A 57,671-nucleotide genomic window follows, 5' to 3' on the forward strand; every position below is an offset into this window, starting at 1 on the left:
TGAGTTGTGAGTTGTGAGTTGTGAGTTGTGAGTTGTGAGTTGTGAGTTGTGAGTTGTGAGTTGTGAGTTGTGAGTTGTGAGTTGTGAGTTGTGAGAAATTGCCTGTCAATTTAGGAATTATAGTTTAAGGTTGCGAATTAGAGTTTAGGATTTAGAGTTTACGATTGGTTTTTTAGAGTTTAGAATTTAACTACACCGTTATGATAAAGAATTATTTACGCAGTGCTTTACGGAACATTACCAGGCACAAATTTATATCGTTCATCAATATATTTGGTTTAACCGTTGGGTTAAGCTGCTGTTTGCTGATTGTGGTTTACGTAATCAACGAGACGAGCTATGATAAGTTTAATGCCAATGCCGACGATATTTATCGTGTTACCCGCAGCTTTAATACGCCTGATGGGGTAGAAACGCTTCATTTAGGGGCGGTTGCACCGCCGTTTGGGCCCTTGCTCAAAAATGAGTTTTCGGATATCAAAAGATTCACCCGCATATACCCGGCAGGCGGCAGTTTAGTGATCAGGTATAAAGACAAATTGCTTACCGAGAATGAAGGCTACTTCGCTGATGAGAATTTGTTCGATTTTTTTAATATTAAAACAACCCAGGGAGATCCAAAGTCGGCATTGTCAGACCCGTTTACGATGATGATGACCGAAGAAATGGCGCATAAATATTTTGGCAACGACGACCCGATAAACAAGGTGGTACGGTTGGGCAACCAGTTTAATTTTAAGGTAACCGGAATTTTTGAACCGCTGCCGGCCAATTCGCAGTTTCATGCTAAAATGCTGCTCTCATTTAATACCCTGAACGACACAGCGGTTTATGGCCGAAAAAGTTTGCAAACCAACTGGGGCAATAATTCCTTTTTTACCTACCTGTTGTTCCCCAAAGGATATAACGTAGATAAAGTGGCTGCGCAGTTCCCTGCTTTTTTAGATAAGTACGTCGGTACACGCGAATCAAAGAACAGTAAACTGTCGTTTCAAAAATTCCTGAGTATCCACCTGCATTCTCATCTTGATGATGAACTTGACCAAAATGGCGATATCAAAAGGGTATGGATATTTTCGGCCATTGCGTTGTTTATCCTGCTTATTGCCTGCATCAATTACATGAATTTGTCAACCGCCCGTTCGGCCTTAAGGGCAAGGGAAATAGGTATCCGCAAGGTTATTGGCGCACAGCAAAAGGAAATCATTATCCAGTTTTTAAGCGAATCGGTATTGATAACCGCATTTTCGTTGATACTGGCGCTTGGCATTACCTACGCGGTAATCCCGCTGGTAAATACTTTTTCGGGATTGTCATTATCTTTTAACTTGTTGTTTCAACCTCAAATAGTTACAGCCGTTGTTGCAATGCCTTTTGTAATTGGTATTATCAGCGGCATTTATCCGGCTATTTTTATGTCGTCATTTAAACCCGTAAAAGTGTTAAAGGGCCTGGTTAAAGTAGGATCGGGCAGTATTTCGTTCAGGAAGGTATTGGTGGTTATTCAGTTCTCCATATCTATCATCTTAATTGTTGCCACTACTATTGTTTTTCAGCAATTGAGGTACATGCAGCAAAAGGCGCTGGGTTTTAATAAAGATCATATCCTAACCGCAGCCAATCCTTTTAACCCCGGTCAATTTGAGGTTTTTAAAAATGAGGTTACCAAAGAAGGTATTGTGAAAGATGTATCCCGTTCGTCGCGGATCCCATCGGGCAGATTATTGGACGACCAGGGGATTTCGGTGATGCAGAACGGATCGTCAAAAATGATAAACGCAGATGTAAAATACATCAATACCGATTACGGTTTTATACCAACGTACGGCATGAAAATGGCTGCAGGCCGTAATTTTTCGAAAGATTTTGGAACCGACACTAACAACTATGTAATCAATGTTTCGGCCGCAAAAGTGTTGGGCTGGCAAACCCCCGAGAGCGCCGTTGGTAAAGAAATTAGTTATGGTGGCGTAAAAGGGAAGATAATAGGTGTAGTTAATGATTTTCATTTTGAATCACTGCATCAAAATATCATTCCGTTACTGATGCGGATGCCGTCATTCGCCAACAACAGTTATCGCCGGTTATCTGTTAAAATTGATGGTGACCACGTTCAGGAGGCCATTAATACCCTGGAGCAGTCCTGGAAAAAATATCAGCCCGAGACCCCGTTTGAATATGTTTTCCTGGATGATAAATTTCAAAAGTTATACAACAGTGAGCAACAGCAAGGGAGCTTGTTTACTATATTCTCGTTCATTGCCATATTTATAGCTTGTTTGGGTTTGTTTGGTTTGTCGGCATTCACCATTACACAGCGGGTTAAAGAGATAGGCGTGCGCAAAGTTTTGGGCGCCAGCATCCCTCAAATAGTAACCGAACTATCTAAAGACTTTTTAAAACTGGTACTTATTGCATCGGTAATTGCATTACCCATAGCATGGTACTCCATGAGCAAGTGGCTGCTTGATTTTGCCTTCCGCATCAGCATCCAATGGTGGGTGTTTGTAATGGCAGGTGTAATAGCCGTTGTCATCGCTTTTTTAACTATCAGCTTTCAATCCATCAAAGCAGCATCGGCAAACCCGGTGAAAAGTCTTCGGAGTGAATAGTGAGTGGGCCGTTGTGAGTTTGCAGTAAGCAGCGAGGTGTTCGCTACAAAGTTATAAAGCGATAAGTACCAATGAACTAATGAACCGGTGAACTAATGAACAAAAAGAATGATTAAAAACTATTTTAAGATAGCCCTGCGCAACTTTTGGCGGCACAAGTTTTTTACGTTTATCAATGTAATCGGCTTGTCTATCGGGATCAGTTCGGCGCTGGTTATTTATTTGATAGTGCATTTTGATTTTACTTTTGATAAGTCGGTTCATGATAGCGACCGTGTATACAGGGTAGTTTCCAATTATACTTATGCCGGCGAACCGGCCTATAATCGTGGTGTTTGCGGCCCTTTGCCCGAGGCCGTGCGTACGCAGGTTAGCGGTGTTGAGGTGGCAGCCCCGTTCTTTGCATTGTATCAACCAAATGTATTTGTGCCGGGTAACTCCGGGGTGCCTGTTAAATTTAAACTGCAGGATCATGTGGTATTGGCCGATGAGCGCTATTTTGAGCTTTTTAACTATACCTGGCGTGCGGGCAAAGCTAAAACCGCTTTCAATGGCCCCAACCAGGTAGTGCTAACCACTGATCAGGCCGAAAAATATTTCCCAAAACTGTCATACAACCAAATGATGGGCAGGATTATTACCTATGATACCTTAAATACTGTCGTTACCGGTATCATAGAGCCGATAAAAGGCAATACTGATTTTAAATCGCAGGCTTTTATATCTTACTCAACAGCAACTAATAACAAAGCTTTACAAGACGAATTAAGGCCGAAACATTGGGGTGGTACAACACCAGCATCACAGCTTTTTATTAAATTATCTCCCCAGGCTACAGTTGCGCAAATAACCAGGCAGCTGAATGAAATCCTGAAAAAACATAACCCGCCAACGCCATCCAATAAAGGCAATACGCGCAGCTTTGCTTTACAACCACTAAGCGATGTTCATTTTAATGCGCTTTACGGTACTTTTTATGGCGGCCGCACAGCAAGCAAAACAACATTGTACGGCTTGCTTGCCATTGCCATGTTTTTATTATTGCTGGGCTGCATCAATTTTGTTAATTTAACAACAGCGCAGGCTGCCCAACGCGCCAAAGAAATTGGCATTCGCAAAACAATGGGCAGCAGCAGGCTTCAACTTATCATTCAGTTTTTGACCGAGACCTTTTTTATTACCCTGATCGCAGTCGTTATCTCGGTTTTGATTGCGCCGGTGATCCTCAACTTGTTTAAAGATTTTATTCCTCAAGGGATTACGTTAGATCTTTTAAGTGAGCCCAATCTTATTGTGTTTCTGGTGGCGCTTACATTCGTAGTGAGTTTGTTATCCGGTTTTTATCCCGCGGTTTTACTATCGGGCTATAAACCGGTTTTGGTACTTAAAAACCAGGCATCGTCAAACAGCAGTAAAACACGGAATGCCTGGTTGCGTAAATCGCTCACGGTAACGCAATTTGTAATAGCCCAATTTTTTATTATGGCTACCGTATTGGTTAGCAAGCAAATATATTACGCGCTGCATAAAGACCTGGGGTTGAAGAAGGATGCTATTTTGATTATCAATTCCCCATGGAAAAATCGCACAGAAAGCCGTAACCAGGTATTTTTAAATAAGATTATCGCCCTGCCACAGGTGCAATTGGTAAGCCTGGGCAAAGATGCGCCGTCGTCTGATAATGGTAACTCAACCGAGGCTACTTTCCGCGATGGCAAAAAGGAAATTAAAATGGAGCTGGCTGAAAAATTCGGCGACGAAAACTACATTAAAGTATACCACATTAAATTAATAGCCGGGCGCAATTTACTACCGGGTGATACCTCAAAAGCATTTTTAATAAATGAAACCTACGCCCACGCCATTGGCTTTAAAAACCCAGCCGATGCGGTTGGCAAATACATCGACAATTTTAACGGAGATGTAAAAATGCAGATCATCGGTGTAGTACATGATTTCCATGCCGAATCATTACATGCGCCAATTAGTCCGATATGTATTTTAACCGAGCTTAACCACTACAATAACGGCACCTTCCACATCGCACTAAAGCCACAATCGGCCGGCGGTGATGACTGGAAAAAAGCGATTGCCGCGATGGAAGTATCCTGGAAGGAAATTTATCCCGAAGATGATTTTGAATACCACTTTTTTGATGAAAATATTGCCAGGTTCTACGATGCCGAGCAGCATACATCAACTTTGTTAACATGGGCAACTGGGCTATCTATATTCATCAGCTGCCTGGGTTTATTAGGGCTGGCTATTTATAACACCAACCAGCGTACTAAAGAGATAGGGGTACGTAAAGTTCTTGGCGCCACAGTATCGCAGATAGTTGCGCTGCTATCAACCGAGTTAATATTAGTTATCCTGCTGGCATTTGCGCTGGTTACGCCATTAGCCTGGTACGCCATGAACAAATGGATGCAAAGCTTTGCCGACCGTACCAGCATCAGCTGGTGGATTTTTGTACTAAGCGGTGGCGGGATGCTGTTAACCGCCCTGATAATATCAAGCTTCCAGACCATAAAAGCCGCGATGGCTAACCCGACCAGGAGCCTTAGAAGTGAGTAGGCAGTTGGCAGTGGGCAGTTAGCAAGGCTGATGGATATACAAGCGGCACCAATGAACCAATGGACAAGTGAACTAATGAACCAATAAAATGATAAAAAATTACTTCAAGATTGCGTTCCGTAATTTCGGACGGCACAAGTTGTTTACAATGATAAACATTGTAGGGTTGTCTATCGGCATTAGTGCCGCTTTGGTAATTTACGTTATTGTAAATTATGATTTTACGTTTGATAAAAACCATAGGGACAGCGATAAGATTTACCGCGTGGTTACCGAGTATTCGTTTTCGGGCAATGTGGGGTATAACGGTGGCGTTACCGGCCCATTGGCGGGGGCTGTAAAAGCCGAAGTAACGGGCGTAAAAGACGTGGTGCCGTTTTTTACCAATGGCGGCATGAATGTATTTATTGCCAATAACACCAATGTACCCACAAGGTTTAAAGACCATGAAAATATTGTACTGGCCGATGGCAGATATTTTACACTATTTGATTATACCTGGCTTGCAGGATCGGCTAAAACGGCGCTGAACGAGCCTTACCAGGTGGTGCTAACGTCAGATCAGGCTAAGATATATTTCCCCAAGCTTTCTTACGGCCAGATGCTGGGCAAAACGGTAACTTATGATACCATTAAAACTACTGTTACCGGTATTATACAAACTCCTAAAGAAAACACCGACTTTAATTTTCATGATTTTATATCCTATAGTACTGGCCTTAACAATCCGGCCCTCAAAGATAATCTTCAGTTAACAGAATGGGGGAGTACCACATCTGCATCCGTATTGTTCCTTAAACTTGCAGATAATGCATCGGCAGCTAATGTTGAAAAGCAGCTGAATGTATTGCTAAAAAAGCATCATCCGCCTAAAAAGGAAGATGCCGGCAATACCCAGGTTTTTCATTTGCAGCCGTTAAGCGATCTGCACTTTAACAAAGATTACAATAATTTTGATGGTGGCCACACAGCAAGCAAGACAACCTTATATGGCTTACTGGTTATAGCTGCATTTTTGTTACTATTAGGTTGCATCAACTTTGTAAACCTTACAACAGCCCAGGCTTCGCAACGCGCCAAAGAAATAGGCATCCGTAAAACAATGGGAAGCACCCGCCGCCAACTGATAACCCAATTTTTGAGCGAAACCTTCCTGATAACCATTTTTGCAGTAATTATAGCATTACTGGCAGCGCCATCCATACTTAAGCTGTTTGCCGATTTTACCCCCAAAGGTATCACGGTTGATTACCTGCATCATGGCAATATCCTGCTGTTTATGCTTGCATTAGTTGTAGTGGTAAGTATATTATCCGGCTTTTACCCCGCGCTGGTGTTATCGGGCTATAAGCCGGTTGATGTGTTTAAAAACCAGGCGCACTCGGGCACAAGTAAAACACGTAACGCTTTTTTGCGTAAATCGTTAACTACAGTTCAGTTTATTATAGCGCAGTTTTTTATCATGGCTACGCTATTGGTGAGCAAACAAATTTATTACGCCCTACATAAGGATCTGGGTTTTAAAAAAGATGCTATTATCAATATAACCATCCCGTATAAAAATTCAAATGAAGGAACAAAGCAGGTTTTTAAAAACAGGGTTGCCGCCATCCCGCAAATTGAAATAATGGCTGTTGGTAGTAATCCGCCATCTTCGGGCAATACCAACAGCACCGAGGCCACTTACAAAGACGGTAAAAAGGAGGTTAAAACAGATGTTCAGCAAAAATTCGGGGATGAAAACTACCTGAAGGTTTATAATATTAAACTACTGGCCGGCCGCAATATCACGCAAGCCGATTCAACAAAGGCTTTGATAATTAACAATACTTATGCCCGGACGCTCGGTTTTAAAAAGCCATCAGATGCGATAGGTAAAATGCTTGATTATAACGATGATAAAAAAATGGAGATAGTAGGTGTGGTTGCCGATTTTTATCAAAAATCATTACATGATGCCATTAAGCCGCTTGCCATACTTATACCATACCGTAAATATCAAAACCGTACTTTCCATATCGCTTTAAAACCACAATCAGCCGGGGGCGACGATTGGAAGAAGGCCCTTGGCAGCATGGAAAAAACCTGGAAGGAACTATACCCCGATGATGACTTTGATTATAGTTTTTATGATAAAAACATCGAAAAATTTTACGAATCAGAGCAACATACGTCTACCTTGCTTACCTGGGCAACAGGCCTATCTATATTTATCAGTTGTTTAGGTTTGTTAGGCCTGGCTATGTACACCACCAATTTACGCACCAAAGAAATTGGCGTGCGTAAAGTACTTGGCGCATCGGTAGCACAGATTGTTACCCTGCTATCAACCGAATTGATATTACTTATTTTACTTGCATTCGTACTCGTTACACCATTGGCCTGGTACGCCATGAACAAGTGGATGGAAAGTTTTGCCGACCGTACCAGCATCAGCTGGTGGATATTTGTGGCAAGCGGCGCAGGCATGTTACTGGCTGCGCTGTTTACACTAAGCTTCCAAACGGTAAAGGCTGCGGTTGCTAACCCTGTGAATAGTTTGCGTAGCGAATAGCTTCGTTCATTGGTTCACTGGTTCATTAGTTCATTGGTCTTGTGTGGTTATACAGGTTGCAACTAATAGCGATTTATCTGCTATACCCGCGTTCCAATGAACTAATGAATCGAATCAGCAAAGCTAATGAACAATACAACCAATGAACTAATGAACCAGTGAACAAATGAACTGACATATGATAAAGAATTATATCAAGATAGCCTTCCGTAATTTGCAGCGCAACAGGGTTTATTCCCTGATAAATATAGCCGGGCTTACTATTGGTATGGCGGCATGCCTGCTGGTTGCTACGGTGGTGATAGATGACCTATCCTATGATAGGCAATGGAAAAACGCGGATAATATTTACCGGGTAATAACGGTAGATAACAGCGATAAAAACTTAGTGGACAGATCTCCCCGAAGCTTTACCGGATTGGGGCCAAGCCTGAAAGCCAATTTTCCGGAGGTAAAGGGTTATTGCAGAATGGTAAACGGCGAGGACCGGTATAAACTGGGCGATAACAGAGACGGGGTTAACATTGTTGCACTGACAGCCGAACCGGGTGTTTGGGATATGCTGGATTTTTCTGTAGTGCTTGGTAACCCTAAGAAGTTTGTTCCCGGGTATCCCAACCTTGTAATCACCGAAAAAATAAGGAAGCAGTATTTTGCTAACGTAAATCCTATAGGGAAAACGATAACGGATATTCCTGATTTTGGCAAAGGGAAAACATATATTATTACCGGTATTATAAAAGATATTCCTTCAAATACCCATTTACGTGCAGATATGCTGGTTTTAAAAGACCATGATGCCGACTATAACCAGCTTAATAAAGATGGTTCTGGTACATTTGCTTCGCAATACGTTATGCTAAAACAGGGTGCTTCGGTAAAAACGTTTAGTGCCAAGGTTAATAAATGGTACGCGCAATTTACAAAGGAAAACAGCAGGAATGTTAGCTATGAATTCCAACCGATAACAGATGTTTATTTAAAGTCTGATTTTGGGGGATATCAGCGTGTACAGGGTAAAATAAGCAATGTATACATCTTCAGCGGCATCACCGTGTTGTTATTGATTATTGCCTGCATCAACTTTATCAATTTAACCACCGCACGCGCGTTAAAACGGATAGCCGAAGTAGGGATCCGTAAAGTACTTGGCGCTGCCAGGTCCGATTTAATTGCCCAATTTTTGTTCGAGTCGATTTTGTTTTTTGTTATCTCTTTTGCCATAGGCATATTTGTTTACAGCATATTACTTAACCCGGTCGAAAACTATTTAGGATATAAGCTAACGTTGACACTATCCCGTAACATCGGCATGTTTTCGGCAATATGCGGGGTGGTTTTACTGGTGAGTTTATTAACCGGGTTATACCCGGCTTTACTTTTATCGGGGCGCTTACCGGCAACGGCTTTAAAGGGTAATACTGGCGTCCAACAGGGTAGCGGTGTATTGCGTAAAGCCTTGGTTGTCGTGCAATTCACTATATCTGTAGCAGTATTGATTTGTACCATTGTTGTTCAAAAACAACTTAAGTTTATCAATAATAAAGATTTAGGGTACGATAAAAATAACCTGCTGCGTATTAACGAAACAGATTTGGGTACAAGTGGCGATGCCTTTAAACAAGAGGTGTTAAAAATTGCCGGCGTCGAAAATGCCAGTATCAGTACTTGGTACCCATCCGGCGGCGGCGGCTTTATGACAACAATGGTTGATGATCCTAATCAAAAGGGCAATAAAATTCAGGCCACTTATATCAAAGCTGATGTGGATTTGGTCAGTACTTTAAAACTCCAATTGCAGAAGGGACGGTTGTTTAGCAATAAATTTGGAAATGATGCTTTAAACTCGGATTCATTAATGCAAAAAAGTATGGAGAAGTTTGAGGAAGCGCAAAAAACGCAACCTGTTTTAATTACAGCTTATACAGCGCAGGCGTTCAATATCAAAGAATTAAACAAGCCTATATTAAACATGCGCGGGATACCGGTGGGTATTATTAAAGATTTCAATAACGAATCGCTTAAAATTGCGATGTCGCCAACACTAATTGTAGCCGATAATAAAATTACCTATGGCAGTATGCTGATGAGAGTGCAGCCTGGTAGCCAGAAGCAGGTATTAACCAACGTTGATAAACTATGGAAGCAATTTTTCCCAGGTAAAATATTTGAATACCGATGGGTAAACGATTTGTTGCAGGAGCAATATAAGGCCGATAATAAATTGCAGCAGCTTTTTACATTATTCAGTTTCCTGATTGCATTTATGGCATGTATGGGGCTATTTGGCCTGGCAACGTTTACTGCCGAGCAGCGCATTAAAGAAATTGGCATTCGTAAGGTTTTGGGCGCCTCGGTAACATCAATCACCACTTTGCTATCAATTGATTTTGTGAAGCTTGTGCTGGTAGCAATTGTAATAGCCGCGCCGATAGCCTGGTTGAGCATTGGTAAATGGCTGCAGACTTATGCTTACCGAATAAAACCCGATATTGGCCTGGTATTTATCTCGGGAACAATTGCTATAGTTATGGCACTGATGGCGGTTGGTTATCACACCATAAAAGCTGCCACAGCCAACCCGGTTAAAAGTTTAAAGAGCGAATAGGTTGTTCATTGGTTCACTGGTTCATTGGTTTTGCCTGACTGGCGTTGATGTGTTAAGGACGATGCCAAAGCTAATGAACAATACCACTAATGAACCATTGAACTAATGAACTAATGAACTAAAGCGATGATTAAAAGCTACTTAAAAATAGCCTGGCGTAATTTGTGGAAGCACAAATTTTATACACTTATTAATGTAATCGGCTTATCCATGGGGATAGCGTGCAGCATTATTCTGTTCCAGTTTATAAGCTATCACCTAAGTTTCGATGCTTATCATCACAACAAAAAATCGTTATATAAAATAGTTGAACAGCTGCATCTTGAGGATGGCACTACACTATATGAAAAAGGCGCGCCAATGGTGTTGGCCCGCGCTGTTAAAACAGCATTGCCGCAGATAAAAGACGCGGCCGTTTTGGTTCAAAAGCGTTCTTTCACCATCTCGGTTCCGCAAGGCAACGGGGCGGAGAAGAAGCTGTTTTATGAAAAAGAGAATGTTGGCCTTGCCGATAAGCACTGGTTTAACATGCTTGACTATACGTGGCTCTCTGGCAGTGCCGAAACTGCATTTAATGACCCGGATAATGCGGTTATCACCCAAAAATTGGCGCTAAAATATTTTGGTACCGACGATGCTGTTGGCCGGGTTATCCGCCTGGATAGCAAGCACAATTTTAAGGTGACCGGGGTATTGGCCAATAATGTGGATAATACCGATTTTAAGTGCGATATGTTTTTATCGTTAACCGCCCTTAAAACTCTTTATCCTGATGTTCAAAAAGATTTCCAGGAAAGCTGGTATTGGGAAGACTCACGGAATGTTATATTTCTGCAATTACCGCCAAATTTGTCGCCCCAAAAGGTTGAGGCTACCATACCTAAACTGATGGATAAGGAAGCGGCAAAAACCTTCAAATACTTTTTGCAACCCATAAATGAGGTGCATTTTGATGGCCGGTATAGTGGCGTAATACAAAAATCGTTGTTAAGCACGCTGAGCATTGTTGGTTTATTGCTTATTGTGATAGCTTGTGTGAATTTTGTTAATATGGCAACCGCCCAAAGCTTTAAACGTGCCAAAGAAATAGGCACCCGTAAAGTTTTAGGCAGTACCCCGGTTGCCATATTCATCCAGTTTATTACAGAAACGGCATTAATAGTTTTGGCCGCCGGGCTGATAGCTGTCTTATCAGTTTGGATGTTTTTACCGGTTTTAAATTCCTGGCTGCAAACAACGCTTACATTTAATTTTACGCACGATAAAATCCTGTTTGTTTTTATTGCCCTATCCATGCTGATAATTACCATTGCTGCAGGGTTTTACCCAGCTTTGGTATTGAGCAGGTTTAAACCTGTAAATGCGTTGAAAAACCAGGTTGGCGGGTATTCAAAGGCTGCCGGGTTTAGCCGCAAAAGCCTTATCGTTATTCAAAATGTAATTGCGCAGGTGCTTATTATCGGTACCATTATTATCACCATGCAGGTGCGCTACCTAAAGACCGCCGACCTTGGTTTTAATAAAACGGGTGTAGTAATGCTTCCGTTGCCCGATTTTGACAAGAGTAAGACTGATTTTTTCCGTAACCAGCTACTGGCCAACCCCACTATTAGCGCTGTTTCTTTTTGTTACCGGGCACCGTCCTCAACAGCCGATAAAGGCGGATCGATAAAGTACGAGGGGAGGGATTGGGAAAAGTTTGTAGGCCGTACATTGATGGGCGATGCAGGCTATGCCAAAACATTCGGCTTGCAGATTATAGCGGGCAGAAATATTGCCGAGGCAGATTCGGCCAAAGAGTACCTGGTGAACGAGCAACTGGTTAAACAATTAGGTATCAAAGATCCCCAGAAGATAATTGGCCACGAATTTACCGCCGGAGACCTGACTGATAAACCCGGTACCATTGTTGGGGTTGTGAAAGATTTTCACGCCAAATCGCTTTACAAAGTAATAGAACCGTCGTATATCAGTACTTTCCGCACCCAGTATCAGTACGCAGGTGTAAGGATCGGTCTGAAAAACCGTTCTGTTGCATTATCACAAATCCAAAAAGTATTTCAATCGGTATTCCCAGAAAATGTATTTGAATACCGTTTCCTGGATGAACAGATCAATGATTTTTATCAAAAAGAAGACTTGCTGAACAAACTTATTACCTCCAGTGCCGTTATCGCCATTTTTATCAGCTGTTTGGGCCTTTTAGGGCTAATATCGCTGCTCACTATGCAGCGCACCAAAGAAATAGGCATCCGTAAAGTGCTTGGTGCATCGGTAACCAATATCACCGCATTACTCTCTGCCGATTTTATTAAACTGGTTGCTATTGCCGTTGTAGTAGCATCGCCCATAGCCTGGCTAACCATGAGTAAATACCTGCAGGATTTTGCTTACCGGATAGCTATTCAATGGTGGGTATTTGCATTGGCTGCTGCCTTATCTGTGCTGATAGCATTTGCAACAGTATGTTATCAATCGCTTAAAGCGGCAATGGCCAACCCGGTTGAAAGTTTGCGAAACGAATAGTGTTGAGGTTGAAAGGCCAAAGGTGAAAGGTTGTTTAAGGTTAATGTGGCCTTTTACTTTTTACCTTTCGCCTTTTACCTTTCACACTGTATCATTACCGTACACCCACTGTTACACTTACGAACATGTTCGTAAATTTCACCGAATATAACTTATTTATTATCAGGTATTTAATGTTTTGGTATGTGTTTTAAACCATGTGTACAAATCTGCATATCACATGTTCAAAAATTACATCAAAATAGCGTGGCGTAATATAGTTAGGCACAAGGCCTATTCAAGTATAAATATAGCCGGGCTTACGGTTGGTATAGCCGCTTGTTTGCTCATTTTTGTTATCATTAATTTTGAGCTGAGCTTTGATAAATTTCAGCCCAACTACAAAAACATATACCACGTTGTAACCCAGGAAAAACACGAATCGGACCTTACTTATAATCCGGGTATTGCAGTGCCTGCTACTGAGGCCCTTCGGTTAGATTTTCCGCAGGCAAAGGTAGCAGCCTTAAACAGCAGCTACGGCAGCCAGATAACCGTTCCCGAAGTTGCAGGCACAGGTTCAGGCGATAAAAAATTTACCGAAAACCTGGGCGTTTTATTCATTGAACCTCAATTCTTTGACATTTTTAGTTCAAAATGGTTGGCCGGCACCGCCTCGGTTTTAAAAGATCCGGATATGGCAGTGATTGACAAAAGCATGGCCAATAAATACTTTGGCGACTGGAAAAATGCAGTTGGCAAAACCCTTAAAATGGACAACGTTATAACGCTTAAAGTTGCCGGGGTTATTGAAGACGCGCCTGTTAATACCGACTTTCCGTTTAAAATAATGGTATCGTTTGTGAGTTGGAAAGCGCACGGCAAAGATTACAACTACAGCGGCGAATGGGGATCGACAAGTAGCAATCACCAGGTGTTTATGCTAATGCCCCCCAATATTACCGCCGATAATGTTGGTAAGCAGCTGGAAGCTTTTTCGCGCAAGCACTTTAAAAAAGGAATTTCTGAAACCCACATCCTGGCCCAACCATTATCACTGTTTCATTTTGACACCCGTTTTGGTAACCCGCTGGCAGACCATACCATGAGTTACGCCACTTTGCGTACCATATCGCTCATCGCATTACTGATTATCGTAATGGCCTCCATCAATTTTATAAACCTATCTACAGCGCAATCCGTTGGCCGCTCAAAAGAAGTGGGTATCCGCAAAGTGTTAGGAAGCACACGTAAGCAATTGATAGCCCAGGTTATTGGCGAAACTACGCTGGTGGTTTTCTTTTCCGTAGTGCTGGCTTTAGGTATAGCAAAGTTGGCTATGCCACAACTTAAAAGCATTGCCAATGTACCCGAAAGCATTGGTTTATTTACTGCCGAAAACCTGCTGTTTTTACTTGTTGTAATGATAGTTGTCATTGTGTTGTCGGGCATTTACCCGGCTATGGTCGTATCAGGTTTCAAACCGGTTTTAGCTTTGAAAAATAAGATCACCGCTGCTTCAATTGGCGGCATTCCGTTACGCAGGGCGCTGGTTATTACTCAGTTTGCGATATCTCAATTGTTAATGATTGGCACTATAGTGGCCATGAACCAAATGGATTTTGTAAACAAGGCCGATCTTGGCTTTAATAAAGAAGCGGTACTCGTTATTCCCGGCTACACCGATAGCATCAGTCTGGGTAAAATGGTAGCCTATCGTCAACAGCTTATGCAAAATTCTGCTGTAAAATCGGTTAGTTTTAGCTCGGATGCACCTTCGTCAGAAAACAACTGGGGCACCAATTTTAATTTTAATAACAACACCAAAGATCCAGGCTTTAATACCTATTTAAAATTTGGCGATGCCGACTATTTTAAAACCTTCGGGCTCCAATTTACCGCCGGCAGAGGATATGATGTAAGCGACACTGCCAGGCAGGTGGTGGTCAACGAAACATTTATCCATAAGTTGGGAATCCAAAATGCCGAAAGCGCAATTGGTAAAACCGTACGAATGGGTGGCAATGGAAGGTGGATGCCTATAACCGGTGTAGTGAAGGATTTTAAAACCAACTCGCTGCGCGAAACTGTAAAGCCAATTGTTATCAGCCCTGCAAAAAAATTTGAAGGCAATGTTGCCATTAAAATCCAGACCAAAAACTTAAGTAAAACCGTTGCCGAATTACAAAAAATGTGGGAGAACACTTACCCCGAATATGCTTACAACGGCTATTTTCTGGATGATAATATTGCTAAATTTTACCAGGCAGAAAACCAGATGGCCATGGTTTACAAAATATTTGCCGGCATAGCTATTTTTATTTCGTGCCTTGGTTTATACGGCCTGGTATCGTTTATGGCGGTGCAACGCACGAAAGAGGTTGGTATCCGCAAAGTATTAGGCGCATCGGTAAGCAGTATTGTTTACCTGTTTTCTAAAGAATTTGTGGTGCTTATCGTTATCTCATTTGTAATTGCCATGCCATTGGCCTGGTACGTGATGACCGGCTGGCTACAAAACTTTGCCTATCGCATATCGTTAAGCGCCTGGATATTCCTGTTGGCCATGGCTTCATCAGTGGTCATTGCCTGGGTAACGGTAGGGTACAAGGCCGTGCGTGCGGCGTTGGCCAACCCGGTGAAAAGCTTGCGTAGCGAGTAGTGGTGAGTGGTGAGTGGTGAGTGGTGAGTGGTGAGTGGTGAGTAGAATTGGGCAAGCAAGTTAGAATTTAGGATTTGTGTAGGACTGGTAATTTTTAGGGTTTGGGATTTAGAATTTAATTATCATGATAATGAACTTCCTGAAAACAACATTTCGTAGCTTGTTAAAAAACAAGGCTTACAGTTTTTTGAATATCGCGGGGCTTGCAATAGGCATTTCCTGTGCATCTATTATATTTCTGTGGGTTCAGGACGAGCTTACTTTTAACCATAACTTTCAAAAAAGGGATAACATTTATGTTATCTATGAAAATCAAACCTATGAAGGTAAGGTTTCTACTTTTCACGCTACGCCAGGCCCTATGGCCAAATCATTAGTCGCGGATATCCCAGGTATAAAAACAGCTGCCCGATCGGGCGGTACCGGTGATGTTTTGTTTTCTCTTGGAGATAAAGCAATTAACGAACAAGGAGATTATGCTGATGCCGGGATATTTTCGATCCTGAAACTACCTTTTGTTTATGGCGATGCCAATAATGCTTTCCGTGATGTGCATTCGGTGGTGATTAATACAACCATGGCCAAAAAGTTTTTTGGCGATGCCAACCCGGTAGGCAAAACGCTTAAGATGAATAATGAGCAGGATTTTACTGTTACCGGTGTAATAAATGATCTGCCTAAAAATTCGACAATGCAGTTTCATTGGCTGGCGCCATTAAACGATATTGACCCTAAAAAGCCCTGGATGAAAGATTGGGGTGCTAACTGGGCGCATACTTACTTGGAGTTGGAGCCCAACGCCGATGTTAATGCAATTAATAAAAAACTGGCTAACTACATCGGAACCAAAAAAACGGGCAACAATACGCAATCATTTCTTTTTGCTATGAACGACTGGAATTTGCACAATAATTTCACCGATGGTAAAATGGATGGCGGTCGCATTGTGTATGTTCGTTTGTTTGCCATTATTGGTTTCATCATATTATTCATAGCCTGTATCAATTTCATGAACCTGGCAACAGCGCGGTCAGAAAGGCGGGCCAAAGAAGTTGGAGTGCGTAAGGTGATGGGGGCTGGTAAAGGTAAACTCATCAGTCAGTTTATTGGCGAAGCATTGATTATGTCATTTATAGCAGTCGCCGTGGCTGTATTATTGGTTGCTTTAACACTGCCGGCTTTTAATAACCTGGTTCAAAAAGAGCTGGCCCTTAACCTGTTTGCTGCCGGTCATGTTATTTACTTGATAGCGATAGGTACAATTACAGGCTTACTTGCAGGTAGCTATCCGGCTTTTTACTTGTCATCTTTTAACCCTATAACGGTGTTAAAAAGTATCAAAATAAAGTCAAGTACAAGCTCGGGCCTTATCAGGCAAAGCCTGGTGGTTATTCAATTTTCAATTTCGATTATTTTGATTATCGGTACTGTGGTAATCTATCAACAGATACAGCACGTAAAAAACCGCAAACTGGGATTTAATAAAAATGACCTGATTAGCATCGGCACGCAAGGTAAACTGGTTGACCACTTCCTTGCAGTTTACAACGAATTAAAAGAAACAGGTTTAGTTGAGGACGCTGCGTTGAGTGACTATCCCGCTTTAGAGATTTGGAGCAATACCGATAATTACTCGTGGGAAGGCAAGGATGCATCAAAAAATCCATTGATAAGCCTGGAGAATGTTAACGACCATTTTTTATCAACCATGGGTATGAAGCTGGCTTCCGGCAGGAATTTCCATTCAAATGAAACTACTGATAATAATAACGTGATCATCAACGAAGCCTTTGCCAAACAAATGGGTAAACAAGGACATGTTGGAGCTATTATAACAGAAGGTGGCTCAAAACGATTAACTGTAACCGGCATAGTTAAAAATTTCCTCTACAATGATATGTACGCCGCCAGTGCCCCCATGTTATTATATAATCATACCGACGGAGCCCGCTTTTTAACCATAAGGTTTAAACACGGAGCAAATTTGCCGGATGTGTTGAGCAAAGTTGGCAGTATAATTAAATCAAATAATCCCGGCTATCCCTTCGATTATAAATTTATTGACGACGAATTTGACCTGATATTTAAAACCGAAACACTTACCGGAACACTGGCAGGCGTTTTTGCGTCGCTGGCTATATTTATATCCTGCCTGGGCTTATTTGGCCTGGCCGCGTACACTGCCGAGCGGAGGATAAAGGAAATAGGCATCCGCAAAGTTTTGGGTGCCAGCGTTGCCGGTTTAACCGGCTTATTATCAAAAGATTTTTTACAATTGGTAGGTATTTCATGCCTCATAGCATTCCCGGTAGCCTGGTGGGCCACCACCAACTGGCTGCAAAATTATCAATACCGGGTAAGCATTCATTGGTGGGTATTTGCTGCCGCGGGTATTACAACCGCGCTTATTGCCCTGGCAACTGTAAGTTTCCAGGCGATAAAAGCTGCGTTAAGTAACCCGGTTAAAAGTTTGAGAAATGAGTGATTTAAGTCATGAGGTCATTAGCCCAACGTCGTCAGTTCATTGAACGCAGCGGCAAATAATTTAACGAGTATACGATATAAATCATCAATAACAGTAAAGTGAAATAACTAATTGACTAAACGAAATGATAAAAAACTATATTAAAATTGCCTGGCGGAATTTAAAACGCAACAAGGCTTATGCCACTATAAGTGTTATTGGCTTGGCGTTGGGTATTGCCTGTGGTATCCTGATATTTACACTGGTTACCTATCACCTAAGCTTCGATACTTTTCATAAAGATTCGGACAGGATATACCGTTTGTATACCGAATGGCATGACGATGGCATTGGAAAATCAAACGGCGTGCCGCAACCATTAGGAAAAACCTTCAGGAATGACTTTACTATCGGCGAAAAAACCGCGAGGGTAATTAACTTCACAGGTACCCTTATCACCATAACAAACGGCACGGAGGTTAAAAAATTCCAGGAAGATGACGGCGTGGCTTTTACCGAGCCGGAATATTTTGATATTTTAAACTTCCCCTTAATTAAAGGCGATAAAAAGAAAATGCTGGTTGCGCCGGGTGAGGCGTTGGTTACACAAAAAATAGCACAAAAATATTTTGGCAACGATAACGCCATTGGCAAAGTGTTTCGCCTGGATAATAAGGTGAATTTTACGATCACCGGTATCTTGAAGGATTTACCCAATAATACAGATCGCCGGCAACAGATTTATGTATCGTACGGTAACATGGACGAGTACACCGGCAATAAGCGGCGCGAAGAGAATTGGGGTGGTGTATATAGCGGGAGCGAGGTATTCACCAAATTAAAAAAAGGGGTAACCCAGGCACAGGTAGATGCAACCACCGCACAAATTGTTAAAAAGCATTACACAGGCCGCGATTTAAAAGTTTGGTTTTTTAAGCTGCAACCCCTTAACGATATGCACTTTAACCCCGAACTGAATGGCTATGCCGATAAAAAGTACCTTTGGGCACTATTCTTTATTGGCCTGTTCCTGATTATTACCGCAAGTGTAAATTTTGTTAACCTGGCAACAGCGCAGGCACTTAACCGGGCAAAAGAGGTTGGCGTACGAAAAGTTTTGGGCAGTATGCCCGGCCAGTTGTTTTGGCAATTTATAGCCGAAACAGCTTTAATAACGATATTTGCGATACTGGTTGCTATAGGCTTATCGTATATCGCTTTACCTGCTATCAATCACCTGTTTCAGTCAGAAATGGAATTCAATAAAAGCGAATTAGCTGTTTTTATTGTATTAATTGGCGTTGCGGTAGTGTTTTTATCGGGGTCATACCCGGGTTTGGTATTGGCCAGGTTTCAGCCTATTCAGGCGCTTAAAAGTAAACTTTCGCAAAAGGATATCGGTGGATTTTCATTGCGCAGGGTGTTGGTGGTTACCCAATTTACCATTTCGCAGGTGCTGATTATCGGCACTATCATTATAGTGTCGCAGCTGCATTATTCGCAAACTGCCGATTTGGGCTTTAACAAGGATGCTATTGTATTATTACCCATCCCCAAAAACGACAATAAGGCCATTTTAAGCACCATGAAAAATCAGTTAAACCAAATTCAAGGTGTCGAAAAGGTGACTTATTGCTATAGGCCTCCCGCGTCGCAATCCAATAACAGTACAGGCGTTAATTTTGACCATCGGGCCGAAGAGGAGCATTGGAGTATCAACGTTAAATCGGCAGATGAAAACTATCTTTCAACCTTTGGGTTGAAACTGGTTGCCGGCCGCAATTTCTTTCCTTCAGATACCACACGCGAGTTTGTAGTGAATGAGATGGTAGCCAAAAAACTAAACATGAAGCCGCAGGATTTGATAGGTAAAATGTTATCGATTAATGGTAAAGGTACAACTGCACCCATAGTTGGTGTGGTGAAGGATTTTTACAACTATTCGTTCCACAGTGAAATTTCGCCTGTGTGCATTATGCCAAATTATAAAGGTTATTCTACCATTGCCATCAAAATGAATATGCGTAATGCCAAGGCATCGTTAGCATCCTTTGAAAAGGTATGGAATCAGGGCTTTCCCGAAGAGTTTTATTCGTATCAGTTTCTGGACGATAGTATCAGGAAATTTTATGAATTGGATAATATCCTGCTAACACTCATAGAAGCTTTCGCGGGCATCGCTATAGCGATAGGCTGTCTTGGCTTGTATGGCTTAGTTTCATTTATGGCTGTACGTAAAACAAAAGAAATTGGCGTACGCAAAGTTTTAGGTGCAAGCATTTCATCTGTGCTATGGGTTTTTGGCAAAGAGTTTTCGATCTTATTGGTGATTGCATTTGTTATTGCCTCGCCGTTGGCGTATTGGGCCATGCATAATTATTTAAAAGATTTCCAATACAGGATATCCATCGGGCCCGAAATTTTCGTCGAATCCATATTGTTCACGTTTGTGATAGCGGCAATAACGGTAAGCTACCGATCGGTGCTGGCCGCGCTGGCTAACCCGGTGAAAAGTTTAAGAAGCGAATGATAATTTGGTCATTGATGCTTATCTGGTGGTAAATAAGTCAACTTAAAAGACTAATGACAGCGCAGTGAAATGGCAAATGACCAATCGCCAATGACAGCATAGCGAAATGACCAATGACCAATGACTAATGACAGTGCAGCGAAATGACTAATGACTAAATAACATGATAAAAAACTATTTCAAAATAGCTTTGCGCAACCTGTGGAAGCATAAAGCATTTTCTATTATCAATATAACAGGCTTATCCATAGGGATAACAGCCTGCTTTTTTATATTTATGTATGTAGGCTTTGAGCTGAGCTACGATAAAATGCATACAAAGGCCGATAGGATCTATCGCCTGGTTACAGATATTAAAACACCTACCGAAACCATCAATACGGGCGTTACGGCATGGCCATTTGCTCCAAACATTAAAGCCGATTTTCCGGAAGTGGAATCGTTTGTACGGATAAGCGGCGGAAGCTTCCTCGTAAAAAAGGGTAATATTAAGTTCCAGGAAGAGCACTCCATATTTGCCGACTCCGCATTTTTTAAGGTTTTTGATTTTAAACTGCTGAAAGGTGATCCCAAAACAGCATTGTCGGAAGTAGCCACAATCGTATTTTCCGAATCGGCAGCAAAAAAATACTTTGGAAATACCGACCCGGTAGGGCAAACGGTGTTGGTTACCGGCGATAATATACCGGCCAAAGTTACCGGGGTTATGAAGGATATCCCCGAAAATTCGCAGATTAAAGCAGATATGCTGATATCTATGGTTTCGCTTACCCAGAAGTTTAACAAGGGGCTGGATAACCAATGGAGCAATTTTGGAGCATCAAGCTATTTGCTGTTAAAACCCGGCACAAATTTTAAAAACCTTGAAGCTAAGCTGCCCGCTTTTTTAGAACGTCGCAACGGCGAAGAGGAAAAGAAACAACACATGTTTTTTAAACTGTTTTTAGAGCCTTTAAAAACGGTTTACCTGTACTCCAAACGCGGTGGACAGGAATCAGGAAGTATAAACAATGTTTACATATTTACTGTTGTAGCCATATTTATATTATTGATAGCCTGTATCAACTTCGTGAATTTAACCACCGCACGGTCTGTTGAACGGGCCAAAGAGGTTGGCATCCGCAAAGTGGTTGGCGCCGAAAAAGGACAATTGGCCAGCCAGTTTATCGGCGAATCGGTAGTACTTTGCCTTATTGCATTTGTACTTACCATCATACTTTCGGTTTTAGTCTTACCGTTATTTAATCAGCTTGCCGGTAAAACAATTAGCGCGGGTATATTTTCTAACTGGTATTATGTGGCCATCTTGCTGGGCACATCTGTGGCTATAGGGCTTATCGCCGGTATTTACCCGGCGTTGGTTTTATCGTCGTTTATGCCGGTATTGGTGTTAAAAGGCAGATTTTCGAGCAGTAAAAAGGGAAATGTGTTACGTAAAACATTGGTAATAGCCCAATTCACTATTTCGATATTCCTTATTATAGGTACTATCATAGTTTACACCCAGATGGACTTTATGCAAAACCGGGATCTTGGTTTTAGTAAAGATCAGATGCTCGTTTTGGATACCAACGATGATCCCGCCGGCAAGGCACTTAAAGAAGCGCTTACATCAATTCCTGGTGTAAAATCAGCAGCGATGTCATCAAGCGTTCCGGGCGGCGGCAATCCCGGTGCCTATTCCGAGATTGAGAATAAAAAGGGCGATTTGCAGATAGCTAATCTCGATCTGTATTTTGTCGACTGGGATTATGTAAACCAATTTAAGATTAAGATGGTAGCAGGCAGGTCATTTTCCCGTGAGTTTGGCACAGATACCGCCCAGGCCATGTTATTGAACGAGGCTGCAGTTAAATTATTTGGCTATAGCTCACCACAACAGGCCATTGGCAAACGCTTTAAACAATGGGGCCGCGAGGGCAAAATAGTTGGGGTGATGAAGGATTTCCATTTCCGGTCATTACAGGAAGTTATTAAACCGTTAAGCATGCGCATTGAAATGAAGAACATCTCTTTAATTTCGGTAAAAATGTCAACCCAAAATACCGTGGCAACGCTGGCCGCCATTGAAAATAAATGGAAGATGTTAATTCCGAACAGGCCGTTCAGCTATTACTTTTTAGATGAATTTTTTGACCGGCAGTACCGGGCTGAACAGCGCTTTGGCAAGCTGTTCCTCAACTTTGCTGTGCTGGCCATATTTATATCATGCCTTGGTTTATTGGGCCTGGCATCGTACAGCACACTGCAGCGCACCCGCGAAATTGGCATCCGCAAGGTATTGGGCGCCACAGTACCCGGCATTGTAAATATGTTATCCAGGGATTTTATCATATTGGTCATCATATCTTTCTTTATCGCATCGCCTCTGGCGTACTGGTTTATGCATAGCTGGCTCAATGATTTTGCCTACCGTATTGATATCAGCTGGTGGATCTTCGCCACCGCCGGCATCCTAGCTTCCGTTATCGCCCTGGGCACCATCAGTTTCCAGGCCATCCGCGCAGCGTTAAGCAACCCGGTTAAAAGTTTAAGAAGCGAATAGGCGAGAAGTAAGAATAAAGAGTAAATTGTCAATCAGGTTGCATATTGCACCTGATTTTTTTTTTGGCTATTCTTTATATTGATCTTAAAATCAATTTTATGTGTGTTAATTCTGCTATGGGGCGTTTTGACCCTTCTAGTTCACTTAGCACTAAATAAACCTGTATAGCTATTCAAAATGGATCATTCATCTGTTCGCCAGTGCACGGCTACCGTCCGCTTTCGTACGGTTTATAATTTTTTTATTTTTATAAATAATTGATAATTAATTAATTATGTAATTGGTACGGGTTTTAGTATTTAAATAGTACACACGCCAAACAATTGGACTTATGTTGGAAAATTATATAAAAATAGCCTGGCGAAACCTGCTCAAGCATAAGGTTTTCTCCATCATCAACGTAAGCGGTTTGGCCATTGGTGTGGCTGCCTTCTGGCTTATCAGTTTATACGTAGCTGATGAATGGAGCTATGACCGTTATCATGCAAAGGCAGATCGTGTTTTTAGGGTTGCGCAGCATGGCGAGTGGAATGGCGGTAAATTTAACCTGGCCGTTACATCGCCGCCTTATGGCCCTACTTTAAAAAATGACTATCCCGAAGTTGAGGATTTTGTCCGTATAGACGCAGAAGGCGGTGGCAAAGTAGTTTACGGCGATAAGCAGGTAAATGAAGGCGGCATCCTTTTTACCGATAATGGCTTTTTTAATATATTCAGCCACCACTTTTTATCAGGCGGTGCAGGTTCGGCCTTGTCAAAGCCGCAAACTGTGGTTTTAACCAAAACGCTGGCTGTTAAACTTTTTGGCGATGCAGATAATGCGCTTAATAAAACAATCACCATTAATGATCAGCCAAACGCGGTTACAGGGGTGATTGAGGATGTACCTGCAAACTCGCATTTTTCATTTGCGGCTTTGCGCTCATTTCCATCGGGTTATACCGATAGGTGGGGCAACTCGGGCATATATACTTACCTGCTACTAAAAAATCATGACGATTTTAAAAAGATAGAGGCCGGTTCGGTTGCGTTTCACAAAAAGTATCTTACCGCCGACCTTGGCCCTATGAAGTACCGGCTGGAGCTTCAGCCGCTTACGGATATCCATTTAAAATCAAACCTTGGTTACGAGATTGGCAACAACGGTAACATTACCTACGTGTACGTGTTTGGCGTTGTGGCTTTGCTAATATTGGTAATCGCGGTTATCAATTATGTAAACTTGGCAACAGCCCGTTCATCGGTGAGGATGAAAGAGATAGGCGTGCGCAAGGTTATTGGTTCCAGTAAAAAGCAATTGATGCTGATGTTTTTTGCCGAATCTGTTTTGTTAACGGTTATTGCTACAGTTGTTGCTGTGGTACTAATTGAAGTAGCGCTGCCTTATTTTAACCGGTTATCGGGCAAAACATTAATACTAACCCAATTCGGACAGGCCGAAACTATTGCAGCTTTAGCCATATTCTCGTTTTTTACCGGCATGTTTAGCGGTTTATATCCGGCGTTGTTCCTGTCGGGTTTCGGCACTATATCTGCTATCAAAGGACAGGTGGGCAGTCAATCGGCTACCATATTATTCCGCAAATCGCTGGTAATATTTCAGTTTATTGTTACCATCGTAATGATAGCCGGATCATGTATAATTTATCAACAGCTAAATTTTGTAATGAACAAGGATTTGGGTTTTAACAAGGCCCAGGTGCTCACCTTTCACATCGGCGATAAATCGGCACGTACAAAAATAGCTGCCCTTAAAAGTCAATTGCTGCAAAACCCGGCTATAGAAAGCGTTGGCATAGCCGGTAACCCAATTGGTAATAACAACATTGGCGGTGGCGATTTTAACCTTGGCCCCGATGGTAAAATAAACCCCGAATCGAAAATTGTAGAAAACCTGGTTGTTGACCAGGATTTTATCCCTACACTGCAAATAAAAATGGCAAAAGGGCGCAATTTTTCGCCATCGATGGCTACTGATCAAAAAGAAGCCATCATAGTAAACCAAACCCTGGTAAATGAAATGGGCTGGAAGGATGCTGTAGGCAAAAGGGTGCGTACGGGTGTTGATGAGAAGGGTAATGTAATATCGCAAACCATTATTGGCGTGGTAAAGGATTTTAACACCTACTCGTTACAGCATAAAGTAGAGCCTATGGTACTGCAGATGCCGGCCAAAGCAAACGACGAGGATAATTTATACGTGCGGATAGCCAAAACTAATATCCCGGCAACGCTTGATTATATCCGCAAAGTATACGGTCGTTTTGATATCGAGAGCAAAGCAGAATTCAACTTTCTTGATCAGAACTTTGCCAAACAATACCAGTCGGAACAAAAACAAGGCAACATCCTGTTCATATTTACCATATTGGCCATCAGCATAGCCTGCCTTGGCCTGTTTGGCCTTGTAACGTTTACTGCCGAGCAAAGGATAAAAGAAATAGGTATCCGCAAGGTGTTGGGGGCAAGTGTAACCTCTATCGTTGGGCTGTTGTCAAAAGATTTAATCAAGCTGGTTTTAATATCAACTATAGTAGCATGGCCATTGGCCTGGTACGGCATGGGCCAATGGCTGCAAAGCTTTGCCTATCGTATTAACATCCATTGGTGGGTATTTGCCATAGCAGGCACAGTAGCTATCGCGATAGCCCTTGTTACAGTAAGCATACAATCAATAAAAGCCGCGACGGCTAACCCGGCGAAGAGCCTTAAAAGTGAATGATTTGGTCATTAGTCATTGGTGCTTATCTCGCGGCAAGTAAATCAACTTAAAGTATCAATAACAGCGAAATGACCAATGACCAATGACAGCGTAGCGAAATGACTAATGACTAAACAAAATGATAAAAAATTATTTTAAAACAGCCTGGCGTAACATTGTAAACAATAAGTTTTACGCGGCCATTAATGTGGCGGGGTTAACCTTTGGGTTAGTGATTGGCCTGTTTATGCTGCTTTGGGTGCAGGATGAGTTGAGTTTTGATACGTTCAACAAAAAAGGGCCCGGGATATATCGCGTTGGCATTGTGGGCGGTACTGATGAAAGCAAACAGATATTTACCTCGATTATTGCCCCGCTTGCTACTTACGCCAAAGCCGAGATGCCGGAGGTTACCGATGCCGTGCGGATCAGGAATATTGGCGTAGCGCCGTTTAAATACAAGGAAAAGAATTTCAGGGAAGATAATTTTGCTTTTACCGATCCTTCATACTTTTCTGTATTTGATTTTAAGCTGGTTGCAGGCGATAAGAAAAAACCATTCCCGGATAATAATTCGGTAGTGATAACACAGGCTATAGCCAAAAAATACTTTGGCAACGAAGACCCTATAGGCAAGGTGGTTGTTTTAGGCTTAAACGAAAACCTGAAAGTAACCGGGGTAGTTGCCGATTATCCTGCAAACTCCACCCTAAAATATAACATCCTGCTGCCCATGAGCCGGTTTAACAAGCTGGCCTACATGGATAGGAAATTAAGCTACGACAATAAAACGTTCATCTCTTCGATGGATGGCGACTGGGCCAATTTTGCATTTGATACTTACCTGTTGCTTAAGCCCAATACCGATATTAACCAGGTTACCAAAAAGCTTCGTGCAATACATGAACGCGAACACCCGGTAGATGCGCCCGTGCCTTACCTTGCGCAGCCACTGTTCCAGATGCATTTGTACAAAGCCGATGGCAGTAACGGAGGTATTGAAACAGTACGCACATTTGCCATTGTGGCCATCTTGATACTGGTAATAGCCTGCATCAACTACGTAAACCTTTCGACAGCACGATCGATGTTAAGGGCCAAGGAAGTAAGCATGCGCAAAATAATAGGCGCCGGTAAACTGCAGCTATTTATGCAGTTTATGATTGAAACTACTTTACTGTTTGCCATATCAACCCTGTTTGCCCTTATTTTAATGTATGTGCTGATGCCTATGTACAATAACTTCTCGGGCAAGCAATTGCAACTATCTGTAACCAACTACCAGGTTTGGATGTATGTGGTAATTACACTGATAGGCACCTTAGCAGCATCAAGCATTTACCCGGCTTTGTTGCTTTCATCTTTTGAGCCATTAAAAGCGCTTAAGGGTAAAGTAACTACGGGTATAGGAAATACCGTTTTCCGGAAGGTACTGGTTGTGGTTCAGTTCAGCGTTTCTATCGTGCTGATCATCGGCACCCTGGTAATTGGCAGGCAGCTCAATTTTATCCAGAAAAAGGATCTTGGCTATGATAAAGAAAACGTGTTTGTGTTTAATATGCGCGATATGAAAACGCATTACGATGCCATTAAACAGGAGTTGCTGAAGCAGCCCGGTATTATATCGGTAACCCGGTCTGGCAATGATATTATTGAAAACGATAACTGGACAGGCGATAACGACTGGGACGGTAAACCAGCCAAAGCCAACCTGTTTTTTCATCCGATTGCTGCCGACAAGGATTTTATATCTTTCTTTAAAATAAAAATGAAGGAGGGGGCAGCCTTTACCGGGGCTATTGCTGATACTACCCGTTTTGTACTAAACGAGGCCGCGGTATCTGCTATGGGCCTTAAGGATCCGATAGGTAAAAATATCCGCATCCAAAAAATGAAGGGTACCATTAGCGGGGTAGTAAAGGATTTTCACTTCGCATCTATGCGTAAAAAAATTGAGCCGGCGGTATTGTACTACCGTGCCGACGACTGCTACAAAATATACATTAAAACCACTGGTGCCAATGCACAAAAAGCCATTGCAGCCGCGCTTACTTCCTGGAAACAATACAATAACGATTCGCCGTTTTCCTATACTTTTTTAGATGACTCGTTTAACCAGCTATACAAAACAGAGCAACGTACAGGCTCGCTATTTAACGTGTTTTCGGCCATTGCTATTTTTATATCATGCCTTGGTCTTTTTGGCCTGGCAACCTATTCGGCACAGGTAAAGACCAGGGAGATCGGCATCCGCAAGGTATTGGGGTCAAGCGTTGCAGGCATTATCAGGTTGCTGACTACCGAGTTTATTGTACTTATTGCGATCTCTATTTTAATAGCGGTGCCTGTGGCCTATTACGCCATGGACAAATGGCTGCAGGATTATGCTTACCGGATTACCATAACCGCCTGGATTTTCCTGATGGCCGGCTTTGGTGCAACGGCAATAGCCCTGCTAACCATCAGCATACAATCGGTAAAAGCCGCTTTGGCCAACCCGGTTAAGAGCCTTCGTAGTGAGTAGTGAGTGGGCAGTTGTGAGTTTGCAGTAAGCAGCGGGGAGTTCACTACAAAGTTATGAAGCGATAAGTACCAATGAACTAATGAACCAATAGGATGATAAAAAACTACATTAAAACGGCGTTTCGTACGCTCAAGAAAAACCTGGGTTTTACGGCTATTAATGTTTTGGGGCTGGCCCTTGGGCTGGCTACTTGTTTGCTGATTGTTTTTTATGTGGTAGATGAGCTGAGTTACGACAGGTTTAATACAAAGACCGACAGGATATATCGAATCAATAACGATATCAAGTTTGGTGGCAACGATCAGTCGTACGCCAGTTCGCCCGCGCCGTTAGCGGCAGCTTTAGTGGCCGATTTGCCCGAAGTAGAGAAATCCGTGCGGCTAATAAACAGGGGAGGCTACAACGTAAAGAAAGGCAACCAAAATATTAAGGAAAACCAGATGCTGTTTGCCGACGCTACACTTTTTGACGTGTTTACATTCCCGATGATAGCCGGCGACCCGCATAAGGCTTTGGTCGACCCGCATACCGTGGTAATTAATGAAACCGTTGCCAGGCGTTATTTTAATGATCCGTTACTGGCAGTTGGCAAAACGCTTACATTTAATGATAGCATACTTTATAAAGTAACCGGGGTTATAAAAGATATCCCGAAGCAGTCGCACTTTAATTTCGGTTTCTTTTTATCAATGAGCACCCTTGCCGAAAGTAAGGATGACGCCTGGTTCAGCAACAATTTTAATACTTATGTTTTATTGCGTGAAGGGGCCGATCCGCAGAAATTTAAAGCCAAATTACCATTGCTAATGCGTAAGTATGCCGGCCCGCAGCTGCAAAGTATACTTCACATCACTTTCGATCAGTTTGAAAAAGCAGGTAATAAGTACCAGCTTAATTTAATTGCGTTAAAAGACATTCATCTAAAATCAAACGCTGTATCAGAACTTGCGCCCAATGGCAATATTCAGTACGTATACATTTTTACAGCGGTGGCTATTTTTATATTGCTTATAGCCTGTGTAAACTTCATGAACCTATCTACCGCCCGGTCATCAAACCGGGCGCGCGAGGTTGGGGTACGTAAAGTGTTGGGCTCGCCACGTAAATACCTTATTTTTCAGTTTTTGGCCGAGTCGGTGATGGTTACGTTTATAGCGGCGGTGCTGGCTATAATTACGGCTTATTTATTTATGCCCGTGTTTAACAACATGGCCGATAAATCATTTAGTTTCAATATCGGCGCATTAAGCTGGCTGTTGCCGGGCATGTTGGCGGCAGTATTAATTATTGGCTGTTTGGCCGGTTTTTATCCGGCTTTCTTCCTTTCGGCATTTCAGCCTATCGAGGTGTTAAAAGGTAAGCTGGCCAATGGTTTTAAAGGTAGTTGGTTAAGAAGTTTCCTGGTAGTGTTCCAGTTTTCGATATCTATTTTCCTGATTATTGGTACCCTGGTTATTTATAACCAGTTAAAATATATCCAAAGTAAAGATCTGGGCTATAGCCGTAACCAGGTAATGATTATACATGGTATTTATGAAATGGGCGCACAGGCCGCCACATTTAAAAACGAAGTAAAGCAGTTGCCGGGCGTAATTAACGCCACCATGACAGGTTTTTTGCCAACTATGGACTACCGTAACAGCAGCAGCGTTTTCCCCGATCGTAACCTTGACCAAAAGAAGGCAGTGCTGGCGCAAACCTGGATGGTTGACGAAGATTACATAGGCACTCTTGGTTTGAAACTGGTAAAGGGGCGCAATTTTAATAAACAAATGGGCACAGATACCGCGTCGATGATCATTAATGAAACAGCGGCAAAACTGATGGATGTGGCCGATCCGGTTAACAAAATGCTGTACGTTCCGCAGGATAATATGGCCAAGGTTTGGAAGGGATACCGGATAGTTGGGGAGATAAAAGATTTTAATTTCAATTCATTAAAAACCAACATCAGCCCGGTAGTATTGATGTACGGCGAAGACAGAGGGGCCTTAAGCCTGAAAGTAAAGACGGCCAACATTACAACACTGATGGGCCTTGTCAAAAGCAAATGGAAATCTGTTGCGCCCAACCGCGAGTTTAACTACTCGTTTATGGACGATGATTTTGATGCCACCTATCGCGCCGAGCAGCGCATGGGCACCATAGCCATTGTATTTACCACCCTGGCCATTATTATTGCCTGCCTTGGCCTGTTTGGCCTTGCCGCTTACGCTGCCGAGCAGCGCAGCAAAGAAATAGGCATCCGCAAAGTATTGGGTGCCGAAGTAAGTACCATTGTAGCTATGCTGAGCAAAGATTTTATTAAACTGGTACTGATAGCCATTTTGGTGGCAACGCCCCTGGCCTGGCTGGCTATGCACCAATGGCTGCAAAGCTTTGCCTACCGCCAAAACATTCAATGGTGGGTAATTGCAGTATCGGCTTTCCTGGCTGTTTTTATAGCTTTCGCCACTATCAGTTTTCAATCCATCAAAGCGGCGTTGAGTAACCCGGTGAAGAGCCTTCGTAGTGAGTAGTGAGTGGGCAGTTGTGAGTTTGCAGTAAGCAGCGGGGAGCTCACTACAAAGTTATGAAGCGATAAGTACCAATGAACTAATGAACAAATAAAATGATACGTAATTATTTAAAAATAGCCTGGCGAAACCTTTATAAGCAAAAGGTTTTTTCGCTGATCCATATCCTGGGGTTAACCATGGGCATTACGGTGTGCCTCATGATTTTCCTGTATATTATGAATGAGTTTAGTGTAGATAAATTTCATAAGCAGGGCAAAAATATTTACCGGGTAATGCGGGGCTTCGATCCGGCGAAACCGAGGGTCCCATACCTGTCGGGCCCGTATGCGCCGGCATTGCTGAACGATTATCCGCAGGATATTAAGATGGCAGTGCGGGTATCGCCGCAAAATAACCTGGTATCTTTTGGTGAAAAAGCCTTTAATGAAAAGAAGGTGTATGCCGTAGACGCCGGCTTTTTTAAGCTGTTTACTTTCCCGCTTCTTAAGGGTGATGCCGCCACAGCGCTTGATAATCCTAATAGTGTGGTGCTTACCGAAACTACCGCAAAAAAATACTTCGGCTCGGCCGATAATGCCATGGGTAAGGTGGTGCAGTTTGATAAGCAGCTGAACCTGAAAGTTACGGGCGTTGCCAAAGACGTGCCGTCAAACTCGCACCTCGATTTTGATTTGGTGATGCCGATAGCCAACTATACCAAAAATCCGGGCTTTGATGTATGGATAAACAATGGCTTGTTTGTATATGTGCTTTTAAATGAGCACAGCAGCCCAACTGCGCTCGAACGTCGTTTTACCCAGTTTATGGATAAGTACATGGGCAAGGATATGCAAAAATTCGGCGCTAAGTTTGATTTATCGCTTACCCCGCTTAACGACATTTATTTTGAGCAATATTCGGCTTTTGATAATGTAAAGCATGGCGATAAAACGGTAGTATTCATATTTATCTCGATAGCGGCGCTTATCATGCTCATCGCCTGTATCAACTTCATGAACCTGGCTACCATCAGGGCGGTTGAGCGGTCAAAAGAGGTAGGGATGCGCAAGGTAATGGGCGCGTTACGCAATCATTTAATATGGCAGTTTATTGGCGAGTCGTTGATGCTGGCCCTCATTTCGCGTGCATTATCAATTGGTCTGCTCCTGGTATTGATGCCATCCTATAGCCAATTACTGGGTTATGATTTAACTGTATCCTGGAATAGCCTGCCTATCTGGTTATTTCTTTTCGGGGTTATTTTGGTGGTCGGCTTTTTGGCGGGAAGCTACCCGGCTATATTTATGTCGGCGTTTTCGCCTATACAGGCTTTAAAGGGTAAATTGAAGCTGGGCAAAGGCGGCAGTATTTTCAGGCAGGGATTGGTGGTGCTGCAATTCAGTATTTCGGTGATGCTTATCATCGGTACTATTGTGATTGTAAACCAGATGCGTTATATCAAAAGCAAATCATTAGGGTATGATAAGGAACAAACACTGGTGATAAAAATTGATAACAACGATATTTATGATCACCGTAAAACTTTTAAAGACGAATTACAAAACTCCGGGGCAGTTTCATCGGTGTCGCTGATGTCTGGCGAGCCCGGTGGTTTTTACGATGTGCATGGTTTTGATGCCGAAGGACAGCAAGCCAATTTTATGTCGCGAACAGAGTTTGCCGATTTTGAATACGTAAAAACCTTAGGGTTGAAAATAATTGCCGGCCGCGATTTTTCGCCCGCTTTTGCCACCGATACTGCCAACTCAGTACTTATCAACCGTACGGCAGCTAAAGACTTAGGTTTCTTACCGCAGCAGGCTATCGGCAAATGGATAAAAAACAAAGTGCGTGATGATAAACGGCGAACTATTATTGGTGTAGTAGAGGATTTTAACTTCCTTTCCCTTAAGGAAAATATGGACGCCCTGGTGATCTCTCCAAGCGACGACCGTAGGGTGATCGTTATCAAATTAAAGGCAGGCAATATCCCTGCATCGGTGGCAGCGGTTAAAGATATATATACCAAAGTAGCGCCGGTTTACCCATTTGAGTATACGTTTTTAGACCAGAAGTTTGACACTACCTATAAAACAGATATCAGGCAGCAAACCATGCTCACTATTTTCTCGGGCCTGGCTATTTTCATCGCCTGCCTGGGTTTATTTGGCCTGGCATCGTTTACAGCAGTCAAGCGCACTAAAGAAATTGGTGTGCGTAAAGTATTAGGCTCATCGGTACAAAGCATTTTGATATTGATCTCGAAAGATCTGCTTAAACCGGTATTCCTGGCAACAGTTATAGCAATGCCTATTGGTTACTATTGCATGAATAAATGGCTGCAAACCTTTGCTTATAAAACGCCTTTGCATTGGTGGATATTTGTATTAGCCGCGTTTATCACGTTTATCATCGCCGTATTAACCATTAGCTTCCAGTCGCTTAAAGCAGCAATGATGAACCCGGTAAGGAGTTTGAGGAGCGAGTAAGTTTTTAGTATCAAGTAGTAAGTATCAAGACAAATACGGTTTCGATTTTGGGATTTGGAACTTTAAAGTTTAAGGTTTTGTAATTAGAGTTTAGGATTTAGAAATTATCATTTAAAAAATATGAATACCAAATTAGCGTGGCGTAATTTAAAAAAGAACAAGCTTTATGCGTTTGTAAATATCCTGGGTTTAACGGTTGGTATTGCCAGCTGCCTGCTTATAGGCATCTACGTAAAGCACGAAACAAGTTACGATAAGTTTCACGTTAACGCCGATAGGATAGTGCGGGCAACTATGGAATATAACACGGCTGATGGACCACAAAGCATAGCCGTTAGCGGTACTAAAGCTGGCCCGGAATTTAAGCGGGTGTTGCCCAGGGTGAAGGATTATGTACGAACGTTTAAATCAAACAGGGTAATTGGTTATAATAACCAGGTATTCGACGAAAAAGGCATTTTATATGCCGATGCTAATTTCTTCAAAGTATTTTCATTTAATTTAGCTAAAGGCGATATCTCATCGGCTTTAAGTGCTCCGGATAAAATTGTGATCACTCAAAAATCGGCTGCGAAATATTTTGGCAACCAGGATGCATTGGGCAAAGTATTGAAAGTTGGCTCAAAAAACTTCACTGTATCGGCAATAGCTGAAAATGTGCCCAGTAATTCGCAAATACAGTTTGATTTTGTACTGCCATTTAGTCTTTATATGGATATGAACGGGCCGGAGCAATGGTGGACAGCCAATAACATGACTTATTTGCTGCTTAACGATAAAGCTTCACCTGCTGAATTGCAAAAACAGGTATCGGCTTACATGGTGAATACGGTAAGCAAAAAAGAACTAAAAATGGATGGCAACCATTATCTTACTTACAATTTGCAGCCTTTAACAGATATACATTTAAAATCAAACCTGGCTGATGAATTTGAGCCGGTTGGCAGCATAACATACATCTACGTTCTTTTAATTGTAGCCTTATTAATATTGATAATAGGTTGTGTAAATTATGTTAATCTTGCTATCGCCCAATCCGCAGGCCGGGGTGCCGAAATTGGTGTACGCAAAGTTATGGGTGCCGGCAATGGCGAATTATTTTGGCAATTCATTGTTGAATCCGTATTTACAGCGGTTATAGCTGCACTATTGGCCATTGCGCTGGCGGCGTTGGTTTTGCCTTTGTTCAACCAAATATCGGGCAAACAACTTGAAGCTGCCACCTTAGTCAACCCCCTCATACTTTTGGGCCTTGTGGCATTAAGTTTATTGGTAGGTTTTGCAGCGGGGGCTTATCCTGCATTGTTATTATCAAATGCTAAGCTGGTAAAAATATTAAAATCGGGGTTCTCATTTACATCCGGTCAAAATGTACGTAAATCGTTAATAGTTTTCCAGTTTGCGATCTCGGTATTTTTGATCATATCTACCATCGTGATACTGCAGCAATTATCATACATCCGCAATAAGGATATTGGTTACAGCAAAAGCAACATGGTAGTACTGCCTATAGATGCGAAGATGTTACCGCAGTTGGATGCAATAAAAAAAGCAATGAGCGGTATTCCCGGTGTGCAATCAGTAGCGGCTGCTAATGACGAACCTATAAATGTTGGCTGGGGCGATGGTATAAACACCAATGATGGTAAAAATATTTCTGTAAATGCTATCCCTGTTGACGAGGATTTTATAAAAACAATGCGGCTCAAACTAATTTCGGGAAGTGATTATACCCATGCGGATTTGCTATTGCTGGATACTACAAATCAACGTAAAAATTATCATTACACCTTTATGCTGAATGAGTCGGCGGTAAAAGCATTAGGCTGGACTCCAGAGCAGGCTATTGGCAAAACTATATCAAAGGGGGTAACCGGAACAATAAAAGGCGTGATAAAAGACTTTAATTTTAAATCATTCCATGACCAGATCACGCCCCTGATCTTATTCCTGGACAACGAACAGCTACACCGGATGTTTGTGAAGATAGATGGGAATAGCACAGCCGCAACGTTGGCACAAATTGGTAAGGTATGGAAAGATAGGGTTAGCCACCGTCCGTTTGATTATCGCTTTTTGGATGATGATTATGATGCGTTATACCGTACCGAACAGCGTACGGCAGGTGTATTCACTACCTTTTCTGCATTGGCTATAATGTTGGCCTGCTTAGGTTTGTTTGCCATTACAGCCTTTGCCGTTGTACAACGCACCAAAGAGATAGGCATCCGCAAAGTGTTGGGTGCGAGCATTGCCAATATTATTTTGCTGATAGCCAAAGATTTTTTAGCGCTGGTGATTATTGCCACGGTTATTGCATCACCCATTGCCTGGTACATATCCGGCAAATGGCTGCAGAATTTTGCCTATCGTATTGATATACAATGGTGGGTGTTTATAGTAACAGGTGTTGCAGCCTTATTGGTAGCCGCTGTTACGGTAAGCATACAATCAACCAAAGCCGCGTTGGCCAACCCGGTAAAAAGCCTGAAGAGTGAGTAGGCAGTTAGCAGTTTTCAGTTGGCTGTTAACAGTATTAGCAAGCTGCTGGATGTTGCAGCTAAAATTGAAGGGATAAGTACCAATGAACTAATGAACCAGTGAACCAATGAACAATATCAAAATTGCATTCAGGAGTTTGAGCAGGAATAAGGGTTTTACCTTTATCAACATTACGGGTTTGGCCGTGGGGCTTGCGGTTTGTATCATGATCATGTTGTATGTAACGCATGAAATGAGTTACGATAGTTTCCACAAAAACGGGAAGCGGATTTATAACCTCCGGGCATCTATAAAGATGGGGGGAAATGTTATGAATATGGCCTACATGAGTTACGCTGCCGGGCCTATCGTAAAGCAAAACAATCCTGTAGTGGAGGATTACATGCGAACAATGGTTTATTTCAGGCCAATGGTGGTGAGCAATCCTGCATCACCCGAAAATAAGTTCGCAGAAAATAAACTGATCTTCGCGGATGCGGGTTTCTTTAATTTTTATTCTTTTAAGTTGTTGTCAGGAGAAGCATCGGAAGCACTTAAAGCGCCATTCTCTGTTGTAATTTCAAAGGATATCGCAAAAAAATACTTCGGTAACACGAATCCTGTGGGCGAAACACTTATTATAAAAACAGATAGTGCCTATACTTACCACATTACCGGGGTAGCCGAAAATGCCCCGTCAAATTCATCTATCGACTTCAACTTTGTAGCGTCTAACACAAGTTTGCTTTCAATGAAAGAAGCATCAATGTATACAGGTTCGCAAGAGATAAGTTTTGGCTCATTTGGGTTGAATTTGCTTTTAAAACATGCTTCGGACACTGCCGCGTTGAGGCGTAACCTGCAGGCAATGGCCAAAAAAGACAAAAGCCTGGGCGAGATGATTTATACTTTATCGCCAATAACTGATACCCACCTGCACATGAACTTTGGCGATTCATCTAACACCAGGTATTTAAAGATTTTTCCGTTGGTGGCTGTGTTGATATTACTGCTGGCATTGGTTAATTACATGAGCCTTTCTACTGCGAGGGCTACTTTAAGGGCCAAGGAAGTGGGGGTGCGCAAGGTGTCTGGGGCAAGCCGTATTAGTATAGCTATGCAGTTTTATGTAGAGTCTGCCTTGTTTGCGGGCATTTCATTCGTGCTGGGTTATTGCCTCTGTTACCTTTGCAAGCCCTGGTTTTTAAATGTGTTGCAGTTAAAGATCGATAACTCGTTTTTATATAGCCCGGTAGTTTTGGGGCTGTTGTTTGCTCTGCTGGTATTAACTGTGTTAATAGCTGGTAGTTATCCATCGCTGGTTTTGTCGGCATTCAAGCCGGTGGTTACACTCAAAGGCAAAATGAGCAGGCAGGCCGGCGGTACCGCGGTACGCAAAGTATTTACCACTTTGCAATTTGCTATATCGGTAGGGCTGATTATTTGTGGTATTATTATCGACCGGCAACTTTACTATTTCAGGCATGCTGATACTGGTATCAACCGGGATAATATTGTAATGTTGCCCGTAGGTACCAACCTGGTGAAAAATTACCAGGCTTTTAAAAAAGACATTGGTGATTTGGCAGGTGTCGGTGAGGTAGCTACATCACATTATGCCATGTACAAAGGTTACGATATGTTTTTTGCTGCCGGCAAAACCAAAGAAGAGAAAAGTATACCTATAGCCAATTTAGTTGCCGATAATAACTTTATCCCTGTTCTTGGCTTAAAATGGAAATATCAGCCTGCGCCAAATACCGAAATTACCGGCCGCAATAAAGTGGTTATTAACGAACTGGCTATAGGGAAGCTGCATTTACCCGCAAACCCGGTAGGCAGTTTCATTAGTGATGGCAATAACAATCTCCAGGTTATGGGTGTACTTAAAAATTTCAACTTTAGCTCAATGGCAGATGAGTTAAGGCCCTTTGCTTTAATTACACTTCCCGATACCTCATCCTTTTGGAAAAAGACCGGATGCAGCCTTTTCGTCAAAATAAATCCCCATACCAATTTGCCAACCCTGTTAGCCAAAATGCAGGGTATCTATAAAAAATACGACCGGGATACACCTTTTGATTACACTTTTATGGACGATGCTTTTAACCAGCAATACAAGGCCGAAGACAGATTGGCCGCCATCTTTAGCTTATTCACTTACATCACGGTGATATTGGCTACGATGGGCTTGTTTGGGCTTGCGGCGTTCACTATCGAGCAGCGCACCAAAGAGATTGGCATCCGTAAAATATTAGGTGCCAGCTTGTCAAAAATAAGTACACTGCTTTCTTTGGATTTTTTAAAACTGGTGCTTTTGTCTGTTATTATAGCTTCGCCGGTAGCCTGGTGGGCAATGCACAACTGGCTGCAGAATTTTGCTAACCGTATCACTATACCCTGGTGGGTATTTACCGCCGCGGGCGGCATTGCTGTATTAGCGGCCATTATTACTGTCAGCTACCATGCAATTAAGGCTGCGCTGGCAAATCCGGTGGATAGTTTGAGATCAGAGTAGGAGCCTCACCCTGAGAATTCTTGATTTGCATGCGGGAAATGTTAAATGTAGTTTTTAAGTCCTCTCCTTTGGAGAGGATTTAGGTGAGGCTTTTATTTTCTTTTGCGTGCAACGTATTTCTTCAAGATGTTGTCTTATAGATAAACCAAACTAAAACATTATGAAAAAGCACTTACTGCTATTTTTTGTTGCCTGCCAAAGCTGTGTTGTTTTTGCGCAAGACTCCAAAATCCCATACATGACCAAACCAATTTCCGGAGCTGTTAAAGATGTTTTTGTAAACACATCGGGCGGAAGTATTACCGTAAGCGGTGCCGCCGGCGAATCGCCACGCGTTGAGGTTTATATCCAGGGAAATAACGGAATCGGCAATATATCAAAAGAAGAAATTCAAAAGCGTCTGGAAAACTACGATCTAAGCGTTACCGTTAGTGGTGGCGAGGTTCATGCTACTGCCAAAAACAAACATAATTTTTCTAACTGGCGCAATTCGTTAAGCATCGGCTTTAAAGTATTTGTACCTAAAAATGTTAACACCAGCCTGAATACCAGCGGTGGCAGCATACACCTGGATAATTTGGATGGTACCGAAAAATTTGAAACAAGCGGCGGCAGTTTGCATGTTGATAAATTAACAGGGATGATTAAAGGCCAAACATCAGGCGGCAGCATTCATGTAAGCAATTCGGGATCAAGCATTGATTTGGAAACAAGCGGCGGTAGTATTGAGGCAAGTAACTGCAATGGAAAAATTCACCTCGAAACCTCGGGTGGCTCATTACATCTTACCGATTTAAAGGGAACTATTGATGCCAACACCAGCGGTGGCAGCATCAGCGCCAACAATATCGCAGGCGAGTTAAAAACAGGTACATCAGGTGGCAGCATCAACCTTAACGGCCTTGCTTGCGCGTTGGATGCCTCAACCAGTGGTGGCAGCTTTCATGCGCAATTTAGCAGTGTGGGCAAATACGTTAAAATCGATGTAAGTTCGGGTCACATTGATATTTCGGTGCCATCCAAGTCGGCCCTTGACCTTGATATGCGTGCTGATAAGGTAGAAGCCAACTTTACATCAAACTTTAGCGGTACTAAAGAAAAAGAAAGAATAGAAGGCAAATTGAATGGCGGCGGTTCATCGTTTGAGGTAAGGGGCAACAGCCGTATCAATCTTAATCTTAACTAAGATCTATATAAAGTAAACAAGTACGCATGGGGGCCTGTTGTTTAACGCGACAGGCTCTTCGTGTTTTAAGTCCTAAGTCCGGAGCCTTAAGTTCTAAGTCAAAAAAGGCAATTCAAACTTTAGATTGATGGTTTAACTTCCGACTTAAGACTCATATCTCTTTCTAAGTAACTGCATCATTCCAACATTGATGTCCCATTGGTTTGATACCGGCATTTTTGTATAAGGCAGTACAGGCATGTAAGGGGAAGGGCCAAACTCGGGTGTAATGGTTAATAACCCGGCGCCGTTTTGCAGGCGCGATTTTACTATGGCATCCCACCACTGCAAATGTGCATCCAGCTCTGGTTGCCATTCGGGGGCATTTGGATCAGAAACCTGTGCAGATTGGGCATGGCCAACGCGCGCGTGAATATGAACAGTCCGGCTGACAGCTATTTTAACCGCTTCTGGTTGTTGTTCCAGCAGGCTTTCAGATACATTACACCAGTGCGAAAAATCTGCGGTTATTAAAACATCGGGGTTATCTGTAAGCAATTGCTTAGCAATATGAGCGGCGAATAGCGCTTTATTCCGGTGTGTTTCATGGGCAATGGTAATGCCGCTTGCAACGGCAATCTCGTTGGCTATGGCAAAAAGCGCTTTGTTTTGCTCGCTTGTGAAATAATCCTTTCCGGTTTGCGAATCAATTAAAACCGGCCGTGCTTTTATTGTGTTTTCCAGGTGCTTGCGGAAACTGGTTTTATGCACCTCAAAATCTTCTTCAAACGACTGGTAATATTGGCCAATCAATAACAGGTTATGCTTTTTAAGCGCATTTAAAATGATGTCTTTTTCCTGTTCATCAAAAGGTACAGATGCTTCAACGCCCTGGTAACCGGCTTCTTTTACTTTAAAACAAAATTCGTCCCAGGGCAATTGTTCAGAACCCCAGCGCGGGCAAAAAAACTTTATTTTCATTATAACATTTATAAGAACGGTGAAAAGATAATCTGTATGGCTAATTTTTATTGTGCGATAAATATATGATTATTTGCCCCACAATATCTTATAACACCAGATCGCTTTCTTTTAAAATTAAATCGAACTTCCTCAATCGGTTTTCGCTTCGATTGTATTTTGGTCGACCCCCAAATTTAAGCTATAGAAACGCACGCGTACTGTAACGTTTCCGCAGGGCTAAAATAACTGCATGTTTTGCAAATTTCTGAATATCAAAATATTATATATTTGGCGCGTGTTTTTAAAGAATAGCAGGGAGGCACCCCAGCAGTACAGTAATCTTATTTTAGGTTTGACTACAGCAATGCCGATAAAAAACTTCCAAACTTGAGAAATTTGGATTTAGTTGATTAGTAATATGCGCTTCGGGATGAGATCCGGAGCGCATTTTTTGTGTTTAGGGTTGGCCTCTTTCAGGCACAATTACAATATCAAGATCTGTTATTTTTTTTACATACAACTCATCAACCAAAATCATCACGATAGCCAGTAAGGGCACCGCCAAAATAATACCCAAAACCCCAGATAATGTACCCATTAATACTTGCGCCAGTATGGTTAAGGCTGGCGGCAGGTTTATCATTTTATTTTGGATGATAGGAGTTACTATGTTGCTTACTATAGTTTGAGTAACCATATACATTAATGCTACTACTATAGCAGTATTTGTACTGATGGTTAAGGCCAGTAATACGCCGGGAATCATGGCTGCCAATGATCCAAAGTTGGGAATAAGTTTAAGCAGGCCGGTAAGCAGGGCAAGCACCAAAGCCACAGGGATGCTCATGATGCCTAACCCGATAGAAAGTAAAATAAATACCAGTACCATAGATAACATCATTCCTTTTAGCCATCCCTTTAGGGCGAAGCTAATCCTATCTATCACCTGGTGGGCGAGCGGTTTGCGGCTTTCGGGCACTAATTTTATCATGCCATCTTTATACAGGTTAGGGTTGCTGGTAAAAAATATCGCCAGGAACAGGATGATATAAATATCGCCCAGCACACCGAAGCTGGTATTAAAGAAGGATTTGGCAGTAGTCATTAAGGCATCTGAGTTATCATCAGCCAGGTATTCCAGGATTTTTCTTCCGATAGGGGTTTCGGCCAGTTTTAGTTTGGCATTACTGATTGTATGCGGAAGCGTATCGCTTAATATAGCTACCTGGTTTGATATTTTAGACCCCATAAACCAAAACAGTACCCCAAGCAACACAAACGTGCCACCGATAGAAATAATCATGCATGTCCGGCGGCGCCATTGGGTTTTCCGTTGGATCATATCGCCCAGGCCATGAAAGTAAACGGAGATGAGCACGCCGGCGAGAACCATTAATAATACGTTAAAAGCAACCCGGGCAATCAGTATCACTACCACCAGCAAGGCTACAATGGCCACGGTTTGCCATACTTTTTGAATATAGGTGGGTTCATCTTGAATGGGTTTACCGGTATATTTATCGTTATTAAGAGCCATATCGTCCTGATTTGAAAAAGAATGTTCAAATAGGGGACAACGAACATCTCCAAAAGTTTTAACAATATCGCAATATTGACTTAATATCAAGACCAAAAGCCCGGGTAGCACTCATTTCTCCATTTACCGGTGGCTAACTCTTTTATCAATCCAGTACAAATGTTGATATCGATCGTGCGGGGAGTAAAACTCCGGGGGTATACTTATTTTGAGAAGCCTGCATATTTACGGACTTATCCCTATTGGTTAAATAAGTGCTAAGCGTTTTGTATTTTTTGGTGGCGTTTTTTAAATCGAGGTTTACCTTTGTATCGGTCGTTCCGCGGTTAACAGCTACTATAACCAGTTTATTGTTCGCACCTTTCCATGCCGAAACCAGGATTTTACTTTGTGTGGCCGGCGCTGTGCCGGTAAGTACGCGAACCATGCCGGGGCGCACAAATAAACTGTAATGGCCCAGGGCCCACAGGTTTTTGGTTACCGTAAATTCGCCGTCTTTAAAATCGGGTTTGGGGTTTAAAGCGATGAGGTAATACCGTGTATTAAAATCGGCGCTGCCTGGTTCATAGGCATTCCAAAATTGCCAGGCGGTAGCATTACCGTCTGTTAAATCGGAGTGAATAACTTTTGCCAAAAACAATGCGCAATCTATCGCGCTACGGTCACCATTTGAGCCTTCTTTAAAACCATCGGCCAACATGCTGTATTCCGATTGCCAGAAGTTCACACCATATTTTTTAGCGGTATCGGCCAGTTGGCTCCGGGTAGCTACCATTGCGCTGTCGGTAGTTTCGGTAAAGTAACTGTGGCCGGCAATTGTTGGCGGTACATGGTTTAATGCTTTAACAGATAATGAACTATTTGTGCCAAAAAAACGCTGAATTTGGTTTGTTGAATTACCACTACCCGAATACAGGTAATTGAGCATGCCCGCTTCGCTTATCAAAATTTTAGTGTTTAATTTCTCTTTATTTAAAACACCGTTAAGTTCATTAACCACATGGTATATTTCGTCGTTTTTCCATGCCGTGCCCTCCTGGTCGCCCTGCATATACGGGCGCGACCAATCCCACTGGGGCTCATTAACCGGGCTGATATAGCTGAAGTGAAGGCCTTCACTATCAAAATGGCTGATCACTTTAGCCAAAAAATTGGCATAGGCGCTATAGGCATCGGCCTTCAGGTTACTGGTAAAGTCTTTTTCTGTTTTATAACCCAGCCCGTTACGCGTAAATTGTATCGGTGGGCTGTTTGAAAAGGCTATGAGTGTTTCTACGCCATAATCATGTGCCTTTTTTAAAAAGAATTGATAACCGGCCTGTTTGTTCCAGTCATAATTGCCGTTTGGGCTTAAAAAGCACTCAGATCTCCTCCTGAAATCTTTAATTCCGCTGCTGTCCCCTTGCTCTGCAGTTCCGGCGCCAATGTTAAAACGCCAGGCCGATAAACCAATTCCCAATGGGTTTCCCAACTTGTCTTTTTGTTTGCTGAATAATAAACGGGCAATAGCCTCCTTCTTTTCGGCGGGCCAGTATTTCCCAATCCCTTCAGAAAACCAACAACCGGATGCGCCTATGTTTTCAATTACCTGCCCGGTTTTGTTTAAGTCGATGTGGACTGTAATTGCTGTATCGGGAGTTTGGGCAACTGTTGAGCAGCTAAAAATAGTTGCCAATAGTAGTGCAATGCCTATCGGTTTAAAAAAGCTTTTTGTTGGTTTCATGTGGGGCAAATATAAGTGTGTATACCCACATTATCGGCTATATCAAAGTACTTTATCCCAATTCTAAATAATCGGGGCTTCCGCGTTATGTTGGGCGTTTTTATGTTTTAAGATTGGGCCTCCCTAACCAATACCCAATAAGTTGCACTGGTAACCGGTTCTAAAAAGGAAGCCGCCGCTTGATATCCCAGCCTGTTATAAAAGGAAATGTTTCTGGGGGTAAAAGTCTCCAGGTAAGTGGGCAAACCCAATTTGTCGGTTTCTTTCAGCACCTCATTTATCAGTTGGGCGCCCAAGCCTTTGCCCTGGAATTCTGGTTTAATGCCAACTATCGAAAGGTACCATGCATCATCGGAAATAAGACCCTTCAGGTTTGAGGACATGAAATTGGTTATTTGCAAATAGGTATCAAGGGCGTCATTGCCTAAATTAGTTTTTAAAAATTCTTTTTTATACTGATGCTTTGCCAATTCAACGTCAGCATTTAAAGGTTTGCTCCAGATGGCAGCGCCGTACCTGTGTTCGCCTCGAATAAACAACAAGCCGTATTCTTTTGCCTCGTACATAGAGTAATCCAGGTATTTTATAAGGGCATCCTGTTTTTCATCATTGCCCGGGATAAACCGCAGCAGCGCGATATAAAACGGATCGGCTTCCAACGCCTGGTATAATGCTTCAGAAAATTCTTTGTATTTAAGAGTGTACATTATCGGTAAATATCGGAAATTATGCAGCATACCGATACGTTAAAATTGAGAATATAGTTGGATGTGGCATGCCCGGTCATGAACAAAAACAGCCCGGAGATTAAATCCCCAGGCTGTTCATTTATAGCTTTCAGCCTATTTTTTCATTACCTTGTTTACAATATCGTTTCCAAAAACAAATACCATCAGGGTAACCAGTATCACAAAGCCCACTATTTGTGCGCGCTCCAGGAACTTATCGCTCAGTGGTTTGCCTTTTATCATTTCCACAATCAGGAACACGGCATGACCACCGTCAAGCGCCGGGATAGGCAACAGGTTCATCAGCGCCAATACCATTGATAAAAAGCCTACCAGGCTCCAAAAGTGCACCCAGTCAATAGTACCGCCAAACAGGTTTGCTATAGCAACAGGGCCGCTTACGGCTTTGTTGAACTTAACATCACCTTTAAATATTTTACCCAGGCCTTTGGCATTATCAGTAAATGTGCTGATAGCTCTTGTCGCACCGATAGGGAAAGATTGAAAGAAACCGTATTTTATGGTTTTTACTTCCGGGAAATCGCTTTTGGGCCTTGCAAAACCAATAGTGCCATCGGCGGTAACCTGCGCTTTTATTGGCAAAATGGTGCTGTTGCGTTTTACGCCCAGGTCAACCAGTTTGCCTTTGTTTGCTGCAAGCTGGCTTTGGATCTCGTCAAAAAATACAACAGGCTGGCCGTTTACTGCCACTACGCTATCGCCTTTTTTTAGGCCTGCTTTTTTAGCATTGCCATAAACCGAATCGACAGAAAATTTGGTACGTGGTACGCGGCTTATAAATTCTTCGATACCATGATCGGCTAAATCGTTTAATATAGTATGCGGTACCGTAATGCTTAATGTTTGGGCACCGCGCACTACAGTGAATACCGTGTTTTCCAGTAATACTTTTGGACTTGTTAAATCGTCAAAACGTACAATCTCTTTACCGTTAACAGCTGTAATTTTATCACCCGGCAATAAGCCTATTTTTTTGCCGACCACGCCTGGTACAATGCCATATTGCGCACTTGAGTTAGGAATATAGCTTTCGCCAAAGCGGATAGTCAGGACCCAAAATATAAGAATGCCCAGTATGATGTTAACTGTAACACCGCCCAGCATTACAATTAAACGCTGCCAGGCTGGTTTTGAACGGAACTCCCAGGGTTGCGGCGGACCGGCCATCTGGTCGGTATCCATCGATTCATCTATCATACCGGCAATTTTTACATAGCCACCTAAAGGCAGCCAGCCAATGCCATATTCAACACCTTTATACGTAAATTTAAACAGGCTGATATTCCACGCGTCAAAAAACAGGTAAAATTTATCTACTTTAATCCCGAAAGCCCGGGCCGTTAAAAAGTGCCCCAGTTCGTGCAGGATGATTAAAATTGAAAGGCCCAGTACAAGCTGGCCTACCATGATCACTATACTCATTCGTTATATTTATCTATTAATAGTTTATTGCCTTTAACGGCAGTTTTTGTATAAAATTTTGCGCAAAGATGCGTGTTTCTTTGTCGGTATTCAAATAATCGGTTATGGTTGGTTGCGATACGAAGGCGATTTGCTGCATACACTCTTCAATCAAATCGCTCATGGCCAGGAAACCGATGCTGTTGGTTAAAAAACCTGCAACGGCAATCTCGTTGGCCGCATTAATAATACAAGGCATGTTACCACCTTGTTTTAACGCAGCATAAGCTAAGCCAAGATTACGAAAAGTTTCCAGGTCTGGTTTTTCAAAAGTCAGGTTAGGGTAGGCGGTAAAATCAAAGCGCTTAAAATCGTTTTGAACGCGGTTAGGGTAGGTAAGGGCGTACTGGATGGGTAGTTTCATGTCCGGCAAACCCATTTGGGCTTTGATTGATCCATCCCTGAATTGCACCATAGAGTGGATGATAGATTGCGGGTGAACCACCACGTCAATCTGATCTGCATCTACATCAAAAAGCCATTTGGCCTCAATCACCTCCAGGCCCTTATTCATGAGCGATGCCGAATCAATGGTGATTTTGGCGCCCATTACCCAGTTAGGATGTTTTAACGCGTCTTCGCGGCTTACACCGGTCAAAAAATCAACGCTGCGGCCACGGAAAGGGCCGCCGGATGCTGTAATGATCAGTTTTTCTACAGGGTTGTTTTCCTCGCCCGTAAGGCACTGGAATATGGCCGAGTGTTCAGAATCTACCGGCAGGATGTTAACCCCATGCTGTTTGGCTAAAGTGGTTACAATTTCGCCGGCAACTACTAAAGTTTCTTTATTGGCCAGGGCGATATCTTTACCCGCCTCTATAGCAGCAATCGTCGGCTCCAAACCTGCAAAGCCAACCATTGCTGTAAGTACAACATCAATATTAGGATGGGTAACGGTATCAATTATAGCCTGGTGGCCTGCAAGCACCTCGATAGGCAGGTGGGCCAGGGCCTCCTTTACCTGCAGGTATTTGCCGGTATCGCATATAATGGCATACGCCGGCACAAACTCAATAGCCTGGCTAATTAATAGCTCGGCATTGGAGTGTGCTGTAAGTAAAAAAGCCCTGAACAGGTTACTGTTACCCTTTATCACCTCAAGTGTTTGGGTACCTATGCTGCCTGTTGAGCCTAAAATGGCAATGTTTTTTATCTGGTTACTCAATTATAATATCTTTATATAAGAAAAATACCGGTCATCCTAAGCTTGTCAAAACACACGCAGACAGGCCTTTGCACGTTATGCTTCGGCGGACTACCCGTCACATATCCAATTTCCCTGTAATCCTTAGGAATGAAGGATCTATCAACTATGCATGACCGATAGAAAAGTTCGTGAATAGATCCTTCGTTCCTCAGAATGACAGTCTTTATTTTTTAGTGCCATCTCACTTTCATGGTTTCGTTAAATTTTACGATTAACCATGACACTCTTTTTTGATTTGCGAATATAATTATAATACGCTTCTGTTATGCCTGTTTGCCTTTTTCAAGTCTCCCCTTTAGGGGAGATTTAGAGGGGCTTAATATACGCTTTTAACCCATCTGCTATCTTCCTGTCGTTTGATAGTCTTGGCACCTTATTTTGCCCCCCCAGTTTTCCTTCCGATCGCATGTAATTTATAAACGCGTTTTTTTGTAGGCCTTGGATGATCAAAGGTTGCAAAATGTTACCTTCAATCAGGTCAAAATAGTAAATATTTTTCTTTTGCAGGGCTTTGTCCACTTTTATGGCAAAGGCCTGAAGATCGGCGGGCAGTGTTCCAAACTCAACAAACCACTCATGGTAGGGGAGTTGCCCGGCCGGCGGGTTAACCTGTGGCGCTACGGTAAATTCAATTACATCAACACCCTCGGCCTTTGCCACACTCATTAAAGCATGTTCTACTTCTTCGCCAATAACATGTTCGCCAAAGGCCGATATATAGTGTTTAATACGGCCGGTTACAATGATTTTATAAGGGTTTTTAGATATGAATTTAATGGTATCCCCTAAGCTATAACCCCATAAGCCGGCGCTGGTATTCATAATGAGCGCATAATTTTTCTCCAGTTCCACATCTTTGATATTGATGCGGGTTGGATGCTCGTTAAAATATTCATCAGAAGGAATAAACTCGTAAAATATACCTGAGTCAACCAATAAAAGTAAACCGTTCTCCTTTTGCGAATCCTGGAAAGCGATAAAGCCCTCTGATGCGGGATAAGTTTCGATAGAATCAATTTTAAAACCAATACTTTCCTCCATCCGGGCGCGGTAAGGTTCGTAGTTTACGCCGCCATGCACGTACAATTTGAAATTAGGGAAAATATCTTTCACCTTTTTGCCGCCGGCCTTTGCCGAAAGCCTGTCAAAATACATCTGGCACCAGGGCGGTATGCCGCTAATGAGGCGCATATCTTCATTAAAAGTTTCGTCAACTATGGCGTCAACCTTTTGCTCCCAATCTTCAATGCAATTGGTTTGGTAGCTGGGCAGCCTGTTTTTTTGAAGATAGGCGGGTACATGGTGAGCAACAATGCCCGAAAGCCTTCCTGTTGAAACGCCATTCTTTTCGGCTAAAACCGGGCTTCCCTGCAGGAATATCATTTTGCCATCCACAAAATCGGCGTTGCCGGTTTCGTGGATATAAGCAAGCAGCGCGTTTCGGGCGGCTTTAATATGCTGGGGCATGCTTTCTTTTGATATCGGGATATATTTTACACCCGATGTTGTGCCCGATGTTTTGGCCAGGTATTTTGGCTTGCCCGGCCATAGTACATTCTCTTCGCCTTTTACAATCCTGTCTATATAGGGGCGCAGGTCTTCATAATCATGAATAGGTACGTTTCGCTTAAAATCTTCGTAACTGTTGATCTGTGAAAAATTATACGCTTTACCAAAGGCGGTATCCTTTGCCTTGTGGATAAGACTGCTAAATGTATTTTGCTGCAAAATAAGGGCATTTTTACGCAGCTGATTAAGCTCCCTGTTTACCAGGGCTGCAAAAACTTTGCTCAATACAGATTTAAGGCCCATTTGTTAATTGGTTTCGGACAGGTCATCGTCTACATCCAGGTGGCTGTAAACTAATTTACGGTAGGTAACCATAATAATTACCTGGATAAAAGGGAAGGTTAGCAAAAACCAGCAATAAAAAGCTAACCTGAATATGAACCCTCCCTTTTCATCAAGTCCGGTTAAATTTATGATCAGGAAAACAGGTATCAATGCTATAAAGAGTATGCCTATTATAATAATAAAGATGCTAAGCGTTTTAAAGAAGTTATCCTTGGTTATTTCGAAACTTTGTTTGAGCGATTCTATAGGCGCCGAATCATCGTCAACAATAAAGCAGATACAAAATATACTGCGCAGACTTATATAGAGGATAATCAATAATTCTATCGTCTGAAATATGCTTTCCAACCCCAGATACCGTTGGGCCAATACGTAGAAGAAGAATAATATTGCAACGAAAAAAGCTGTTAAAAAGCCGATAATAACAAAGTTAAATGTCATTTTAGCCGATGGCAAAATATCTTTAAATTCAAACTCATAATATTCCTTGTCCATTAAGGTTAATATGAGTTTGTAAAAGCTTAAACCAATAAAGCACTGCGTTATCAACGCTATGAAGAAGAAAATAGTGGTAGTAAGGTAATCGCCAATTAAGAAAAAAGTCTTAAAAAAGTCAAGCACCTCATTTATAAACAGCGAAATAACCGAATACACAACAAGCGGCACAAAATTTTTCTTTAAAATATTCCATGCAGTTTTAATGGTTTCTGCAACAGAAAAGGTGTGGTACATAGGTTATTATGATCTGTTAAAAATTACCCGCTTCCAAAAATCCTGCATAAATCCTATCCCGTAGGCTGTTAGTTGAGTGAAGGCAGCTATAATGCTCAAAAATGCGATTTTTGCTGATTTATTTTTCCACCATGCATGAAAAAATATTAACAAAATGATAAACAACACTATAAAGTTACCCAGTTTGGCAATCTGCCATCCCAATAGATTGAAAATGAGCGTGAATAGCAGGAACAGTGTGAACGCCGCAGGGAAAAAGTGCACCGCCTTTAACTCCCCCGGGAAAAACTTATAAATATTAATACGCGCCCTGCCAAAAAAGTGCAGCTGCTTAAAAAACTGTACAAAATTGGTACGGCGTTTATGGTAAACGATGGCGTCGGGTATCAGCCCGATTTTAAAACCAAGGGAATGGATGCGGATGCTGTATTCGATATCCTCGCCCAGGCGGGTGATGATAAAACCGCCTGCTTTCTCCCACACTTGCCTTGATACACCCATGTTAAAACTTCGTGGATGAAACTGCCCAATCCCTTTTTTATTTCCGCGGATGCCGCCGGTTGTAAAAGGGGAGGTCATGCTATAGCTGATAGCCTTTTGCGTAGGCGTAAATGAGGTATGTGCTCCGTCTGGCCCGCCGTAGGCATCAAGGTAATTTGCGGTTAACGAATTATTTACAATCTGCAGGTAATCTGCAGGGATCAAACAATCCGAATCGAATATGATAAAGTAGTCGCCCCTGGCGCGTTCAAATCCAAAATTGCGTGTAAAACCCTGCCCTTCGTTTGCTTTTTTAAAATAGCGAACATCCAACTGTCCAACAAAGCTGTTTACGATAGCTTCGGCGTCATTAACCGATCCATCTTCAATCACCAAAACCTCAAAATTCCGGTACGTTTGCAGCACAAGTGTTTCCAGCAGTTCTTTAATCTCCTGCGGGCGGTTGTATAAGGGGATGATGATGGAAAAAAACATGTTTTGAATTTGAGGATCTGAAAATTTGAGGATTTGAAAATGGCTGGCTTTTCAATCATTTCAATTTGAAAGGTTAATTTTCAAATTTTCAAATCCTCAAATTTTCAAATCAGATTACTTCCTCTACCAAATAATGGTTACGCTCGCTTGAACTGCGGGAAACCAGTTCGGCAACAAAGCCGGTTAAAAATAGCTGCGAGCCTAAAATGATGGCTACAATGGCTATATAAAACCACGGATTATCTGTTGGCTGCCTTTCTTTGATGTGATGCGAAAGGTTATAAAGCTTGTCGGCCATTATCCATATCGCTATTACCAATCCGGTGAAAAAGCTTAATGTGCCCATTGTGCCAAAAAAGTGCATGGGGCGCTTGCCAAACTTGCCTACAAAAAATATCGACAGCAAATCAAGAAAGCCATTTACAAAGCGGCTCATACCAAATTTGGTTTTTCCGTATTTGCGGGCGCGGTGCTCAACTACCTGCTCGCCAATCTTTGTAAAACCGGCCCATTTGGCTAATACTGGGATGTAGCGGTGCATTTCGCCGTAAACCTCTATGTTTTTTACCACGGTGCCGCGGTATGCTTTAAGGCCACAGTTAAAATCGTGCAGGTTATCTATGCCGCTCATTTTACGGGTGGCATAATTAAACAGCTTAGTAGGTATGGTTTTGCTGAGCGGATCATACCGTTTGGCTTTCCAGCCCGATACCAGGTCGTATTTTTCTTCGGTAATGCGGCGGTAAAGTTCGGGTATCTCATCCGGGCTATCCTGTAAATCGGCATCCATGGTTATTACCACATCGCCCCTGGTAGCGGCAAAGCCGGTATTAAGCGCCGCCGATTTGCCATAGTTGCGCCTGAATTTGATGCCTTTAATGAAAGGATTATCGAAGCGTAGCTTCCTGATCGTCTCCCAGGACCCGTCCTTGCTACCATCATCAACCAATATTATCTCGTAAGTAAAACGATTTTCGGCCATTACGCGACTTATCCATGAGGTAAGCTCGGGCAATGATTCTATTTCGTCATAAAGCGGTACTACAACTGATATGTCCATTTATAAGGAATGTGATGCGTGGCTAAAATTATGTTTGCCCGCAATCATCCGCAAAAATATAAAAAATAGGGAATGGTTTGTATAATGATTTTTAAGCAGCCAAGCCCCCTCTAAATCTCCCCCGGTAGGGGAGACTTTAACTGTGCTTTTTTAAAGTCCTCCCTACCGAGGAGGATTATTCGCAGTTGGTTATTTGGGGCGCTCATGAAAGCTACGCTATTTAGGTGGGACTGCCTACAATATGTAAAGCCTCTATTACGTTAAAAGCACTTGGAAATATTTGCATAACTTGCCTGTCATTATAAATAAAGCCTTCATGAAATTTTGTAAAGCAATTCTAATTGTTTTTCTGTGTGTGTTTTCCACAATAGCCTATGCTCAAACCGACGATCAACAGGGGGGGAAATACGATCAGCATAAAGTTTTTAATCCATTATTTTATCCCGAAAAAGGTAACGAATACAGGAATGCCGGTGGAGCGCCCGGCTCAAAATACTGGCAAAACCGTGCCGATTACAAGCTTGATGTTACGTTGGATACCGCGAAACACCGGCTTGACGGTACAGTGCTAATTACTTATACCAACAACAGTCCCGATGCTTTACCATTTTTATGGCTGCAGGACGATCAGAATATTTACCGCGAAGATTCGCGCTCTGAAGCTGCCAGCTCGGTTACCGGCGGGCGTTTTACCAATCGCAGCTATACCAAAGGCGATGAAATAAAATCCATTTACATTATTAAAAACGGTAAAACTACCAAAGCCGATTACCTGGTTACTGATACACGCCTACAAATAAAGCTCAAAGATTCGTTGAAGGCCGCAGGTGGTAAGCTGCAGATTAAAGTAGAATACGGTTTTGAGATACCTAAGTATGGTACCGACCGTATGGGCCGTCTGCAAACCAAAAATGGCTGGATTTATGAAATAGCCCAATGGTACCCCCGCATGGAGGTGTATGACGATGTAACCGGGTGGAATGTATTGCCCTATCTTGGCGCCGGTGAGTTTTACCTGGAGTATGGTAACTTTGATTACACCATTACAGCCCCCTCAAATTTAGTAGTAACCGGCTCTGGCGAGCTGCTTAACCCCGCCGAAGTTTACACGCCAACTACCATGAGTCGCCTGGCCGCAGCCCGTGCAAGTGATAAAACGGTGATGATAAAGGATGAGGCTGAAGTTTTGAGCGGTAACGATCACCCTAAAAAACCGATGCTTACCTGGCACTTTATCTGCAAAAATGCTCGTGATGTGGCCTGGTCGGCCTCAAAGGCATTTGTTTGGGATGCAGCGCGGATTAATTTGCCCAGCGGTAAAAAAGCTTTGGCGCAATCGGTTTATCCTGCCGAAGTAAAAGGTAACGATGCCTGGGGCCGGTCGACAGAGTACGTGAAGGCGGCTATTGAACTTTATTCAGATAAATGGTTTGAGTATACTTATCCCGTAGCAACCAACGTGGCCGGTACGGTAGGAGGGATGGAGTATCCCGGAATTGTTTTTTGCGGATGGGAAAGTAAAGCCGGGGGCCTTTGGGAAGTTACCAACCACGAATTCGGCCATAACTGGTTCCCGATGATAGTAGGCTCAAACGAGCGTAAGTACGCCTGGATGGATGAAGGTTTTAATACTTTTTTAAACAACGTAGATACCCGCGTTTTTAATAAAGGCGAATATTATGAGCCGGTAGATGAGCAAAAAGCTGCATCGGGTTTATTTAGCGCCGATGCGGAGCCAATCATGACCATTCCGGATGTAATACAGGAAAGCTTTTTGGGCAACGCGGCATATGATAAGCCCGCCCTGGGCCTTGCCATTTTACGCGAGCAGATTTTGGGCGAACAGCGTTTTGATTACGCGTTTCGCACCTATATCAAACGCTGGGCATTTAAACATCCAACGCCCTGGGATTTTTTCCACACCATGGATAACGCAGCTGGCGAGGATCTGAGCTGGTTTTGGAACGAGTGGTTTTTTACTACCTGGAAACTTGATCAAAGTATAAGCGGTATTGCCTACCAGGACGGTGACCCGGCCAAGGGCGCCCTGATTACCATAGATAACCTGGAAGAGATGGCCCTGCCGGTAACTATTAGCATTAAAGAAGAAAATGGCAAAACAGGCATTGTAAAACTGCCTGCCGAAATATGGCAGCGCGGCGGTACCTGGACGTTTCCTTATAAATCCACATCGAAAATAGCACTGGCTGTTATCGACCCCGACCACAAATTACCGGATGTAAACGCCGAAAATAACTCGTTTAGCGGCTTGCCGGTTCCGGCCGGTGTAACTGCCGGCAGTGTAATCAAAACCTATCTTGATGCCATTGGCGGTGTTGATAAGCTGAAAAATATTAAAGATCTACAGGTTTCGGCAGCAGCAAGTGTGCAGGGCTCAGAAGTACAGATGGTTTCGAGATACCGCATGCCCGGAATGTATTTTCAGCAAATTATTGTGCCATCATATAACAACCTGGTATTAAGCCATATTTTGGTTAATAATGATAATATAAGTGTGCAGCAGGTAAACCATGAAATGCCTTTGGATGATGTGGCCAAAAGAGTGCTTAAAGAAAAAAGCAAAGCTTTCCCAGAGCTTGATTACGAAAAGCTGGGAAACGCAGTGTCGCTTGATTCAACTATGAAAGTGGTAAACGGCGATATGGCTTATGAACTTGACATTCGTGTTGTAGATGGTGCTGTAATTAAAAACTATTACAGCCAAAAAACGGGCCTCAAAATAAAACAGGTGATTGATGGTACCGCAAGTTCGGTAACGGAGTTTGGCAATTACGAGGGAATTAACGGAGGCGTTAAAATTCCGTTTTTAATTAAAACCGTCATCCTTGGCCACCCGGCCGATTTTAAGGTTAAAGAAACGGCGGTAAACAGTAATATGCCGGCGGTGTCGTTTCAATAGTTTTTAGTCAATATTTTTTATATTTAGGGCGTTGATATTTAAATATCAGCGCCCTTTTTAATTTATATGAAGAAACTCATACCTGTTTTATTACTACTTAACGCATTTGTTACCAATAGCTTATTTGCCCAAACAGATACGGTAATGTTGTATATGCGGGACGTCAACGATGGTTACGGCTCTTACAACGCCGGAGCGGGTGAGCCGGCGATGAAAAAGGAAGATGCCACATTTATCCGGGTACTTTTATCGCCCGCTGCTGATGGTGGTTTTTATCGGGTTAACGATTATTATTTAAGCGGCAAGCTTAAGTTTTCTGGCGAGTCGTTGTCGCCAACCTGGAATACGCAGTTACAGGGTACATGCATCGAATATTTTGAAAACGGTCGCAAAAAAGGTATCTACCAGTACGACAAAAATAAGTTAACCGGCGATGTGATTGAATGTTTTCCCAATGGCCGTGTAAATACTGTTAAAACTGTTGGCGACGGCAATTACATTAATAGCATCGGGCGACCGGTATTAAAGTTAATCCAGTGTCTTGATTCGTTAGGTAATGTACTGGCAGATGGAGGCGATGGAAAGTGGGTTGAGTACCACGGCAGTAATGTGCCATTTGCCGAGGGAATTGTGAAAAAAGGTGTTGAGGATGGCGAATGGCGCGGCAAGCTGAATGATACTGTTAATTATAGTTGTAAATACGATATGGGCCTTTTAAAAGAAGGCAAAAGTATAAGTGCCAAAGGTAATGTATATCCTTTTACTCAAATTCAAAGCCTGCCCGAATTTCCGGGAGGGCAAGATAAATTGCTCGCTTATCTTGCCCGCTCAGTTGCTTATGCTTCTGATGCACGCGACAAAAGGATTCAGGGTAGGGTTATCGTTCAATTTGTTGTTCAAACAGATGGGGCGCTGGCAGATGTTAAAGTTACAAGAAGCCTTTACCCGAGTTTGGATGAACAGGCGCTAAACTGTATAAAGAAATCGCCTAAATGGAAGCCGGGGTATAAATATGGTATTAAAACCGAGGTTGTTTACTCGATACCTATTAGCTTTGCGTTGGCTTATTAATAATTTGGCACCAATAAGTTTAACTATTTGGCGTCGTATTCTAATCCAACCCCAAAACCTTACTTGTACGCTCGCGTGTGGCAACGCTCAAAGCTTCATCATTTGATAATGATTGCCCGTATGATGGGATCATTTGTTTTAGCTTTTCCTGCCATTCGGTTGTTTTAATGTGGTTTTTAAAGCAGCGTTCAATCAGCTGTACCATAATAGGAACAGATGTGGAAGCACCAGGCGATGCACCCAACAGGGCCGAAATACTGCCATCTGCCGATGTTACTACCTCGGTGCCAAATTCCAATACACCGGTGTGTTTGGCGTCTTTCTTAATCACCTGTACGCGCTGGCCGGCTATGTCCAATGTCCAGTCTTCGGCTTTGGCGGTTGGCAGGTATTCCCGTAGCGCTTTAAGTCTGTCGGTAGGCGATTGCATTACCTGGCTGATCAAATATTTGGTTAGCGGCCAGTTATCGCGGCCTACGGCAAGCAGCGGTAATATGTTATTTGGTTTTATTGAACAAAATAGATCGAGTAAAGATCCTTTCTTTAAAAAACGTGTTGAGAAACCTGCGTAGGGGCCAAACAACAGTTCGCGTTTACCATCAATCATCCGGGTATCCAGGTGCGGTACCGACATTGGCGGCGAACCTACCGATGCTTTACCATAAACTTTAGCTTCGTGGCGTTTAATTACATCGGGGTTAGTACAAACCAGCCATTGCCCGCTCACCGGGAAACCACCAAAACCTTTACTCTCTTTAATGCCCGATTTTTGTAATAATGGCAAAGCACCGCCCCCGGCGCCAACAAACACAAATTTGCTGGTCAGTTTTCTTTTTGTGCCGCTTATTTTATCTTTTACAGTAATCAGCCAGCTGCCATTTGTGTTGCGTTTAAGGCCGGTAACATCGTGGTTAAGGCTTAAGTTAACGCCTGTTTTTTGTTTCAGGGTATCAAGCAAGCTGCTGGTTAAGCTACCAAAGTTTACATCTGTACCAATATCCATAAACGTGGCCGATACCGCCTCGTGTTCATCGCGGCCTTCCATTACCAGCGGAATCCATTTTTTAATCTGGGCTTTGTCTTCCGAGTATTCCATTCCTTTAAAAAAGTGATGTTTAGTGAGGGCTTGCTGGCGTTTTTTCAGGTAATTTACATTGTCGGCCCCCCAAACAAAGCTCATATGCGGTACTTTGCGGATAAAGCTTTCGGCCGATGGGATATATTTTTTATCGATAAGATAAGTCCAGAATTCTTTACTTATTTCAAATTGCTCGGCAATTTTGATGGCTTTTTTTATTTCAACAGTGCCGTCGGGCAATTCGGGCGTGTAGTTTAGCTCGCAGAAAGCGGAGTGCCCCGTACCCGCATTATTCATGGGGGCCGAGCTTTCTGAAGCGATGACATCCAGGCGCTCAAAAATTTCGATAGTTAAATCGGGTTGCAATTCTTTTAGCATTACCCCCAAAGTAGCGCTCATAATACCCGCGCCTATTAAAACCACATCAACCGTTGTTCCCGAAACTTTATCGCTGTTAGCCATCTTAGTATGATACCTGCAAAGGTATTTTGAAATTAATTACACCCGGTATAACCCGGTTTTTGCAAAATTGTTATGCTCATTTAACACCCGAATAACTGATTGAAGCAGCTCGGAATTAAATCTGACAATTTTAAGGATTTTTTACAGAAAATCTGTCTTCGTCTGTCCATTAATTGCAATAAAAACTAGGTTTAAATTTAGTTAGCAACGTTTTTGAACAAATTACCGTTGTTGTATTTATAATAAATTAACACAAAATGTATTATGGGCTGTATATATTACACCACCATTATGAAGTAAATTATGATACTCAATAAGCTAAACGTCGTTTTTTTAACAGTGTTTACAGCAATATCCATAACAGCCTGTAATCAGCAAAAAGCTAAGCCACAGGCAGTATCGGCAGATAGTTTAAAAAGTACCGTCCAGGTAAATAGTAAAAAGGA

Annotated in this window: 30 protein-coding genes and 1 pseudogene (1 of these 31 running past the window's edge); 19 read left to right on the forward strand and 12 right to left on the reverse strand. The window is 42.5% G+C overall.

Going from position 1 to position 57,671, the window contains the following annotated elements:
* Window positions 1–200: 200 nt before the first annotated feature.
* The 5 genes and pseudogenes from BMX56_RS16755 to BMX56_RS16775 form a co-directional block, all read left to right on the forward strand.
* Window positions 201–2,612, forward strand: coding sequence for an ABC transporter permease (locus tag BMX56_RS16755; protein ID WP_090650487.1), 2,412 nt, complete (start codon window positions 201–203; stop codon window positions 2,610–2,612).
* Window positions 2,613–2,720: 108 nt separating this feature from the next.
* Window positions 2,721–5,189, forward strand: a complete 2,469-nt coding sequence (locus tag BMX56_RS16760; RefSeq protein WP_090650492.1) for an ABC transporter permease — start codon at window positions 2,721–2,723, stop codon at window positions 5,187–5,189.
* An 88-nt stretch (window positions 5,190–5,277) separates the two neighbouring features.
* Window positions 5,278–7,743, forward strand: coding sequence for an ABC transporter permease (locus BMX56_RS16765; RefSeq protein WP_090650495.1), 2,466 nt, complete (start codon window positions 5,278–5,280; stop codon window positions 7,741–7,743).
* 178 nt (window positions 7,744–7,921) lie between these two features.
* Complete coding sequence (locus tag BMX56_RS16770; RefSeq protein WP_090650498.1) at window positions 7,922–10,351, forward strand: ABC transporter permease; 2,430 nt, start codon at window positions 7,922–7,924, stop codon at window positions 10,349–10,351.
* A gap of 126 nt (window positions 10,352–10,477) precedes the next feature.
* Window positions 10,478–12,838 (forward strand): annotated as a pseudogene (locus tag BMX56_RS16775) (ABC transporter permease); the annotation flags it as partial.
* Here the strand turns inward: BMX56_RS16775 and BMX56_RS30690 are convergent.
* Window positions 12,823–12,897, reverse strand: coding sequence for a YSIRK-type signal peptide-containing protein (locus BMX56_RS30690; RefSeq protein WP_143065467.1), 75 nt, complete (start codon window positions 12,895–12,897; stop codon window positions 12,823–12,825). The pseudogene BMX56_RS16775 and the gene BMX56_RS30690 sit on opposite strands and share 16 nt — an antisense overlap.
* 200 nt (window positions 12,898–13,097) lie before the next feature.
* Here BMX56_RS30690 and BMX56_RS16780 point away from each other — a divergent pair, with 200 nt between their 5' ends.
* The 11 genes from BMX56_RS16780 (at window position 13,098) to BMX56_RS16830 (ending at window position 39,454) form a co-directional block, all read left to right on the forward strand.
* Window positions 13,098–15,518: an ABC transporter permease gene (locus tag BMX56_RS16780; protein WP_090650503.1), complete on the forward strand. Its 2,421-nt coding sequence runs from the start codon at window positions 13,098–13,100 to the stop codon at window positions 15,516–15,518.
* Window positions 15,519–15,648: 130 nt separating this feature from the next.
* Window positions 15,649–18,003 carry an ABC transporter permease gene (locus BMX56_RS16785; protein ID WP_218152439.1) on the forward strand — a complete coding sequence of 785 codons (2,355 nt, stop codon included), beginning with the start codon at window positions 15,649–15,651 and terminating at the stop codon, window positions 18,001–18,003.
* Window positions 18,004–18,127: 124 nt separating this feature from the next.
* A complete protein-coding gene (locus BMX56_RS16790; protein WP_090650509.1) occupies window positions 18,128–20,512 on the forward strand; it encodes an ABC transporter permease in 2,385 nt (794 codons plus the stop codon).
* A gap of 163 nt (window positions 20,513–20,675) precedes the next feature.
* Entirely contained in the window at window positions 20,676–23,057 is a 2,382-nt protein-coding gene (locus tag BMX56_RS16795) for an ABC transporter permease (RefSeq protein WP_090650512.1), read from the forward strand.
* Window positions 23,058–23,388: 331 nt separating this feature from the next.
* Window positions 23,389–25,779 (forward strand): ABC transporter permease, encoded by a 2,391-nt coding sequence (locus BMX56_RS16800; protein WP_090650515.1) that lies wholly within the window; start codon window positions 23,389–23,391, stop codon window positions 25,777–25,779.
* Between the two features lie 118 nt (window positions 25,780–25,897).
* Complete coding sequence (locus BMX56_RS16805) at window positions 25,898–28,282, forward strand: ABC transporter permease (protein WP_090650519.1); 2,385 nt, start codon at window positions 25,898–25,900, stop codon at window positions 28,280–28,282.
* Window positions 28,283–28,374: 92 nt separating this feature from the next.
* Window positions 28,375–30,801 carry an ABC transporter permease gene (locus tag BMX56_RS16810; RefSeq protein WP_090650521.1) on the forward strand — a complete coding sequence of 809 codons (2,427 nt, stop codon included), beginning with the start codon at window positions 28,375–28,377 and terminating at the stop codon, window positions 30,799–30,801.
* Window positions 30,802–30,893: 92 nt separating this feature from the next.
* Window positions 30,894–33,269 (forward strand): ABC transporter permease, encoded by a 2,376-nt coding sequence (locus BMX56_RS16815; protein ID WP_090650524.1) that lies wholly within the window; start codon window positions 30,894–30,896, stop codon window positions 33,267–33,269.
* 120 nt (window positions 33,270–33,389) lie between these two features.
* Window positions 33,390–35,771 carry an ABC transporter permease gene (locus BMX56_RS16820; protein WP_090650527.1) on the forward strand — a complete coding sequence of 794 codons (2,382 nt, stop codon included), beginning with the start codon at window positions 33,390–33,392 and terminating at the stop codon, window positions 35,769–35,771.
* Window positions 35,772–35,877: 106 nt separating this feature from the next.
* The gene (locus BMX56_RS16825) at window positions 35,878–38,268 is read left to right on the forward strand and encodes an ABC transporter permease (protein ID WP_090650530.1); all 2,391 of its coding nucleotides are present in this window, start codon (window positions 35,878–35,880) and stop codon (window positions 38,266–38,268) included.
* 160 nt (window positions 38,269–38,428) lie between these two features.
* Window positions 38,429–39,454, forward strand: coding sequence for a DUF4097 family beta strand repeat-containing protein (locus tag BMX56_RS16830; RefSeq protein WP_090650532.1), 1,026 nt, complete (start codon window positions 38,429–38,431; stop codon window positions 39,452–39,454).
* A gap of 144 nt (window positions 39,455–39,598) precedes the next feature.
* Here BMX56_RS16830 and BMX56_RS16835 read toward each other — a convergent pair whose 3' ends face one another.
* The 10 genes from BMX56_RS16835 to BMX56_RS16880 all read right to left on the reverse strand — a co-directional run bounded on the left by BMX56_RS16835 (window position 39,599) and on the right by BMX56_RS16880 (window position 51,694).
* A complete protein-coding gene (locus BMX56_RS16835) occupies window positions 39,599–40,414 on the reverse strand; it encodes a sugar phosphate isomerase/epimerase family protein (RefSeq protein ID WP_090650537.1) in 816 nt (271 codons plus the stop codon).
* Between the two features lie 439 nt (window positions 40,415–40,853).
* A complete protein-coding gene (locus BMX56_RS16840) occupies window positions 40,854–41,933 on the reverse strand; it encodes an AI-2E family transporter (protein ID WP_090650540.1) in 1,080 nt (359 codons plus the stop codon).
* 145 nt (window positions 41,934–42,078) lie between these two features.
* Window positions 42,079–43,656 carry a glycoside hydrolase gene (locus BMX56_RS16845; protein ID WP_090650543.1) on the reverse strand — a complete coding sequence of 526 codons (1,578 nt, stop codon included), beginning with the start codon at window positions 43,654–43,656 and terminating at the stop codon, window positions 42,079–42,081.
* Between the two features lie 107 nt (window positions 43,657–43,763).
* Window positions 43,764–44,363 (reverse strand): GNAT family N-acetyltransferase, encoded by a 600-nt coding sequence (locus BMX56_RS16850; RefSeq protein ID WP_177183839.1) that lies wholly within the window; start codon window positions 44,361–44,363, stop codon window positions 43,764–43,766.
* A 135-nt stretch (window positions 44,364–44,498) separates the two neighbouring features.
* Entirely contained in the window at window positions 44,499–45,827 is a 1,329-nt protein-coding gene (gene rseP / locus BMX56_RS16855) for an RIP metalloprotease RseP (RefSeq protein WP_090650548.1), read from the reverse strand.
* A 16-nt stretch (window positions 45,828–45,843) separates the two neighbouring features.
* Complete coding sequence (locus BMX56_RS16860) at window positions 45,844–47,031, reverse strand: 1-deoxy-D-xylulose-5-phosphate reductoisomerase (RefSeq protein ID WP_255369860.1); 1,188 nt, start codon at window positions 47,029–47,031, stop codon at window positions 45,844–45,846.
* Window positions 47,032–47,379: 348 nt separating this feature from the next.
* Window positions 47,380–48,885, reverse strand: coding sequence for a GH3 auxin-responsive promoter family protein (locus tag BMX56_RS16865; protein ID WP_090650551.1), 1,506 nt, complete (start codon window positions 48,883–48,885; stop codon window positions 47,380–47,382).
* Between the two features lie 3 nt (window positions 48,886–48,888).
* Window positions 48,889–49,659 (reverse strand): glycerophosphoryl diester phosphodiesterase membrane domain-containing protein, encoded by a 771-nt coding sequence (locus tag BMX56_RS16870; protein WP_090650554.1) that lies wholly within the window; start codon window positions 49,657–49,659, stop codon window positions 48,889–48,891.
* Between the two features lie 6 nt (window positions 49,660–49,665).
* Complete coding sequence (locus tag BMX56_RS16875) at window positions 49,666–50,634, reverse strand: glycosyltransferase family 2 protein (protein ID WP_090650557.1); 969 nt, start codon at window positions 50,632–50,634, stop codon at window positions 49,666–49,668.
* Window positions 50,635–50,743: 109 nt separating this feature from the next.
* The gene (locus tag BMX56_RS16880; RefSeq protein WP_090650560.1) at window positions 50,744–51,694 is read right to left on the reverse strand and encodes a glycosyltransferase family 2 protein; all 951 of its coding nucleotides are present in this window, start codon (window positions 51,692–51,694) and stop codon (window positions 50,744–50,746) included.
* Between the two features lie 316 nt (window positions 51,695–52,010).
* Here BMX56_RS16880 and BMX56_RS16885 point away from each other — a divergent pair, with 316 nt between their 5' ends.
* Both BMX56_RS16885 and BMX56_RS16890 read left to right on the forward strand, forming a co-directional pair.
* The gene (locus tag BMX56_RS16885) at window positions 52,011–54,614 is read left to right on the forward strand and encodes a M1 family metallopeptidase (RefSeq protein WP_177183840.1); all 2,604 of its coding nucleotides are present in this window, start codon (window positions 52,011–52,013) and stop codon (window positions 54,612–54,614) included.
* Window positions 54,615–54,680: 66 nt separating this feature from the next.
* Entirely contained in the window at window positions 54,681–55,685 is a 1,005-nt protein-coding gene (locus tag BMX56_RS16890; protein WP_090650562.1) for an energy transducer TonB, read from the forward strand.
* Window positions 55,686–55,725: 40 nt separating this feature from the next.
* On the opposite strand, the gene BMX56_RS16895 is transcribed toward BMX56_RS16890, so the two are convergent.
* The gene (locus BMX56_RS16895; RefSeq protein WP_304441810.1) at window positions 55,726–57,258 is read right to left on the reverse strand and encodes a malate:quinone oxidoreductase; all 1,533 of its coding nucleotides are present in this window, start codon (window positions 57,256–57,258) and stop codon (window positions 55,726–55,728) included.
* Window positions 57,259–57,528: 270 nt separating this feature from the next.
* On the opposite strand from BMX56_RS16895, the gene BMX56_RS16900 reads away from it, so the two are divergent.
* Window positions 57,529–57,671 carry the beginning of a hypothetical protein gene (locus BMX56_RS16900; protein WP_090650567.1) on the forward strand. It continues 403 nt past the right edge of the window, so the window shows 143 of its 546 coding nt (coding positions 1–143); the start codon lies at window positions 57,529–57,531; the stop codon falls past the right edge of the window.

Origin of the sequence: Mucilaginibacter sp. OK283 (assembly GCF_900110415.1) — a bacterium.
Classification (GTDB): Bacteria; Bacteroidota; Bacteroidia; order Sphingobacteriales; family Sphingobacteriaceae; genus Mucilaginibacter.

Bases quoted from the DNA above. Each gene is read 5' to 3' on its own strand.
- BMX56_RS16770 (WP_090650498.1), top strand. From the start codon at position 7,922: ATGATAAAGAATTATATCAAGATAGCCTTCCGTAATTTGCAGCGCAAC.
- BMX56_RS16870 (WP_090650554.1), bottom strand. From the start codon at position 49,659: ATGTACCACACCTTTTCTGTTGCAGAAACCATTAAAACTGCATGGAAT.
- BMX56_RS16760 (WP_090650492.1), top strand. From the start codon at position 2,721: ATGATTAAAAACTATTTTAAGATAGCCCTGCGCAACTTTTGGCGGCAC.
- BMX56_RS16780 (WP_090650503.1), top strand. From the start codon at position 13,098: ATGTTCAAAAATTACATCAAAATAGCGTGGCGTAATATAGTTAGGCAC.
- BMX56_RS16885 (WP_177183840.1), top strand. From the start codon at position 52,011: ATGAAATTTTGTAAAGCAATTCTAATTGTTTTTCTGTGTGTGTTTTCC.
- BMX56_RS16845 (WP_090650543.1), bottom strand. From the start codon at position 43,656: ATGAAACCAACAAAAAGCTTTTTTAAACCGATAGGCATTGCACTACTA.
- BMX56_RS16865 (WP_090650551.1), bottom strand. From the start codon at position 48,885: ATGGGCCTTAAATCTGTATTGAGCAAAGTTTTTGCAGCCCTGGTAAAC.
- BMX56_RS16755 (WP_090650487.1), top strand. From the start codon at position 201: ATGATAAAGAATTATTTACGCAGTGCTTTACGGAACATTACCAGGCAC.
- BMX56_RS16800 (WP_090650515.1), top strand. From the start codon at position 23,389: ATGTTGGAAAATTATATAAAAATAGCCTGGCGAAACCTGCTCAAGCAT.
- BMX56_RS16850 (WP_177183839.1), bottom strand. From the start codon at position 44,363: ATGTACACTCTTAAATACAAAGAATTTTCTGAAGCATTATACCAGGCG.
- BMX56_RS16785 (WP_218152439.1), top strand. From the start codon at position 15,649: ATGAACTTCCTGAAAACAACATTTCGTAGCTTGTTAAAAAACAAGGCT.
- BMX56_RS16830 (WP_090650532.1), top strand. From the start codon at position 38,429: ATGAAAAAGCACTTACTGCTATTTTTTGTTGCCTGCCAAAGCTGTGTT.
- BMX56_RS16805 (WP_090650519.1), top strand. From the start codon at position 25,898: ATGATAAAAAATTATTTTAAAACAGCCTGGCGTAACATTGTAAACAAT.
- BMX56_RS16880 (WP_090650560.1), bottom strand. From the start codon at position 51,694: ATGGACATATCAGTTGTAGTACCGCTTTATGACGAAATAGAATCATTG.
- BMX56_RS16840 (WP_090650540.1), bottom strand. From the start codon at position 41,933: ATGGCTCTTAATAACGATAAATATACCGGTAAACCCATTCAAGATGAA.
- BMX56_RS16890 (WP_090650562.1), top strand. From the start codon at position 54,681: ATGAAGAAACTCATACCTGTTTTATTACTACTTAACGCATTTGTTACC.
- BMX56_RS16875 (WP_090650557.1), bottom strand. From the start codon at position 50,634: ATGTTTTTTTCCATCATCATCCCCTTATACAACCGCCCGCAGGAGATT.
- BMX56_RS16765 (WP_090650495.1), top strand. From the start codon at position 5,278: ATGATAAAAAATTACTTCAAGATTGCGTTCCGTAATTTCGGACGGCAC.
- rseP (WP_090650548.1), bottom strand. From the start codon at position 45,827: ATGAGTATAGTGATCATGGTAGGCCAGCTTGTACTGGGCCTTTCAATT.
- BMX56_RS16790 (WP_090650509.1), top strand. From the start codon at position 18,128: ATGATAAAAAACTATATTAAAATTGCCTGGCGGAATTTAAAACGCAAC.
- BMX56_RS16795 (WP_090650512.1), top strand. From the start codon at position 20,676: ATGATAAAAAACTATTTCAAAATAGCTTTGCGCAACCTGTGGAAGCAT.
- BMX56_RS16810 (WP_090650521.1), top strand. From the start codon at position 28,375: ATGATAAAAAACTACATTAAAACGGCGTTTCGTACGCTCAAGAAAAAC.
- BMX56_RS16835 (WP_090650537.1), bottom strand. From the start codon at position 40,414: ATGAAAATAAAGTTTTTTTGCCCGCGCTGGGGTTCTGAACAATTGCCC.
- BMX56_RS16820 (WP_090650527.1), top strand. From the start codon at position 33,390: ATGAATACCAAATTAGCGTGGCGTAATTTAAAAAAGAACAAGCTTTAT.
- BMX56_RS16825 (WP_090650530.1), top strand. From the start codon at position 35,878: ATGAACAATATCAAAATTGCATTCAGGAGTTTGAGCAGGAATAAGGGT.
- BMX56_RS16815 (WP_090650524.1), top strand. From the start codon at position 30,894: ATGATACGTAATTATTTAAAAATAGCCTGGCGAAACCTTTATAAGCAA.